Consider the following 55,072-nt stretch of genomic DNA (forward strand, 5'->3'; position numbering starts at 1 on the left):
GTCCGGTCTGCCGGCGGCGGCCGCCCGCGAGCGGACCGCCGACACGCTGCGGCACGTCGGGCTCTACGAGGAGCGGTACCGGCCGATGGGCGGGTACTCGACCGGCATGAAGCAGCGGGTGAAGCTGGCCCAGGCACTGGTGCACGACCCCAAGCTGGTGCTGCTGGACGAGCCCACCAACGGGCTGGACCCGGTCGGCCGGGACGACATGCTGGCGCTGATCCGCCGGGTGTACACCGACTTCGGCATCTCGGTGCTGGTCACCACCCACCTGCTCGGCGAGCTGGAGCGGACCTGCGACCACCTGGTGGTGATCGACGGCGGCCGGCTGCTGCGGTCCTCCTCCACCGCCTCCTTCACCGGGGCGACCGCCACCCTGGCCGTCGAGGTGACGGACTTCCCCGACGGCCGGGGCGACGGCCGGCCGGCCGACGCGAGCACCGCCGTGCGCGAGCGGCTGGCCGCCGCCGGCCTGACGGTGGAGACCGACGGCCCGCGGCTCCTGCTCGTCCGGCTGGCCGGCGACGGGACGTACGACGCCATCCGCGACGCGGTCGCGGACCTCGGCCTCGGACTGGTCCGGCTGGAGCAGCGCCGCCACCGGGTCGCCGAACTGTTCACCGACACCGGGGCGGGCAGCACCGGCACACCGCAGGGAGGTACCGCAGATGCCGCCGTCTCCTGAGACCGGACCGGCCGACACCGGCGTCATCCACGACATCGGCTACCGCGGCTACACCGGCCCCCGGCTCGGCCGGTCGTACGCCACCCGCTCGCTCTTCGTGCAGAGCCTGCGCGCCGCGTACGGGCTCGGGCGCTCCGCGAAGTCCAAGGTGCTGCCGATGCTGGTGCTCGGCGCGGTCACCGCGCCGGCCGCGCTGCTGGTGGCGATCGCCGTCATGCAGCAGGCCGACGACCTGCCGACGGACTACCCGAGCTACCTCGGGACGCTCGACCTGGTGGTCTCGATCTTCCTCGCCGCGCAGGCGCCCGTCCTGCTCTCCCGGGACCTCCGCCACCAGACCGTCCCGCTCTACTTCTCCCGCCCGATCACCCGGGCCGACTACGTGCGGGCCAAGTTCGCCGCCATGGTCTGCGCCCAACTGCTGCTGATGACAGCGCCGCTGCTGGTGCTCTACGCCGGTGCGCTGCTCGGCGGGATGAGCTTCGGCCACCAGACCGCGCACTTCCTGTACGGCCTGCTGACCGCCGTGCTCTACGCCCTGGTGCCGACCTCGGTCGCGCTGGTGATCGCCGCGGCCACGCCGCGCCGCGGCTTCGGGGTGGCCGCGATCATGGGCTGGCTGGCGGTCAGCGGGGTGGTGGTGGCGATCGTCGTCGGCATCAGCGCCGGTCCCGCCTCCAGCATTCCGGACTCCGCCCAGTGGGTGGCGCTGCTGTCGCCCAACGTGCTGGTGGAGAGCCTGGCCAACCAGTTGTTCGACATCGGCGCCGCCGCCGACCGGATGCACGCGCCCGGCGCGCTCGGCGCGACCGTCTTCGCCGCCGTGGCGGCGGCGATGGTGGCCGGCTCGTACGCGCTGCTGCTGCGCCGCTACCGCGGCATCTGACCAACCGCAGTCTGAGAGGGCGTCATGGCCACCATCACCATCGACAAGGTCTCCCGCTGGTTCGGGAACGTGGTCGCCGTCAACGATGTCAGCATGGCGATCGGGCCGGGCATCACCGGCCTGCTGGGGCCGAACGGCGCGGGGAAGTCCACCCTCATCCACATGATGAGCGGTTTCCTCGCGCCCTCCACCGGCGCGGTCACCCTGGACGGCGCGCCGATCTGGCGCAACCAGGAGGTGTACCGGCAGATCGGCCTGGTCCCCGAGCGGGAGTCGATGTACGACTACCTGACCGGCTGGGAGTTCGTGCTCGCCAACGCCGAACTGCACGGCCTGGCCGACCCGGGCGCCGCGGCCCGGCGGGCGCTGGCCCTGGTCGAGATGGAGTACGCCCAGGAGCGGCGGACCGGCACCTACTCCAAGGGCATGAAGCAGCGGGTCAAGATGGCCTCTGCGCTGGTCCACGACCCGGCGGTGCTGCTGCTCGACGAGCCGTTCAACGGCATGGACCCGCGCCAGCGGCTGCAGCTGATGGAGCTGCTGCGCCGGTTCGGCGCCGACGGCCGGACGGTGCTCTTCTCCTCGCACATCCTGGAGGAGGTCGAGCAGCTGGCCCGGCACATCGAGGTCGTGGTGGCCGGCCGGCACGCCGCCTCGGGGGACTTCCGCCGGATCCGCCGGCTGATGACCGACCGGCCGCACCGCTACCTGGTCCGCTCCAGCGACGACCGCCGGCTGGCGGCGGCGCTGATCGCCGACCCGTCGACGGCCGGCATCGCGCTGGACCGGCAGGAGCAGGGGCTGAGCATCCAGGCGGTCGACTTCCAGGGCTTCACCACCCTGCTGCCGAAGGTCGCCCGGGAGGCCGGCATCCGGCTGTTCACCGTCGCACCGGCGGACGAGTCGCTGGAGAGCGTGTTCTCCTACCTCGTCTCCGCGTAGCGCCCGAACCGGACGACCCCAGCACCCAGCACCCGCGGCACCCACCCCGGAACCGGACCCAGGAAGGCCGACCCACCATGAACCCGACCGTCGCCAGGCTGACGCTGCGCGGCCTGCTCGGCCGCCGCCGCGGCATCCTGCTGCTGGTGGTGCCCGCCCTGCTGCTGCTCGTCTCGGCGATCGCGAGCGGCTCCAGCGGGGACAAGCACGACCTGACCGTCAAGATCCTCGGCCAGCTGGACCTGGGCACCCTGCTGCCGATCCTCGGCCTGGTCGTCGGCACCGGCGCCATCGCCACCGAGATCGACGACGGCTCGATCGTCTACCTGCTGGCGAAGCCGCTGCCCCGGTGGAAGATCGTCACCACCAAGCTGGCCGTCGCCGTCGCCACCACCTGGGTGCTCTCGGCGATCCCGACCCTGCTCTGCGGCCTGATGCTCTACGGGACGGCGGACGGCCTGGCGCTCGGCTACACGGTGGCCGTCCTGCTGGCCGGGGCCGCGTACAGCGCGCTCTTCCTGCTGCTCGGCGTGGCCACCCGGCACGCGGTGGTGGCGGGACTGGGGTACGCGCTGGTCTGGGAGGCGCTGGTCGGCAACTTCGTCAACGGCGCCCGGACGCTGAGCATCCAGCAGTGGGGCCTCTCGGTGGCCGGGACGGTGGCCGCGGACGGCGCGATCACCACGTACGTCGCGCTCGGCGTGGCCGTGCCGCTGCTGCTCGTGGTGACGGCCGGGGCGACGGTGCTGGCCTCGGTGAAGCTGGCCGGGCTCACCCTGGCCGCCGAGGAGTCGTAGCCCGGTCCCGGCCCCGCGGCGCGGGGCCGGGAGCCGGCTCAGAGCGTCCGGTTGCGGCCCGCGCCCCAGCCGGCCGCGCCGACGACGGCGACCAGCACCAGCATCAGCACCAGCGGAGTGCTCCAGCCGCCGGTCAGCTGGTGCAGCGCCCCGGCGCCGACCGGCCCGGCCGCGGCCACCAGGTAGCCGACCGCCTGCGACATGCCGCCCAGCCGGGCGGCACCCGCGACGCTGTCGGTGCGCAGCACGATGAAGGCGAGCCCGAGGCCCAGCGAACCGCCCTGGGCGACGCCGAGGACGGCGGCCGCCACCCAGGCGCCGGACACCGGGGCGGCCAGCAGCACGGCGATGCCGAGACCGTTCAGCGCGGCCATCACCACGGCCAGCGCCCGCTGGCTGGTCATCCGCCCGGCCATCAGCGGCACCAGGAAGGCGCCGGCCACCTGGACCAGGTTGGAGAAGGCGAAGACCAGACCGGCCTCGCCGCGGTCCATCCCGTGGTCGGCCAGGATGGTCGGCATCCACGCCACCAGGGTGTAGACCAGCAGCGACGAGATGCCCATGAAGAGGCTGATCTGCCAGGCCAGCGGCGAGCGCCAGATCCCCGGGACCGGCCGGTCCGCGGCCGCGGAGGCGGCCCGGGCGGGCGCGGCCGGCGCCGCCGCCCGGTCCTGCCGGGAGCGGAGCACCTGCGGCAGCCAGGCCACCGCGGCGACCAGCGCCAGCAGCGACCAGGCGCCGAGCGAGGCCTGCCAGCCGCCGCCGAGCACGTGCTCCAGCGGCACCGACGTGCCGGCCGCGAGCGTCGCGCCGACCAGCATGGTGGTCGAGTAGACGCCCGTCATGGCCGCCGCCCGGCCCGGGAACTCGCGCTTGACCAGGCCCGGCATCGACACGTTCAGCACGGCGATGGCGACACCGATCACCACGCACCCCGCGTACAGCGCCGCCACCGAGGGCAGCACCCGCAGCAGCACGCCGGCGCCGAGCACCAGCACCGCGCCGAGCACCACCCGCTCGGTGCCGAACCGCCGGGTCAGCCGGGGGGTGAGCGGGGCGCCGACGCCCTGGAAGAGCACCGGCACGGTGGTGATCAGGCCGCTCGCGGTGGCGGAGAGGCCGAAGGTGTGCTGGATCTCGCCGACCATCGGCGAGATCGCGGCGAGGCAGGCGCGCATGTTGAGGGCGACCAGCAGGATGCCGGTCAGCAGCAGGGCGGGGTGCGCCAGCCGGGTGCGGACGGGGAGTGCGGGAGGGGTGGCGACCGGCTGGTGGGCACGGGTGACGGCCATGGGACGTGCTGCTCTTTCGTGAACTCAGGGGGTGCGGACGGCGGAAGGGGGCGTGGGCCCCGTCACTTCCGCGCCGCGATGGTCGCGAGGAGCTGCTCGACGGCGGCGATCGGCTCGGCGAGCAGCGCCCGACAGGCGGCCTCCGCACGGTCCGGGTCGCCGCTCTCGATCGCGTCCACCAGCGCCGCGTGGGTGGCCACGACCACCTCGGGCATCTCGTGGTCGCCGAACGCCGTCCGCATCGACTCGCGCACCGAGGCGCCGAAGTACCGGTAGACCTCGGCCAGTGCCGGGTTGTGCGCGGCCTCGACGACGGCGGTGTGGAACTCCAGGTCGTGCTCGACGGTGGCCTCGCGGCCGGCCCGCTCGGGGTGCGCCGCGATCACCTCGGCCTCGCGGGCCAGCGCGGCCCGCATCCGGACGATGTCCTCGGGGGTGTGCCGCAGCGCGGCGAGCCGGGCGCCCTCGGCCTCCAGCGCCGCGCGGACCTCCAGCACGTCCCGCACCCCGGAGCGCTGTACGCCCCGCAGGACGGCGGCCGGGTCGCTGGTGCTGCGCACGAAGGTGCCCTCGCCCTGGCGGGAGACCAGCATTCCGGCGTGCACCAGCACCCGGATCGCCTCCCGCACGGTGTTCCGCCCGACCTGCAGCCGCTCGGCCAGCTCGTGCTCGGTGGGGATCCGGGTGCCGACCGGCCATGCGCCGGCGGCGAGCTGCTCGCGCAGCGCGTCGATGGCGGTGTCCACCAGGGAGCGCCGGCCGGCGGCCTGCAGGGTGTCCTGGCTGTGGCCGGGCACGCTCATGGCGGGGCTCCCCTCGGGGCGGGCGGTCGGTTCCGGGGTGTCGGTCCCGGGCGGTCGTCGGTCATCCTACAACCGATTGCCCGGTCATCCTACAACCGCCGTTGAACAGCTCGGGAACCGTCGGGGCCTGCCTGGCGTTCCTCCCGACGACTTCGGTCCACCCCTATTTCGAGGAGAGCGCCCGCATGGTGTTCAAGAAGCTGCTCGGTGCCCTGGGCGTCGGCGGTCCCGGCGTCGACACCGTCCTGACCACGCCGGTGGTCCAGCCCGGCGGGACCCTGCACGGGACGGTCGAACTGACCGGGGGGACGGTCGAGGCGGACATCCGGGGGATCACGCTGACGCTGGTCGCCCGGGTCGAGATCGAGCACGAGGAGGGCGAGAGCACCGGGCTGTACCCGTTCGCCCGCTTCTCGGTCGCCCAGCCCCTGGTGCTGGCGCCCGGCGAGAACCGCTCGATCCCGTTCGCCGTGCCGGTGCCCTGGGAGACCCCGGTCACCACGATCGCCGGCCAGCGCCTGCACGGCATGCAGCTCGGCGTCCGGACCGAGGTGGACATCGCGGGCGCGCTCGACAAGGGCGACTCCGACCCGCTGGAGGTCGAGCCGCTGCCGGTGCAGCGCCGTGTCCTGGACACCCTGCTCCAGCTCGGTTTCCACTTCCGCTCGGCCGACCTGGAGGCCGGCCGGATCCACGGGACCGGGCAGACGCTGCCGTTCTACCAGGAGATCGAGTTCTCCTCGGCGCCGCAGTACGCGCACGCCTGCAACTCGCTGGAGGTCAGCTTCGTCACCACCCCGCACCGGGTCGAGGTGGTGCTGGAGGCGGACAAGCGCGGCGGGCTGTTCGGCGGCGGGCACGACGTGATCCGCACCCACGTGGTGGAGCACGGCCAGGCCGACCAGGACCTCACCGGCCTGGTCGACGGCTGGATCCGCGCGGCGCTCTAGGACCGCGCGGCGCTCCAGGACCGCGCGGCACCCGGGGGCGCCGAGCCGCGCTGCGGGGTCCGTCCGCCCGGACGGACCCCGTGCCGGCCGGCTCAGCCGTAGTCGGCCGGCTCAGCCGTAGGAGACGTTGCTGCAGATGTCGTCGTCGGCCGAGCGGGCCTCGCTGACCACCTCGGAGGGCAGCGGCGCCGGGGCGCTCGGCGTACCGGCCGCGGGGGCGGCCGCGCCGGCGTTGGCGGCGGCGTAGTCCTTGCCGAGGACGAGGCTGATCCCGGCCGCCGAGGTGGGCGCCAGGGTGGCACCCGGGAACAGCGCCGCCACCTTCTCCGCGTTGGCCTTCTGCCCGCTGCCGTACTCGACCGTGGTGGTCGCCTTGTTGGTGCTCTTCGCACCGGTGACGGTGGTGACGGTGACCTTGGCGGCCTTGAGCGTCTCGGCGGCCTTGGCCGCGAGCCCGTTGGCGGTGGTCCCGTTGTAGACCGCGACCTTGATCGGGGTGTCCACGGCGGCCGGCGTCGGCGCCGCCGAGGTGGTCTCCGGCGCGGCGGTCGGGCTCGCCGGGGCGTCCTCCTGCTTGCCGGTGGCGTCCTGGCCGTCGATGGTCCGGTCGGCCTGGAGGGTCTTCCACAGGTTGTCGACGGCCGGGTGGACCAGGTCGATCCGGGGGCCGTTGTAGCGCCACGGCGCGGTGAGGAACTTGACGTCGTGCAGGTCGATGTTCTTCATCGACAGCGCGAAGTCCATCAGCTTCTTCGCCGAGTCCAGCCCGGGGTCGACCGTCATGGACTTGGTGGCCGCGTCCGCCAGCGGCAGCAGCGTGGTCGGGTTGAGGCCCTCGCCCTTGACCTTGGCCATCATCGAGGAGAGGAAGGCCTGCTGGCGCTTCATCCGGCCGACGTCGGAGTCGTCGCCGATGCCGTGCCGCAGCCGGACGTAGTCCAGCGCCTTCTGGCCGGAGACCTTCTGCTTGCCCCTGGGCAGGACGATCTTGCCCTTCTTGCCCAGGTTGGGGTTGATGTTCCCCTCGTAGATGTCGTTGGGCAGGCAGACGTCGACGCCGTCGACGGCCTCGGTCATCGCCGAGAAGCCCTCGAAGTTGACCTCGATGGTGTGGTCGACCCGGATACCGGTGAGCTTCTCCACCGTGTTCTGGGTGCAGGCCGGGTTGCCGGTCTCGGTGTTGCCCACCGAGAACGCGGAGTTGAACATCTGCCCGGACTTCTCCTCGGTCCACTTCCCGTTCGGCAGCTTGCACTTCGGGATGGTGACCAGGGCGTCGCGGGGGATCGAGATGCCGACGGCGTGCTTGTGGTCGGCGTAGACGTGCAACAGGATCGTGGTGTCCGAGCGGGCGCCGTCCTCGTCGCCGCCGCCGAGGTCGCTGTTCTTGCCGGCGCGCGAGTCCGAACCGATCAGCAGGACGTTCACCGGCTTGTTGCCGTTGGCGTCGGCGGTGGCCTCCGGCGGGCGGTCGGTGGAGACGGCCCCGGCGTCGAAGGACTTGATGTTGCCGTTCAGCTTGTAGTAGATCGCGCCGCCGCACCCGGCCAGCACGACCATCACACCGGCCACCGACCACGCGACGGTCTTCTTGACGTTGCGCTTGGGCTTGCGGCTGTTCCGCGCCGCCGCCCGACCGCCGGTCGGGGCGGCCTCGGCCCGGCGTCCGCCGGCGGCCCGGCGCGCCTCGGCCCGCCCGCCCTCGGCCCGTGCGCCGTCCGCGCGCCCGCCGTCCTTCCGCGCGCCCTCGGCCCGCGCCCCATCGGTCCGGCCGCGGCCGTCCTTGCCCTGGGCGGCCCGCCGGGCCTCGGCCCGGCCGCCGGGCCGGGGCGCGGGAACGCGGCCGCCCTCGCCCGGCCGCTCGGTGCGTACGCCGCCGCGCGAGGCGCCCTCGGCACGCCGACGCCCGTCCGCCCCCGACGGGCTCTCGTACTGGCCTGACATGCGCGTACCTCTCACCGGCGGAAGCAGCAATCCTGCGCGTTGTCCGGCGGGCACGGCCCGGGCCCGGCCAGGAACACCGCACAGGAGCACCGCACCAGGAGACGCGGAGCTTCAGCGGAGCATACAAACTCTTCCTGGAGCGGTCAGCATCCGGGTGCCGACCCCGGCTCGCCCGGCGCTCGCCCGCCGGGCGCTCACCGCGCCGGGTAGAGCCGCTCCAGCACGGCGGCGACGCCGTCCTCGTCGTTGCCGAGGGTGACCTCGTCGGCGACCGCGAGCAGTTCCTCGTGCGCATTGGCCATCGCGACGCCGTGCCGGGCCCAGGCGAACATCGGCACGTCGTTGGGCATGTCACCGAAGGCGATGGTCTCGGCGCCCTTCACCCCCAGCCGGCGGGCCGCGACGGCCAGGCCGGTGGCCTTGGAGAGGCCGAGCGGCAGCAGCTCGACGATGCCGGGGCCGGCCATCACGACGCCGACCAGGTCGCCGGCGACCCGGCGGGCTGCCTCGGCGAGGCCGTCGTCGGTGAGCCGGGGGTGCTGGATGTAGAGCTTGCTGAGCGGGCTCAGGAACAGCTCGTCCTTGGCGACCCGGACCACCGGCAGGTCGGAGCCGATCAGCAGCTCGTAGCCGGGGCCGGCCAGCACCTCGCCCTCCAGGCCGTCCTGGTTGGCGGCCACCGCCAGCGGACCGGTCTCGGCCTCGATCTTGGCGATGGCCAGCGCGGCGAGCCGGCGGTCCAGGGTGAGCGAGGTGAGCAGCTTGTGCGCGCCCGCGTCGTACACCTGGGCGCCCTGGCCGCAGACCGCTATCCCGCGGTAGCCGATCTCGTCGAAGACCGGCCGGGCCCAGGCGGCCGAGCGGCCGGTGACGATGATGTGCAGGGCCCCGGCGCCGGTGGCGGCGGCGAGCGCCGCCCTGGTCCGGTCGGAGACGGTCTCCTCGCTGGTCAGCAGGGTGCCGTCGAGGTCGGTGGCGACCAGCCGGAAGGGCAGGCCGCCACCGTCGACCGGGGAGACGGGGCTGGGGCTTGTGCTGCTCATGGGCCGTGCGTCTCCCGGGTGCTGCCTGCGGGTGGTGGGGCGTTACTTGACGGGTTCGAGGACGGTGCGCCCGCCGAGGAACGGCCGCAGCGCCTCCGGCACGACCACCGAGCCGTCGGCCTGCTGGTGGTTCTCCAGGATCGCCACGATGGTGCGCGGGACGGCGACCAGGGTGCCGTTCAGCGTGGCCAGCGGGCGGACCTTGCCCTCCTCGCGCATCCGGATGGAGAGCCGGCGGGACTGGTACTCGGTGGTGTTCGAGGTCGAGGTGACCTCGCGGTACTTGCCCTGGGTGGGGATCCACGCCTCGATGTCGAACTTGCGGGCGGCCGAGGAGCCGAGGTCGCCGGAGGCGACGTCGATGACCCGGTACGGCAGCTCCAGCGCGTTCAGGAAGTCCTTCTCCCACTGCAGCAGGCGGCGGTGCTCGGCCTCGGCGTCCTCGGGCGAGGTGTAGACGAACATCTCCACCTTCTCGAACTGGTGGACGCGGATGATGCCGCGGGTGTCCTTGCCGTAGGTGCCGGCCTCGCGGCGGAAGCAGGACGAGTAGCCGGCGTACCGCAGCGGCAGCTTCTCGGCGTCGATGATCTCGTCCATGTGGTACGCCGCGAGCGGGACCTCGCTGGTGCCGACGAGGTAGCGCTCCTCCTCGGGGAGGAAGTACACGTTCTCGGCGGCCTGGCCGAGGAAGCCGGTGCCGTCCATGGCGGCCGGGCGGACCAGGGCCGGGGTGATCATCGGGATGAAGCCGGCGGCGGTGGCCTGGGCGATCGCCATGTTGACCAGGGCGAGCTCCAGCAGCGCGCCGACACCGGTCAGGTAGTAGGACCGCGCGCCGGCCACCTTGGCACCGCGCTCGGTGTCGATCGCACCCAGGATCTGGCCCAGCTCGACGTGGTCGCGGGGCTCGAAGCCCTCGGCGGCGAAGTCGCGCGGGGTGCCGATCTCCTCCAGGGTGACGAAGTCCTCCTCGCCGCCGACCGGGGCGGCCGGGTCGATGAGGTTCGCCAGGGAGCGGAGCAGGCGCTCGGCCTCCTCCTTGGCCGCGCCCTGTTCGGCGTCGGCGGCCTTGACCTCGGCGGCCAGCTCCTTGGTGCGCTGGAGCAGGGCGGTCTTCTCGTCGCCCTGGGCCTTGGCGACGAGCTTGCCGAGCGACTTCTGCTCGTTGCGCAGCTCGTCGAAGCGACTGCCCGAGGACCGGCGCCGCTCGTCGGCGGAGAGGAGGGCGTCGACCAGGTCGACGTCCTCGCCACGGACGCGCTGCGAGGCGCGCACTCGGTCAGGGTCCTCACGAAGCAGGCGAAGGTCAATCACGCGCCCAAGCCTACCGGGCGGGGGCCTGTCCACCGGTACCGGATTTCTCCTGGGGATAACTCCCCCCGGCCTGTGGATAACTCCTGTGGGCAACCGGACGCCCGGAGGTTATCCACAGCCGGGACCCGTGGGCTGTGGACGGCCGGGCCGGACCGGCGGGCCGTACTCACAACCAAGGAATTGAGGTTTCAAACCTCATTTGACCTTCTCGGGTGAGGGAATTGAAGCACTCGGACGGGTGATTTGCTGGCACACGGGTGACTCTGGTCCGATTAGTCATCTCTGCGACGCTAACCGACGATCCGACCGAACCCGGCAGTAGCTATACCGTTTTGTCGACTCGTCCCCAGGCCTGTGGATAACTCGCGGCTGTGGACAGCCGGCGCCCCTGTGGACAGCCGCTTCCCGGTGCCGGCGCCCCTGTGGACGACGGGTGCGGTGACCCGCCCGCTCCGGCGGGCGCGGTCGAAAACGGTCGGAAAAGGTCAGAAGGACAAATGGCGACGGTCAGATGTCGCCGCGCCCGTCGAGGCAGCGGGAGAGCCAGTCGGCGGCCGCGGTGAAATCGGCGTCCGACGTACCCGGCCGCTGGTGCTCGGAGACCTGCTGGTCCGCGCGCGGATAGGAGCCGAGGAAGCGCACCTGCGGGCAGATCCGCTTGAGCCCCATCAGCGCCTCGCTCACCCGGCGGTCGGCCAGGTGCCCCTCGCAGTCGATCAGGAAGCAGTAGCTGCCGAGCCCCTCGCCGGTCGGCCGGGACTCGATCCGCATCAGGTTGACTCCGCGCACCGCGAACTCCTGCAGCAGTTCCAGCAGCGCGCCCGGGTGGTCGTCCGGCAGCCAGACCACCATCGAGGTCTTGTCCGCACCGGTCGGCGAGGAGACCCGCCCGGGCCGGCCGACCAGGATGAACCGGGTGGTCGCGTTCTGCGCGTCGGCGATCTCCTTGACCAGCGGGTCCAGCCCGTAGATCGGCGCGGCGAACTCGCCCGCGAAGGCGCCGTCGAACCGCCCCTCGGCGACCAGCCGGGCCCCGTCGGCGTTGGAGGCGGCCGACTCCCACCGGGCCTCCGGCAGGTTGGCGGCCAGCCAGCGGCGCACCTGCGGCTGGGCGACCGGGTGGCTGGTGACGGTCCGGATGTCGGCCAGCTCCGTCCCCGGCCGGACCAGCAGCGCGAACGCGATCGGCAGCAGCACCTCGCGGTAGATCATCAGCGGGGTGCCGGAGGCGAGTTCGTCGTTGGTCGCGGTGACGGCGCCCTCGACGGAGTTCTCGATCGGTACGAACGCGCCCGCGGCCTCGCCGCCGCGCACCGCGTCCAGCACCAGCGGGACGGAGGCCAGTGGCACCAACTCCCGGGTCGCCGCCTCGGGCAGCGTGCGCAGGGCGGCCTCGGTGAAGGTGCCCGCCGGGCCGAGGTAGGTGTAGCGGGTGGCCGACATTCCGCGCCTCCATGCGAATGGGTTACCGGGCAAGCCACCTTAACCACTTTCGCCCGCCGCCCACGGCGGTGTTCCGGCCCGTGGGCAGCACCCGCCCGGCACGTGGTAAGGACCCCGGACGAGGGCCGCCGGCCCTACCCCTCCAGCAGCGGCTGCCCCACGTACCCGCCCTCCGGGGCACCCGGCGGGACGGCGTACAGGCCGCTCGCCTCGTGCCGCAGGAAGCGGGAGAGGCCGTCGCCCCGGGAGAGCTTGCGCTGCACCGGGGTGAAGCCCCGGCGTGGGTCGGCCTGGAAGGCGAGGAAGAGCAGCCCGGCGTCCGGCGCGCCGTCGGGCAGCAGGCCGTCGTGGTACGAGAAGCCGCGCCGCAGCATCGCCGCCCCGCCGTTGGCGGCCGGGGCCGCGACCCGGACGTGGGCATCGGCGGGGACCGCCAGCGCGCCGTCCGGGCCCTGCGCCGCCAGGTCCACCGGGGTGGACTCGCCCGCACCGGCGGGCGCGGAGAGCGGCGAGCCGTCCGACTTCCGCCGCCCGATCACCCGCTCCTGGCGGTCCGTCGGAAGCGCCTCCCAGTTGTCCAGCAGCATCCGGATCCGCCGGAACACCAGGTACGAGCCGCCCGCCAGCCAGGCCGGCCGGTCGCCCCCGGCGGTGCAGAACACCTTGTCGGCGAAGCCCTCCTCGCCGGGCCGGGGGTTGTTGGTGCCGTCGATCTGGCCCATCAGGTTGCGTCCGGTCATCGGGTGAGCGGTGGCGCCCGGCGTCCGGGCGAAGCCGGCCCCCTGCCAGCGCAGCGCCGCCGTGCCGGCCGCCTGCCGCTGGAGCACCCGCAGGGCGTGCACGGCGACCAGGGCGTCGTCGGCGCCGATCTGGACGAACAGGTCGCCGTCGCCGCGCGCCGGGTCGAGGGCGTCCGCCGGGAACGACGGCAGCGGCTCCAGTGCGACCGGGCGGCGGTCGGCCAGCCCGGCCTTGTCGAAGAGGGTGGCGCCGAAACCGAAGGTGACGGTCAGCGAGCAGGGGCCGGCGTCCAGCGCGACCTGGTTCTCGAACTCGTCGGCCGGCTCACCGGCGGCCAGCCGGGCGGCGGTGCGCGACCAGCGCCGCAGCAGCGACCGCAGCCCCTCCCGGCCGGCGCCGTCCGCGAGGTCGAAGGCGGCCAGCTGGACCCGGGCCTGCTGCGGTTCGAGGATGCCGGCCTGGTGCTCGCCGTGGAACGGCACCCGGGCCGCGCCGAGGCCGCCGCCCGGGCCGGCCGCCGGCCCGGACGCGGGGGAGCGGTCCAGGGCGACCGCCCCGGCCGCGCCCGCGCTCGCGCCGACCACCAGGCCCGCCCCGGCGGTGCCCAGCAGTGCCCGCCGGGTGACCCCGCGGGGCCGGCCGCTCCCGTCGGCCGCCGGCCGGTCCGCCCGCTCCGGCTGCTCCGACTGCGATGGCTGCTCCGGCTGCTCCGGCTGTTCCGTGCGCTCCATCGCGGTCACCCGATCTTCAGCGGCTTGATCTCGGTGGCCTGGTCGATGTCCGAGGAGCGGACCACCACCGAGACCACCCAGTTGCCGGGCAGCGGCAGCTGCGCGGTGCCGCTCCAGCGGCCGGTGCCCTCGGGGGCCAGCGTGACCGGCAGCGGGCCGAGGTCGCGGTCCGGGAGGGTGAAGGCGAGCTGCACCTCGGGCACCTCGACCGGCCGGCCGTCGGCCCCGTCCAGCTTCAGGTGCACCTCGTTGGGGCCGGTCCGGGCCGGGTTGAGGGTGACCGTCGCGGTGCCCTTGGCGTTCGGGGTGCGGCCCTTGGTGTCGTACGGGAGCTTGAGCTCCAGGGTCTGGCCGGGCACGGTCGGCGCGGGCACGCCCGGGGCCGGTGCGCCGGCGGCCGGACCGGCCGGCGCCCCCGCCGAGACCTCGTCCGCCACCCGTCCGGGCGGGGAGTTGGTGAGCATCGTGGTGACCACCAGCACGGCCACCGCGGCCAGTGCCTCGACCAGCACCGAGCGGCGCAGCCCGGCCCGGGTCGGGGTGAGTCCGCGGTCGCGGCCGGCGTTCGCCCGGGCGGTCTGCTGGCGGGCCAGCTGGGCCTGCCGGACCGGGTCGTCGGAGTGCCGGGCGGCGACGGCGGCCGGCTCCGGCGCCTCGACCTCGACCGGCTCGACCGCGGCCGCCTCGTCCGGGGCGGACCGCAGCCGGGCCAGCCAGGAGCGGGAGATCCAGGCGACGCCGAGCATCGCGACCACGCAGCCGGTCTTCACCAGCAGCAGTCGCCCGTACTCGGTGCCGGTCAGCGCGCCCCAGCTGCCGAGGCCGCGCCAGGACTGGTAGAGGCCGGTGGCGGTGAGCACCGCGACCGCTCCGAAGGCGACCTTGGAGAAGCGGTCGGCGACCTCCGCGCCGATCCCGTGCCGCAGGCCGACCAGCATCGTGGCCAGGCCGCCCAGCCAGAGCGCCATCGCGACCAGGTGCAGCATGCCGAGCGGCAGCGCCAGCCAGACCTGGATGCCCACCGAGGCGTGGTCGGCGCCGGCCCAGGTGGCCGACAGGGCGGTGGCCAGCACCAGCCCGGCCACGCCGAGGCCGAGCCGGGCCTCGCGCTCCGGCCGCTCGGCGGCGCGCCGCTCCAGCTCGCGCAGCTCGGCCTCCTCGGCCGCCTCCGCATCGACGTGCTCGGCCTTCGCAGCCTCCGCCTCCGCGCCGGGCCCCGCCCCGGCGCCCGGGGCCGTCGGCTGCGCCGGCTGCCCGAGCTGGCCGACCAGCAGGGAGAGGAAGACACCGCTCGCCGCGAGCAGCAGCAGCCGGGCCGCGAGCGCCGTGCCGATCCGCTCGTCCAGGGTGGTGCGCACCAGCGACAGGTCGAAGGCCTGCCCCACGCCCGAGCCGCGCTCGTACGGCCCGCGCAGCATCAGCACCGCGACGGTGGAGACCAGCAGGGCCACCCACCCGGTCATCAGCAGCCGCTGCACCGGGCGCCGGGCCGCCCCGCCGGGCCAGCAGATCAGCACGAACGCGGCGGTGCCGGCCAGCAGCGCGAACGCCCCGTACGCCACCGCCCGGCCGGTGCCGTAGAGCGCGGCGACGACGTCGTCGGCCTCGGCGCCGCTCAGCGCGGTGGCGGAGACCGAGGTGTCCGAGGGGGCGCCGACCGAGAAGGTGAAGGCGCCGCCGATCGGGTGCGAGTCCTCGGAGACGGCGCGCCAGGCCACCGTGTAGGTGCCGCCGGCGAGTCCGGCGTTCAGCCCGACCCGGGCGGTGTTGTCCTTGCCGTCCGCGTGCGCCGGGTTGCCGGTGTCGACGGCCTTGCCGGCCGGGTCGAGCACCCGCACCGAGTCGCCGGAGAGCGAGACGGCCTCGCTGAAGGTCAGCGTGACGGCCTGCGGCGCGGTGGCGAGGACGGAGTTCTGCGCCGGGTCGGTGGACTGCAGGGTGGCGTGCGCGGCGGCCGGTCCGGCGCCGGCGAGCATCAGTGCGAGCACGGCGCCGAGGACGCCGAGCAGCCCGGCGAGTCGGCGGCGGGTGGTCTGCGGCAACGCGGCCTTCAGCATCTGGCGGATCCTTACTGCTGGCCGGGGCGGTAGGTGAGCTCCTTGACCGGCACCTTGACCGAAATGGTGCCGGACTTCGCGAAGGTCAGGTCCAGCTCGACCTCGTCACCGAGGGCGGGGGCCTTCTGCCATCCCATGATCATGAGGTGGTTGCCGCCGCGGGCGAGCTGCAACGCACCGTGCGCCGGGACGTCCATCCGCGCGACCTGCTCCATGGTGGAGGCGGTGGAACGGTGCATGGTGATCGAACCGGCGCCGGGGCTGGAGACGCCGACCAGCTCGTCCCGGCCGCCGTCGTTGCGCACGGTCAGGTAGCCGGCCGCCGTGCCGCCGGCCGGCGGGAGCGGGATGTAGGAGTCCGCGACGGTCAGCCGGGCCGGCCCGTCGGCGGCGCCGTCCTGGCCGCCCGCACCGCAGGCGACCAGGATGGCGCCGCCGCCCAGTGCCGTCGCCAGCACCGCCCCCGCGAGCGCGGTCCGCCGGAAGCCGGCGGGCCCGCCGGTGCCCTTCACGCCGCGACCCCCTGGGCGAGCAGCGGCAGGTCGTGCTCGTAGGTCTTCTCCTCGGTGCCGCTGAGGTAGAGGACGTGGGCCTTGTCGTCGGACGGGAGGAAGGCCAGCACCTGCGCGCCGTGGGTGGAGGTGACGGTGCCGTCGGCGTTGACCACCGGGTCCTCGATCATGATGCCGAGCGACTTGGCGGCGGCCTTCACCTTGGCGAGGTCACCGGTGAGGCCTATGAAGTCGCCGCCCATCGAGTCCAGCCAGGTGCGCAGCACCTGCGGGGTGTCGCGCTGCGGGTCGGTGGAGACGAAGACGACGTCGACCTTCTGCCGCTCCTCGGGGGAGAGCTTCTTCATCGCCACACCGATGTCGCCCATCGTGGTGGGGCAGACGTCCGGGCAGCTGGTGTAGCCGAAGAACAGCAGGGTGGACCGGCCCTTGGTCTTCTGGCGCAGGTCGAACGGCCGGCCCGAGGTGTCGGTCAGCTGCAGCTCGGGCTTGTCGAAGTGCTTGCTGAGCACGGTGCCGTCGTAGGGCGAGTCGGCCTTCTGCTGGGTGACCTTGGCCGGGCTGCCGCTGCCGCCGCCGGAGCCGCAGGCGGTCAGCGTGAGGGCGGCGGCGAGCACGACGGCGGCGGCGCCGGCCAGGCGGGCGGTACGGGCGGTGCGGGGCATGGGGGATCCGATCGTGCGCGGTGGACCACCGGCGGGGCCGTACCCGGGCACGGGTACGGCGGCGGGTACGGCCCCGCCGGTGCGGAGGGTCAGGAGGCGTTGCGGCGGCGCAGGCCGAGGACGCCGACGGCGGCGCCGATCACGCCGACCACGATGCCGACCACGCCGAGGACGCGGGCGGTCGAGTCGCTCGTCTTGGCCGAGGAGTCGGCGGCCTGCTCCTTGGCGGCGCTGTCGCCGTGCCCGTGGCCGTCGGCGGCGGGCGAGGCGGTGGCGGTGGCGGTGGCGCCGTGGCCGTCGCTGGAGGTGGCCTTGGTGAGGGTCAGCACGGGGGCGGGCTTGGCCGGCTCGGGCTGGCCGTCCTTGGCCTCGTCGATCCAGCGGACGACGTCGCCGTTGTCGTAGCTCTGCAGCGCCTTGAAGATCAGCTTGTCGGTGTCGGTCGGCAGCGGGCCGAGCGAGACGCGGAACTCCTGGAACTGGCCGGGGGCGATCTTGGTGCCCGCGTCGGCGGTCCAGGTGATCTTGGAGACGGCCTCGTTGACGTCGTTGCCGTGCACCTTGATCGGCTTGTCGAGCTTGGACTTCTCGACGGTCGCGGTCCAGCCCGGCATCGGCAGGGTGCGGACCGAGGCCAGCGGGTGGTCCAGCGGGAGGTTGACCTCCAGCTTCACCGTGGAGGCGGTGTCGTTCTCGTTCGGCACCCGGAAGTCGACGGCGGTGTAGCCGCCCTGCTGGGCGTTGCCCGGCTGGACGGTCACGTGCGCGGAGGCGGGACCGGCCAGCAGCACGACCGAGGCGGCGGCGGTGAGGGCGACGGCGGCGATACGGCGGGTGGGAAGGGAACGCATGGTTTCTGGGTCTCCGTTCGGAGGGTCGGCGGCGGGCCCGCTCCCGGGCACGGGTGGTCCGTGACCCGGCGGGGCCGGGCAGCGCGGGGAAGGGGACGGGTACGGCCGCGGACCGCGCGGATGCGCGGCGACGGCCCGGCTGCCGCGTACGCCCGGAGCCCGGCCCGTGGGGAACCGGGGGCGGGGTCAGTACGCGAGCGCCCCGAACGGCGGTCCCCGCCGCACCACGCTGTGCCGCAGTGCGGCACCGGCCGGCAGCGGGCCCTCCCCGCCGCGTGCCCCGAACCGGCGGACCGGTCCGGGCGTGCCGAGCAGGCCGCCGAGCAGGGCGGCGGCCAGGGCGAACGCGGTCCGCAGCGGAGCCGCCCAGTGCTCGCGGGCGGCGGTGGCGGCGATCCGCACCAGCCGCCAGAGTGCAGCCTCGCCGCGCCGCAGCCACCAGCCGGCCACCAGGGCGGCGGCGAGGTGGCCCGCGAGCATCGACGGCGTCAGGCCGAACAGGCCGGCCTGCCACCAGGGCGCGGCGGCGAAGGCGCTCGGGTCCAGACCCGCTCCGGCGACCAACTGCTCGGCGGTCGGGCCGCCGGACAGTCCGGCCAGGGTGCCGGGGGCGGACTCGTTGCAGATCAGCCGGCCGGCCACCTCGGGCAGGGTCAGCGGCCCGGAGCCCGAGGCGCCGTGGTGCAACCCGGCCACCGCGGCACCGTGGCCGCCGAAGGCGTGGAAGAGGCAGTGCAGGCCGAGCTGGCCGGCGCCGAGCACCCCGGCGATGGCGCCGAGCGAGCGCTCCCGCCCGCCGAGGGCCACCGCGAGCACCAGGACGGCCGCGAAGCCCGCCGCCAGCGTGGTCGGGGCGACGTTCCCGCCCCCGGCCAGCGCGTGCCCGGCGGCCGCGATCAGCGTGCAGACCAGCGCGAACGGCACGGCCCGCGCAAGCCGCAGGTCCCAGGCGGCGGCCCCGACCGGCGCGTCCGGTGCTGGGGCGCCCGGGTGCGGGGCGGCGGCGTGGGCAGTCATGGCGGGGCCCATCATCTCATCGCCCACCGGACCGGCACGGGCAGGGTGGGAAACGCGACGGCTTGTCCGACGAATGCCCCGTTCGGCCCCGGCGTGCGGTTGCGCGTGTGCGCCGCTCGGCACAGAGCACGGTCCCAGTCCATCCGCCGAACGAGCGGTAGCCGGCCTCCGGCACGGTTCATCCCGGAATCGCCCGGAGATACCTCGCTATATGTGGAGCCGCAGCCAGGAGGGACCTCCCGTGGACATCTGGTGGACTCTGCACCTCAAGCGCGACCCGGCCAGCGTCCCGCTGGCCCGGCGCATCCTGCTCGGTGCGATGGCGACGGCGGGCGTCGACCCACAGGTCGCCCACGACCTCGGCCTCGCCCTCAGCGAGGCCTGCGCCAACGCCGTGGAGCACGGCGCCGGGGGTCGGCCGGACGAGGGCTTCCAGGTCAGCGCGTCGATCAGCGGGGACCTGCTGCGGATCGAGGTGACCGACTCCGGCCCCGGGCTCGCCGTGCCCGCTGCCCCGGCCGTGCCGTCGCTGCGGCGCCCGCCCGCCCCGCCGGCCCGCCCCGCGCCGGCCGGGCACCGCCCGCGCCGCAGCCGGCGCGGCCGCGCCAGCATCCCCGGGCCGGTGCTCACCGGCCACCGGCCCCGCCGCGAGGCCCGCCCCTACGACACCCATGTGCTGCCGTGCCGCCCGCCGGCCCCCACACTGCGCCCGGTGGACCTCGACACCCTGCCCGACCTCACCGCGGAGTCCGGCCGGGGCCTCTTCCTGATCCACGCCCTCACCGACCACGTGCAGCTGCGCAACCACCCGCTCCGCGGTGCGATCGTCAGCTTCGACAAGGTCCTCAAGTGGCAGGACGGCGCCCTGCTGCGGGCCTGCTGAGCGGACCGGCGTACGGAAGAAGGGGTACGGGCAGTGTGCCCGTACCCCTTCGTCAGCTTCTCGGTCGGCCGACCGCTACCGGTCTCAGCTGTGCGAACCGGCCTTGCGGCGGCGCAGGACGACGAGCGTCCCGGCACCCGCGGCGAGCACGGCGGCGCCGCCGACGGCGATCGGGAGGGTGTTGGAGCTGCTACCGGTCTCCGCCAGGTGCGGGCCCGCCGCCGGCGAGGTGGAGGCCGAGCCGGAGGCCTTGGCGGTGGTGGACGGAGCGGTGTCGGCGACCTTGAAGAGCTCGTCGACCCGGTGGTCACCGAAGTACTCGTGGCAGCCGTTGGTGAGGGTGCTGCCCGGCACGTTCTTGCTGGGGATGGTCTCGGAGGTGCCGCGCAGCTCGGCGAAGTAGTCGGCACTGCGGGCCTTGCCGGTCGCCTTGAGGCGCACCTGGAGGGTGAGCTTCGCGCCCTTGGCGATCTTGAAGTCGCCGAGGTTGACCAGCATGTAGACCGGGTTGGACTGCTCGACGGCCTTCCAGTCGCCGCCCGGCAGCTTCGCCTCGATGGTGAAGGCCTCCTTGATCGAGGCGGACGGGACCCCGGCCCCCTCCTCCTGGATGTCGGTGGCGAAGAGGAAGGCGTTGAACTTCTGCAGGTCGACCGGGCTGGTGTTCTCGAAGGTCACCGAGAGCTCCTGGGCCGGGCCGCCCTTGACCAGGGTGGTGCCCGCCAGGCCGGAGCCGGTGGCCTTGATCTCGTCCTCGCGGAAGCCGCCCGGGCAGTTGCCGCCCACGCTCGGGCTCGGGACCGGCACGGTCGGACGGACGGTCGGCTTGGCCGTGGTGGCGGAGGCCGACGCGCTCGGGGAGGCCGTCGTGGTGGGCTTGGCCGTGGCGGTGGCCGAGGGGGAGGCCGAGCCGGTCGCCGACGGGGTGGCGGACGGCGTGCCCGACGGGGTGGCGGTGGCCGAGCTGGTGGCCGTCGGGGTCGGCGAGACAGCGGCCGCGCCGGCGGTGGCCGTGCCGACGGTCGCGCCGAGGGAGAGCGCGAGCAGCGAGGACGCGGCCAGCAGGCGGGAAGTACGCACGTTCTTTGCCCCCATTAGGTGAATTCTGTCTGAATACGGGCGACTTGATGCCTGGTGTGATCACCGGCGGGTCGCAGGAGCGGCACCTTATCGGGGCGCCGGCGACGGGTTTCGGCCGGGGTGGCCGAGACGGCTCGGCGGCGGTCCTACGCTGGCGCGATGGGTGTGGGCGAGTGGGATCTGCGGCGGCTGCGGGTGCTGCGGGCGGTGGACGAGTGCGGCACGGTGACCGGCGCGGCCGAGCGGCTCCGCCTCTCCCCGTCGGCGGTCTCCCAGCAGGTGTCGGCGCTGGCGAGGCAGCTGGGTGCGCCGATGCTGGAGCCGTACGGGCGGCGGGTCCGGCTGACCCCGGCGGCGCGCCTGGTGCTGCGCCACGCGGAGCTGGTGTTCGGGCAGTTGGAGCGGGCCGAGGCCGAATTCGCCGGCTACCTGCACGGCGAGGCCGGCGAGGTGCGGGTGGGCGCGTTCGCCACCGCGATCGCCGGGCTGCTCGTCCCGGCGATCGCCCGGCTGCGGGAGTCCGCACCGCGACTGGCGGTCCGGGTGGTGGAGGCCGAGGCGGCCGGGGCGTACGGGCTGCTGGCGGCGGGCGAGGTCGACCTGGCGCTGTCGCTGGCCGTCCAGCCGGGCGGCGGCGATCCGCGCTTCGTCCAGTCGGTGCTGCTCAGCGACCCGCTGGACGTCGCGCTGCCGCCCGGCCACCCGCTGGCCGGCGTGCCGGGGCTGCGGCTGTCCGACCTCGCCGCCGAGCCGTGGATCTACGGCGCCGCCGGGCCGTGGCGGGAGATCACCCTGGCGGCCTGTGCGGACGCCGGGTTCGTGCCGGAGCGGGCCCACACCGCGGCGGACTGGACGGCGATCCTGGCGATGGTCGGGGCGGGCCTCGGGGTGGCGCTGGTGCCCCGGCTGGCCTCGGCACGCCGCGGCGGCGGGGCGGTGGTGCGGGCGCTGCCCGCCGACCTGCCGACCCGCCGGGTGGTGGCGGCGGTCCGGAGCGGGACGGAGGGGACGCCGCCGCTGCGCCGGGTGCTGGACGCGCTGGCCGAGGTGGCCACGACCGTTCAGCCGGACTGAACGTTTTGCTCAATTCTTTGTGATGGACCTGACCGATCGGGCGGAGCCATCGTGGAGGCATGGCCTTCGAGACGCTTTCCGACGCAGACGCCCCGCCCTACGCGGGCGGCAACCCGTACGCCGACTACCGCGCCGGCGACTACGCCTTCACCACCCTGACCGACCTGGCCGACCGCCGGCTCGGCGGCGCCGTGATCGCCGCCAACGACGAGCTCTTCGCCGAGCGGGAGAACCTGCTGCTCCCCGAGCCCGCCGAGTTCCGCCCGCACACCTTCGGGAACAAGGGCCAGATCATGGACGGCTGGGAGACCCGCCGGCGGCGCGGCGCCGGCACCGGCCGCCCGCACCCGGCGGCCGACGACCACGACTGGGCGCTGGTCCGGCTCGGGGTGCCGGGCGTGGTGCGCGGCGTGATCGTCGACACCGCGCACTTCCGCGGCAACCACCCGCAGCAGATCGCCGTCGAGGGCGCCGAGCTCCCCGGCACCCCGGGTCCGGAGGAACTGCTCGCCGACTCCACCGTCTGGCACCCGCTGGTGCCCCGCTCGCCGGTGCGCGGCCACGCCGCCAACGGCTTCACCGTCGAGGACGGCCGCCGCTTCACCCACCTGCGGCTCAGCCAGTACCCCGACGGCGGCATCGCCCGGCTCCGGGTGCACGGCGAGGCCCGGCCGGACACCGCCTGGCTGGCCGCGCTCGGCACCTTCGACCTGGCCGCGATCGAGAACGGCGGCGCGGTCGAGGACGCCTCGGACCGCTTCTTCTCGCCCCCGGCCAACCTCGCGCTGCCCGGCCGGTCACGGGCGATGGGCGACGGGTGGGAGAACCGGCGGCGGCGCGACGACGGCCACGACTGGGTCCGGCTGCGGCTGGCCGGGCGCGGCGCGGTCCGGGCCGTCGAGATCGACACCGGCTACTACGTCGGCAACGCGGCCGGCTGGGCCGCGCTGTACGGGCGGGACGAGCGGGCCGCCGACCCGCAGGAGTGGTTCGAGCTGGTCCCGCGGACGCGGCTGCAGCCCGACGCCGTCCACCGCCTGGTCCTGGACGCGCCCCGGCCCGCCACCCACGTCCGGCTGGACGTCTTCCCCGACGGCGGCATCGCCCGGCTGCGGCTGCACGGCAGCCTGGTCTGAGGCAACCTCGAACGGGGCCGGCCGGTCCGTCGGAACGCCCCGCCGGAGCGCCCCGCCCCGCCCCGCCGGCCCCGTTGGAGCGGCCCGGCCGCCCCGCCGGCCTCCGGTTGCCGCGGCCCGGGGGCGGCCGGACGATGGGGGGATGATGCACCAGATGCGAGCCGAGTACGGCGACGGCGGCCCGGCCGCCGGGGTGAAGCTCTGGCACATGGTCCGCGGCACCGAGGCCGTCGCCATGTGCGGCCGGGAGCTGGCGGACGACGCGCCGGTGCGGGAGGCGACGGACTGGGGCAAGACCGCCGAACTCTGCTGCCACACCTGCGGCGCGTACTACCTGCGCGAGACGCCGTACCTGGCCACCGAGCACCCCTGAACAGCGACTTCCCCCTGAACAGCGACTCCCCGGCCACCGGCGCCCCGGGGCGCCCGCGGCCGGACGCCGGTTCCCGGGCGACACCCGCCGCCGGCCGTCGGTGAACCCGGACTACCGTGGCCGGTATGGACGAACCCCTTGTCAGCCCGCGGTCGTTGGCCCGTGAGGCCGCCGCCCTGCGAGCCGCCCCCGACCTCGCCGGCCACGTCGACCGGCTCTGCACCCGGATCGAACGGGTCGACCCGCTGATCCACGCCTTCGTGCCCGAGCCCGGCCGGCCCGCCCGGCTGCACGCCGAGGCCCGGGCGCTGGCCGCGCGCCACCCCGACCCGGCCGCCGCACCGCCGCTCTACGGCGTGGCGGTCGGCGTCAAGGACATCGTCCACGTCGACGGCCTGCCCACCCACGCCGGCTCGGCGCTGCCCCCCGGCGTGCTGGCCGGGCCGCAGGCCGTGGTGGTCGACCGGCTGCGGGCCGCCGGCGCGCTGGTGGCCGGCAAGACGGTCACCGCCGAGTTCGCCGGCAGCGCCCCGGGCCCGACCCGCAACCCGCACCACCCCGGCCACACCCCGGGCGGATCCAGCAGCGGTTCGGCCGCGGCCGTCGCGGCCGGGCTGGTGCCGCTGGCGATCGGCACCCAGACCATCGGCTCGGTGGTCCGGCCCGCCGCCTACTGCGGTGTGGTCGGCTTCCGGCCGACCTTCGGACGGATCCCGGTGGACGGGGTGGTCCCGCACACGCCGAGCTACGACACCCTGGGCCTGTTCACCGCCGACCTGGCCGGTGCGGCGCTGGCGGCGCCCCTGCTCTGCGACCACTGGCGCGCCGGGGCGGCCGAACCGGTCGGCCCGGCGGGCGCGGCGCCCGTCCTCGGCGTGCCGGTCGGCCGCTACCTGGACCGGGCCACGCCGGAGGCGGTGAAGGCCTTCGAGGAGCAGCTGACGCGGCTGGCGGCGGCCGGTCTGACGGTGCGCCGGATCGACCTGCTGCCCGACTTCGAGTCGGTGCTGCGGCAGGTGCACACGATCAACCGGTTCGAGCTGGCCCGCACCCACGCCGACTGGTTCGCCCGCTTCGCCGGCCTCTACCGGCCGGAGACGGCGGCCGGCATCCGGCAGGGCCAGGCGGTGGCCCCGGAGGACTACGCGGCGGCGCTGCGCGCCCGCGAGCACCTGCGTGACCGCGTCGCCGAGGAGCGCGAACGGGCCGGGGTGGACCTGCTGGTGGCGCCGTCCGCGACCGGGCCGGCCCCGTCCGGCCTGGCCGCCACCGGGGACGTGGTGATGTCGCTGCCGTGGAGCCACCTCGGGCTGCCCGCGCTCAGCCTGCCGGCCGGGACGACGGCGGACGGCCTGCCACTGGGGCTGCAGGTGGTCGGCGCCGCCGGGGCCGACGAGCGGCTGCTGGCCCAGGCGGCCCTGCTGGAAGCGGTGTTGGGCGCAAGGGAGTAGGGCAGTCGGCCGGTCCGGCCGGGGGATAACCCCCGCCCGTACCGGCCGGGCCGCCGCACTGCGCCGGACCCCCTCGGAACGGAAGCCTGGGGGCATGACGAAAACGCCCGCCGCCGGCCGCCCGGACCGCCCCGGCCGCCCCGCGCACCGGCCCCTCCACCGGTCCGCGCTCCGCACCGTCCCCGGCTCCGCCACCCGCCCCGACTCCCGCCGGGGAGCGTGGCTCTGATGCTGTTCTCCTACGCGCTCCAGAGCCTGCGCACCCGCCGGGCGAGCTTCGCGGGCGCCTTCGTCGCGCTGTTCTTCGCCGCCCTCACCGTCACCGCCTGCGGCACCCTGCTGGAGACCGGCCTGCGCGGCGAGGTCCGTGCCGAGCGGCTCGCCGGCACGCCGGTCGTGGTGGCCGGCGACCAGCAGGTGCACAAGACCATCGTCAAGGACAAGGGCAACGGGAAGACCAAGACCAAGGAGAAGGCCAAGCCGCTCGCCGAACGGGTCTGGCTGCCCGAGGAGTTGACGGCCCGGATCGCCGCGCTGCCGGGCGTGCGGGCGGCCGTGCCCGAGCTCGACTTCCCGGCCCGCACGGTGGCCGCCGGCGGGCGGTCCGGCGACGACCGCCCGTCGTACGGGCACTCCTGGGAGTCCGCCGCGCTGACCCCGTTCACCCTGGCCGAGGGCCGGGAGCCGGCCGCGGCCGACGAGCTGGTGCTGGACACCGGCGCGGCGGCCCGGGCCGGGCTGCACGTCGGCGACCGGGTGACCGTCCGCGCCACCCAGGCCCCAGCCGAGTACCGGATCACCGGCCTCGCCGCCCCGCGCGGCGTCGAACTCGCCGAGCAGAGCGCGCTGTTCTTCAGCCCGGCCGAAGCGCGCCGGCTGGCCGGCCACCCCGGCCGGGTCAGCGCGATCGGCGTGCTGCCCGCGCCCGGCACCGACGCCGCCGCGCTGGCGGGCCGGCTGGCACCGGTGCTGGCCGGCAGCGGCGCCGTCGTCCACCGCGGCGCCGACCGCGGCCTCGCGGAGTTCCCGGACGCGGCGAACGCCCGGGTGAAGCTGGTCAGCATGGGCGCCGCGATCGGCGGCACCGCGTTGCTGGTCGCCGTGCTGGTGGTCAGCGGCACCTTCGCCCTGACGATCCAGCAGCGCAGCCGCGAGATCGCGCTGCTGCGGGCGGTGGCGGCGACGCCGGGCCAGGTGCGGCGGCTGCTCGGCCGCGAGGCCCTGCTGCTCGGCCTGGCCGGCGGGGTGCTGGGCTCGCTCGCCGGCCTGCCGGCCGGACGCGAGCTGTACGAGGGCTTCGTCGACCTCGGCGCGGTGCCGGGCACGCTGAACCTCGCGCAGAGCGTCTTCCCGATGGCCGTCGGCGTGCTGGCGGCGCTCTTCGGCGGCTGGGCCGCCGCCCGGATCTCCGCCCGCCGGGTCTCCCGGATCCGCCCCGGCCAGGCGCTGGCGGAGGCGGCCGTGGAGGTGCGCACCGGCGGCTGGATCCGCACGGTGGCGGGGCTGGTGGCCCTGGCCGGCGGCGTCACCCTGGTCGCCGTCCTGTCGGCGCTGGACACCGAGAAGGCCGCCACCCCGGTCACCTTCGCCACCGTGCTGGTGCTGGCGATCGCGGTGTCGCTGCTCGGGCCGGTGCTGGCCCGGGTCGCCGCCGCGGTCATCGGCGGGGTGCTGCGGCTCTCCCGGGTGAGCGGGCACCTGGCCGCCGCCAACCTGCGCGCCGAGGCCCGCCGGACGGGTGCGGTGGCCGCGCCGCTGGCCCTGCTCACCGCGATGGTCTGCACGGTCCTGTTCACCCAGGCCACGCTCGACGGTGCGGCCGGCCGGCAGGCCGAGGAGGGCGTCCGGGCCCCCTGGACGCTGGCCGCGAGCGCACCGGGCGTGCCCGGTGAGGCGGCGCAGGCGGTCCGGGCGCTGCCCGGGGTGACGGCGGCGACCGAGGTGGTCCGCAGCTCGGTCCGGATCGATCTGGAGAAGTACTCCGCGCAGGGCGTCAGCACCGCGGGCCTGACCGCGGCGTGGGACCCGCGGGTGACGGCCGGCACGCTGGCCGGCTTCGGCGACGGCGACCTCGCGGTCAGCGAGACGGCGGCCGGCGCACTCGGGGTGCACCCGGGCTCGGTGGTCCGGCTGACCCTCGGCGACGGCACCCCGGCCGAGCTGACCGTCCGGGCCGTCTACGCCCGCGGCCTCGGCTTCGGCGACCTGACCCTCTCGCACGCGCTGCTGGCCCGGCACGTGGACGACCCGCTGGCCGCGGCCGTCCTGGTCGCCGCCGACGGCAGCGTCACCCGGGAGCGGCTGACCGCGGCGGTGGCCGGCTACCCCGGCGTGCGGGTGCTGGACCGGGCGCAGGCCGGGGAGATCGCGGCCGAGGGCCGGCGCACCGGCGCCGAGGTCAACCTCCTGGGCATGGGCCTGGTCCTGGGCTTCGCCGCGATCTCCGTGGTCAACACGCTGGCGATGGCCACGGCGGACCGGCGGCGGGAGTTCGCCCTGCTCCGGCTGGCCGGCACCACCCGGCGCCAGATCCTGCGGATGCTGCGCCTGGAGGCGGCGGCGGTGGCGGTCACCGGGGCGGTGCTCGGCACGGCGATCGCGGGCGCGGTGCTGACCGCTTTCAGCGTGGGGATGACCGGGGCGGCCGAGCTCGCCTGGCCGTGGGCGGACTACGCCGGGGTGCTGGCGGTGACGGCGGTGCTGGCCCTGGCCGCGACGGCGCTGCCGGGCCGGGCGGCCCTGCGCGGCCCGGCCCTGGCGGCCCGGGGATAGGGCCCGTCCCGCGGGACCTCCGCCCGGCGGGCGGGCGGCGATACCCTGGCGGGACGCAGACGCGGCGGGCGGCTCACGACTGTGGGCCGCCCGCCGCCCTCTGGTGACGACGGCGCCGCCGTCCCGACCGACAGCTGAGGTGCACCGTGACCGGCTCCGCGACCGACCGACGCACCGGCGGCCAGGGTGGCGGCCGGGCGGACGGACGCGTCGACGGCCGGGTCCAGCGCGGCGAGGAGACCCGCCGGGCGGTGCTCCGCCGGGCGGTCGAGATCGCCTCGGTGGAGGGGCTCGGCGCGCTCTCGATCGGCCGGCTCGCCACCGACCTGGGCCTGAGCAAGAGCGGGGTGTTCGCGGGCTTCGGTTCCAAGGAGGAGCTGCAGCTCGCCACCGTCCGGGCGGCCCGGCGGATCTACTACGACGCGGTGATCGCCCCGGTCGAGGGCGACCGCCCCGGCCTGGCCGCGGTCTGGCGGCTCTTCGAGTCCTGGATCGCCTACTCGCGGGCCCGGGTGTTCCCCGGCGGCTGCTTCTTCTACGGCGTCACCGCCGAGTTCGACGCCCAGCCGGGGCCGGTGCGCGACCTGCTGGCGACCAGCGCCCGGGAGTGGCAGCAGACCGTCGGCGCCCTGCTGGAGGGCGCCCGGGACGCGGGCGAGCTGCGCGCCGACGCCGACCCGGACCAGCTGGTCTTCGCGCTGACCAGCTTCATGGAGACGGCCAACTCGCAGGCGCTGCTGTTCGGCGAGGACACCCCGTACGACCGGGCGGTCAGGGCGGCCCGGAGCCTGCTGCGGGCCGAGGCGAGCGACCCGGACCTGCTGCCGGAGGGCTGACCGGCCCGCTCCACCCGGCAGCTGCACCGGCCCGGGAACCCGATCGACCCCCCTCCACCCGGGCCTTCCCCGGACCAGAAAACTGCACGAACGGTCGTGCTAATATCGCCGGGAGTTCGGCCCCCGCACCCAGGCAGACCCGTCAGCACCGACAGGGAGACCCCGATGGACCCGGCCGTCGCACTGATCCGCACCACCCTCAACACCGCCTCGCTGCTCGCCCCCGGCCCGGCCGGCCGCGCCGCGTTCGCGCTGTTCCGCCACCCGCTCCGGCGCGGCCGGCTGCGCCCGCACGAACAGCACGTCCACGCACAGGCCGTCACCGAGCGGCTGACCGTCGGCGGCAAGCCCGTGGTGGCCTACCGCTGGGGCGACGGCACCCGGCCCGTCCTGCTGCTGCACGGCTGGCAGTCCCGCGCCTCGCGGTTCGCCCCGCTCGTGCCGCGACTGCGGGCGCTCGGCCTGACCCCGGTCGCCTTCGACGCCCCCGGCCACGGCGAGTCCGGCGGCGGCACCACCCACGTGCTGGAGTACCGCGAGCTGGCCTTCCGGCTGCAGGAGCGGTACGGCGACTTCGAGGCCGTGGTGGCGCACTCGCTCGGCGTCAACGCGGCCTTCCTCGCGCTGCGCGGGGGCCTGCGGGCCGGGCGGCTGGTGGCCGTCGCCGGGGCGGCCGAGGTCTCCTTCATGCCCGCCGCCTTCTGCGCCAGGGCCGGCCTGAACGCCCGGATCGAGCGGCGGCTGCGGTGGCTGGTGGAACGGGAGATGTTCCCCGGGGTCGAGGACGTCGCGGAGTACTTCGACGCCACCCGCCACCCCGAGGAGATCGGCCTGCCGGTCCTGGTGGCGCACGACGAGGGTGACGACGTCGTCCCGGTGGACCACGCCCACCGGCTCAAGGCCGCGTACGGCGACCGCCTGGAGCTGCTGGTCACCCGCGGGCTGGGCCACCGCCGGATCCTCGGCGAGCCCGCCGTCCTCGACAACGTCTTCGGCTTCCTGGCCGCCGCCGACCGCACGGCGGGTGCCGCGTGAAACCCGCCGGCCTGCCCGGGCTCCCGGGCCTCCCCGAACTGCTCGCGCTGCACGCACGCTCGCTGGAGTCGGCGGCCCGGTTGGTCGACACCGTGCAGCCGGAGCAGCTGGTGCTGGCGACGCCGTGCGCCGGCTGGACGCTGGGCGAGCTGCTGGCGCACGAGGCCGGCCAGCACCGGGGCTTCGCCGCCGCGGCACGCGGCGCCGGGCCCGACCCCGACCTGTTCGCGGCCGTGCCGGTCGGCAACGACCCGGGCGGTGCGTTCCGGCGCTCGGCCGCGGAGCTGGCGGCCGCCTTCGCCGAGGCGGCGGCCGACGGCGAACGGCGGCTGTGGCTGCCGGAGATCCGCGCGGACGGGGCCTTCCCGCTGCGCCCGGCGGTCGGCTTCCACCTGGTGGACACCGTGGTGCACAGCTGGGACGCCGCGGCCGCGCTGGGCGTCGGCGCCGGTGTCGCCGCGGCCGTGGCCGGCGATCCGCGGCTCGCCGGCGCCCTGCTGGCGGTGGCCGAGCGGGTGCCCGCCGGGCCGGCGGACCGGGCGCCGGGGCGCGCGTTCCGCGAACGCCGGGAGACCGCCGCCGGCGCCGGGCCGTTCCACCGCACGCTCGCCCTGCTGGGCCGCGACCCGGCCTGGGCGCTGCCCGCGCGGTAGGGCCGGCGGCCCGGGCGCGGCGCGGTACGGCGGCCGGTGCGGCGGCCCGGTGCGGAACGGCCCGGTACGGCGGCGCGCCGGGCCCGGCCGCTCAGCTGTCGCCGCGCGGCTCGTCGGGGAACCGCGGTCCGCCGATCAGGTAGAACAGCGCGGCGATCGGAAAGCCGATCGAGGCGGCCAGCAGCACGATGAATTGCCAGAACATCCGTCGCTCCTCGTCCTCGTCGGTCGTCCCGCCCGTGGCGCCCCGTCAGCCCCGGGAGGCTCGGGCACCCGAACGGGGATCTCAAACCCGCCGGGCCCCGATTGGCCGAATTGTCCACTCGCTATCCGACGGTATGGCCGAATTGCCCCCGCTGCCACCGGACGGCGCAGCGCGCCGCGTGCAGGGGTCTGGGCCTGCGCCCGGCCCGGCGTCCACACTGTCGGGATGCAGGTACAGCTCGCAGGAGAAGCACGGCGGCCGGGCCGCGAGAGCGAGGACTTCGCGGCGGCCTCGCCGGAGGCACTCGTCCTCCTGGACGGTTCGAGCTCGCCGACCGGCCTGGAGTCCGGGTGCCGCCACGGCACCCCCTGGTACGTACGGCGGCTGGGGGTGCATCTGCTGGCCCGGCTCACCGACCGCGCGGACCGCTCGATCGCCGAGTGCCTGGCCGACGCCATCGTGGAGACCGCCGCGCTGCACGGCGGCCGGTGCGACCTCGCCCACCCCAACACGCCGGCCGCCATGGTCGTCGCGGCCCGCCGGCACGGCACCGCGCTGGAGTACCTGGTGCTCGGCGACTCGCTGCTGGTGCTGGAGTTCAAGGACGGCCCGCCCAGGGTGATCGGCGACAACCAGCGCTTCCCGGGCGGGGAGGAGCTGCGCCGGCAGGTCTGGTCGACGGTGCCCGGCTCGGACGAGCGCGCCGCACTGCACCTGGAGTACGCGCTGGCGGTCCGGGCGGCCCGGAACAACGGCGGCGGTCCGTGGATCGCCGCCGCCAGCCCGAAGGCGGCCCAGCACGCCGAGACCGGCTTCGTCGGTCTGGACCGGCTGCGCGCGGTGGCCGCGCTGACCGACGGCGCCTCGCGCTACACCGAACGGTTCGGCCTGGGCAGCTGGGGCGACGCCCTGCGGCTGCTCGCCGAGTCGGGGCCGGGCGAGCTGATCGCCCAGGTGCGGGCGGTCGAGCGCACGGACTCCGCCTGCGAGCGCTGGCCGCGGGGCAAGGCGCACGACGACGCCTCGGCCCTCTACGCACTCCTGTAGGGGGACCGAGGCGTCTCCACCACGGGAACAGCCCTCAGCCGCTACCTCCGGAACGGCCCCGGCGTCTCCCTCGACTCGTGGCCGACGAGTCCTTGAAAGTCGATGCCAAGCCTGGAAGGGCAGTGCGAACCGAGAGGCGACAGCGCCCGCGCAGGCCGGTCCGAAGACGGCCTGCGCGGGCGCTGCGCCATCGGTCGATCACTTCTCGTCGGTGGGGACGGTGCCGAGGCGGCCGGCCTGGAAGTCCTCCATGGCCTGCTGGAGTTCGCGGTGGCTGTTCATCACGAACGGGCCGTACCAGGCGACGGGTTCGCGGATCGGGAGGCCGCCGATGAGGACGACCTCGAAGTTGGTGTCGCGGGAGTCCTGCTTCTCGTCGGCGCGGATGGTGAGGGAGTCGCCGTCGCCGAAGACGACGGCCTGGCCCCGGTGGAAGGGGCGGCGCTCGGTGCCGGCCGAGCCGTTGCCGGCGAGGCCGTAGGCGAGGGCGTTGAAGTCGCGGCGCCAGGGGAGGGTGATCTGGGCGCCGGGGTTGATCGAGGCGTGGATCATGGTGATGGGGGTGAAGGTGGTGCCGGGGCCCTGGTGGCCGCCGACCTCACCGGCGATGACGCGCAGCAGCGCGCCGCCGTCCTCGGTGCTGAGCAGCTTGACGCTGCCGCCGCGGATGTCCTGGTACTTCGGCGCGATCATCTTGTCCGAGGCGGGCAGGTTCACCCACAGCTGGAGGCCGTGGAAGAGGCCGCCGGACTTCACCAGCGACTCCGGCGGGGTCTCGATGTGGAGGAGGCCGGATCCGGCGGTCATCCACTGGGTGTCGCCGTCGGTGATGGTGCCGCCGCCGCCGTGCGAGTCGTGGTGGATGAAGGTGCCGTCGATGATGTAGGTGACGGTCTCGAAGCCGCGGTGCGGGTGCCAGGGAGTGCCCTTCGGCTCGCCGGCCGCGTAGTCCACCTCGCCCATCTGGTCCATCATGATGAACGGGTCGAGGTACTTGGTGTTGATCTTGGCGAAGGCGCGGCGGACGGGGAAGCCCTCGCCCTCGAAGCCCTCCGGGGCGGTGGCCACCGTGAGGACCGGCCGGGCGCTGGTGGCGTTGGGGTCGGGGGTGGCGACGCGCGGAAGGGTCAGCGGGTTCTCGACGGTCACGGCGGGCATGTCGGCCTCCTTCAGGGGTTCCTCTGGCCTACGCCCACGAGAATAGTTCAATCCTCAACAAGAGGCAAGTTGAAGATTGAACTATGTCGTGAGGCCCAGGCCCGGGAGCGCCCCGGGGCCGACATGCCCGCCGGGGCGCGGGCCCCGGCGGCTGCTAGCCGTACATCCGGCGCATGGTGAAGTCGACCATCTGCTCGACCGCCTTGGCGTCGAACACCATCCGGTGCTCGCCCTCCATGTCCAGCGCGAAGCCGTAGCCGGTCGGCAGCAGGTCGAGGACCTCCGCGCCGGTGACGGTGAAGTGCTTGGAGTCCTTGCCGGCGTAGCGGCGCAGCTCCTTCAGCGAGCTGAACATCGGGATCACCGGCGTCGGCGTGTTGTGCAGCGCCAGGAAGCCGGGCCGGTCGCCGCGCGGGCAGTGCACCTTGGAGGTGATGAAGATGGCCTGGAAGTCCTCCACGGCCATCGACCCGTTGGTGAAGGCCCGGACGGCGTCCGCCAGCGACGGCGGGGAAGGCTCCGGGTAGAGGGACTGCTGGCCCTGCGGCTGCTCGCCGTACGGGCCGGGGCCGGGCATGCCGCTCATGCCCGGCTGCGGTCCCGCCTGTTGCTGGTAGGAGCCGCCCGGGTATGCGTTCTGGTCATAGCCGTACACACGGACAGGCTATCGGGAGCGCCGCCACCCGTGCTGGCATCGATCCTGACAAGGAGTGGTTGTCCCGCCTTGTGGGACGTGACCACGTTCATAGCGGATTCACTGCCGGGGGCTTGAACAAGTTACCGCTGGGTAGCATCATGATGCCTACTGGTGGGTACGGGGCGCCCGAACGCGGCGGTCTCCCGGAAGCGACGAACCGGAGAAAACGGCCATGGGTCACTACAAGTCCAACCTGCGGGACGTGGAGTTCAACCTCTTCGAGGTGTTCGGCCGCGAGCAGGTCTACGGCACCGGACCGTTCGCGGACATGGACGTCGAGACCGCGAAGAACATCCTGAGCGAGATCGCGCGCCTCGCCGAGAACGACCTCGCCGCGTCCTTCGCCGACACCGACCGCAACCCGCCGGTCTTCGACCCCGAGACCAACACCGCGCCGGTCCCGGCCACCTTCAAGAAGAGCTACCAGACCTACATGGACGCCGAGTGGTGGCGTCTGGGCATCCCGGAGGAGATCGGCGGCCAGGTCACCCCGTCCTCGCTGATCTGGGCCTACGCCGAGCAGGTCCTGGGCTCCAACCCGGCCATCTGGATGTACTCCTCCGGCCCGGCCTTCGCCGGCGTCGTCCACGACGAGGGCACCGAGGAGCAGAAGAAGGTCGCCCAGCTGATGACCGAGCGCCTCTGGGGCGCCACCATGGTCCTCACCGAGCCGGACGCCGGCTCGGACGTGGGCGCCGGCCGCACCAAGGCGATCAAGCAGGAGGACGGCTCCTGGCACATCGAGGGTGTGAAGCGCTTCATCACCTCGGGCGAGCACGACATGTCCGAGAACATCATCCACCTGGTGCTGGCCCGCCCCGAGGGCGGCAAGCCGGGCACCAAGGGCCTGGGCCTCTACATCGTCCCGAAGTTCGACTTCGACTGGGAGACCGGCGAGCTCGGCGAGCGCAACGGCGCCTACGCCACCAACGTCGAGCACAAGATGGGCCTCAAGGCCTCCAACACCTGTGAGATGACCTTCGGTGCCAAGCACCCGGCCAAGGGCTGGCTGCTGGGCGAGACCGTCGACGGCATCCGCCAGATGTTCAAGATCATCGAGTTCGCCCGCATGATGGTCGGCACGAAGGCCATCGCCACCCTCTCCACCGGCTACCTGAACGCGCTGGAGTACGCCAAGGAGCGCGTGCAGGGCGCCGACATCTCGCAGTTCCTGGACAAGACCGCCCCGCGCGTCACCATCACCCACCACCCGGACGTGCGCCGCTCGCTGCTGACCCAGAAGGCCTACGCCGAGGGCATGCGCGCGCTGGTCCTGTTCACCGCGTCCACCCAGGACGACATGCTGGCCGCCCGCCTGCGCGGCGAGCGCGACGAGGCCGCCGAGCGCCTGAACGACCTGCTCCTGCCGATCGTCAAGGGCTACGGCTCGGAGAAGTCCTACGAGCAGCTCGCCCAGTCCCTGCAGACCTTCGGCGGCTCCGGCTACCTGCAGGAGTACCCGATCGAGCAGTACATCCGGGACGCCAAGATCGACACCCTCTACGAGGGCACCACCGCGATCCAGGGCCAGGACTTCTTCTTCCGCAAGATCGTCAAGGACGGCGGCCAGGCGCTGACCGCGCTGTCCGAGCAGATCCAGAAGTTCCTCGCCACCGCCGAGGGCGGCGACGCCCTGGCCGCCGAGCGCGAGCTGCTCGCCAAGGCCGCCGGCGACCTGGAGGCGATCGTCGGCAAGCTGCTGGCGGACCTCTCCTCGGTCGAGCAGGACGTCAAGAACATGTACAAGGTGGGCCTCAACACCACCCGCCTGCTGATGGTCTCCGGCGACGTCGTGGTCGGCTGGCTGCTGCTGCGCCAGGCCGCGGTGGCCCTGGCCAAGCTGGAGGCCGGCGCCTCCGAGAAGGACGTCGCGTTCTACCAGGGCAAGGTGGCCGCGGCCCGCTTCTTCGCCAAGAACGTGCTGCCGACCGTCGCCCCGCAGCGCCTGATCGCCGAGGGCATCGACAACGAGATCATGGAGCTGGCGGAGGAGGCGTTCTGACGCCGCGCACCCCACTGACCGCCTGACGAACCCTCACGACGAAGGGCCCGGTGCTGCACCGGGCCCTTCGTCGTTCCCCGCCGGCGAGCCCCGGGGCGACCGTCCGCGACCGGGCGGTGCCCCCGGGTGCCCGGCTCCCGGCGCGGTGTCAGTTCACGTTTCTGTCTGTGTTCTGCATCCGTTGGGACGTTCCGAGTGTCATGTCCGTGTACGGGCATATGCTCAAGGTGCGAAGCCGAACCCCCCATCCGGCTCCGGCCCTCCCTCGACTCAGGAGCAGCATGTCGACCGCCGCCCGTCAGGCTTACTTCGACCGGACGCACACCGATGATCTGATCGCCTTCCTCGGTACCTCACCGTCGCCGTACCACGCGGTCGCCAGCGCCGCGGAGCGGCTGGAGAAGGCGGGCTTCCGGCAGGTCGCCGAGACGGACGCCTGGGACGCCTCGGCCGGGGGCCGCTACCTGGTCCGCGGCGGTGCGCTGATCGCCTGGTACGTGCCGGAGGGCGCCGGCCCGGAGACGCCGTTCCGGGTGGTCGGCACCCACACCGACTCGCCCAACCTGCGGGTCAAGCCGCTGCCGGACACCGGCTCGGCCGGCTGGCGGCAGGTCGCGGTGGAGATCTACGGCGGCGTGCCGCTGAACACCTGGCTCGACCGCGACCTCGGCCTCTCCGGGCGGCTGGCCCTGCGGGACGGCAGCGTGCGGCTGGTGCAGCTGGACGAGCCGCTGCTGCGCGTGCCGCAGCTGGCCATCCACCTGGACCGCCAGGTCAACGAGGGCATGAAGCTCGACAAGCAGCGCCACCTCACCCCGATCTGGGGCCTCGGCCCGGTCGACGAGGGCGGCCTGATCGAGTACGTCGCGCAGCGCGCCGGCGTCGAGGCCGCCGACGTGGCCGGCTGGGACCTCATGACCCACGACGTGCAGCCCGCCTCCTACCTCGGCCGGGACCGCGAGCTGCTGGCCGGCCCGCGGCTGGACAACCTGCTCTCGGTGCACGCCGCCACCGCCGCGCTGGCCGCCGTCGCCACCGCCGCGGCCGCCGGCGCCGAGCTGCCGTACATCCCGGTGCTCGCCGCCTTCGACCACGAGGAGACCGGCAGCGAGTCCGACACCGGTGCCCAGAGCCCGCTGCTCGGCAACGTGCTGGAGCGCACCGTCCACGCCCGCGGCGGCAGCCGCGAGGACCGCGCCCGGGCGCTGGCCGGCACCGTCTGCCTCTCCTCGGACATGGGCCACGCCGTCCACCCGAACTACAGCGAGCGGCACGAGCCGGGGCACCACCCGATGCCCAACGGCGGGCCGATCCTGAAGGTCAACGTCAACAACCGGTACGCCACCGACGGCGTCGGCCGGGCGGTGTTCGCGGCGGCCTGCGAGAAGGCCGGCGTGCCGTGGCAGACCTTCGTCTCCAACAACGCCATGCCCTGCGGCACCACGATCGGCCCGATCACCGCGGCCCGGCTGGGGATCGCCACGGTGGACTGCGGCATCGCCGCGCTCTCCATGCACTCGGCCCGCGAGCTGTGCGGCGCGGAGGACCCGTACCTGCTGGCGAGCGCGATCAAGGCCTTCCTGGAGGGCTGACGGCGCCGGGCCGGGCGCGCCCCACGCTCCATGCTCCACGCTCCACGCCGAAGGGCCCGGCGGAGGTTCTCCCCTCCGCCGGGCCCTTCGGCGTGCTCAGGCCGGTGCTCCGGTGCCTACTCCTGCTCCGGCGCCTACTCCATGCCGGCCAGGACCAGCGGCAGCCGGCTCGCGCCGTCCGCGACCAGCTTCACCGGCACGCCCCAGTCCTGCTGGTGGACATGGCAGGACGGGTACTCGATCTCCGGGTCGTCGTCGCAGGACGCGGCCATCGCCGAGACGTGCAGCACGCCCTCGGCCACCTCGCCGGAGAGCAGCAGCTCGCGGGTGAGCGCGGTGTCGGCGCCCGCGCCGGAGACCAGCAGCTCGGGCGGGGTGGAGCTGACCAGCAGCCGGGTGGACGGGCCGTAGCGCTCGTCCAGCTTCTGGCCGGTGGGCGCCCGGAAGACCACGTCCAGCGTGAACGCGCCGGGTGCGACCTCGGTGGCGGCCCGCTGGGTGCGGTGCGCGACCGACTCGACCCGGACGGCCTCCTCGGGCAGCCGCAGCCTGGTCAGCCGGTGCCGGGCCGACTCCACCACCACGATGTCGTCGTCCACCAGCAGCGCGCCGGAGGGCTCGCGCAGGTCGGTGGCGAGCGTGCTCACCTCGCCGCTCGCCGGGTCGAAGCGGCGCAGCGCGTGGTTGTAGGTGTCGCTGACGGCCACCGAGCCGTCGGGCAGCACCGTGACGCCCAGCGGGTGCTGGAGCAGTGCCTGGTCGGCGGCGCCGTCCCGGTGGCCGAAGTCGAACAGGCCGGTGCCGACGGCGCTGTGGACGGTCTTGGTTTCACGTGAAACCCACCGCAGCGCGGAGGTCTCCGAGTCGGCAACCCAGAGCCGCTCGCCGTCCGCCGAGACGGCGAGGCCGGACGGCTGGGCGAACCACGCCTCGTCGACCGGGCCGTCGACCAGGCCCTCGTTGGTGGTGCCGGCGGCGACGCCGACGGTGCCGGCGGCGGGGTCGAAGGCCCAGAGCTGGTGGACGCCGGCCATGGCGATCCAGACCTTGCCGTCGAACCAGGCGACGTCCCAGGGCGAGGAGAGGTCCACCTCGCGGGCCGGCCCCTCGGTGGCCGAACCCTGCCACCACTGCCGGCCGGTGCCGGCCAGGGTGGTGGTGCGGCCGTCGCTCAGCCGGACGCCGCGCAGCGCGTGGTTGACGGTATCGGCCACGATCACGTCGTGGTCGAGGCCGGCGTCGGCCGGCACCAGGAGCAGGCCCTGCGGCTCGCTGAACCTCGGGCTGGTGCCGTCGACCAGACCGCGCACGCCGTCGCCGATCCGGCGGACGACGGTCTCGCCGTCCTCGGCCAGCTCGACCAGCGAGTGGTGGCCGGAGTCGGCGACCAGGAAGTGCCCGCTCGGCAGCCGGACGGCCTTGCCGGGGAACTTGAGGTCGCCCGCGGTCGGCTCCGGCGGCACGTACGGGCCGTCGCCGCGGCGCAGCGTGCCCTTGGCGGCGTGCTCGGCCTCCAGCTCCTCCACCAGCCGGGCGATCGCGTGCGCGTGCCCCTCGCCGGCGTGCTGGGCGACCACGTAGCCCTCCGGGTCGATCACCACGAGCGTCGGCCAGGCCCGCACCGCGTACTGCTTCCACGTCGCCAGCGCCGGGTCGTCCAGCACCGGGTGGTGCACCTCGTACCGCGCCACGGCGTCCACCACGGCCTGGTGGTCGGCCTCGTGAACGAACTTGGGCGAGTGGACGCCGACGATCACCACGGTGTCGCGGTGCTTCTCCTCCAGCTCGCGCAGCTCGTCCAGGACGTGCAGGCAGTTGATGCAGCAGAACGTCCAAAAGTCCAGGATGGTGATCTTGCCCCGGAAATCGGCGAGCGTGAGCTCCTTGCCTCCGGTGTTCAGCCAACCGCCTGCCCCGACCAGCTCAGGGGCGCGTACACGTGCACGAGATGCCATGAGGCAATCAAACCCCACCCGGCGGGGCGGTATTCCGTCCACCCGTCCGGACGGCCGACGGGGGTCGTGAGGTGGTGCCGCGCGGCGGTGCTTCACGGAGCGGGGGTGGATCGGGTCGAATGGCGGGCGGGGGGCACGTCCACACCCGAGGAGGCACTGTGCGGTACCTGGTCAGGGAGAAGCTCTTCGCGATCGGCGACGACTACTGGATCGAGGACGACCGCGGGAACAAGGCGTTCCTGGTGGACGGCAAGGTGCTGCGGCTGCGGCACACCTTCGAGCTGAAGGACGCCGACGGCCGGGTGGTCGCGGTGGTGCGGGAGAAGGCCTTCACCGTCCGGGACGCGATGCGGATCGAGAACGCCGACGGCGACACCGTGGCCACGGTGCGGGAGAAGCTGTTCACGCCGTTCCGCGACAAGTACCGGGTGGAGCTGGCCGGCGGCGGCGAGCTGGAGATCCACGGGGACCTGATCGACAAGGACTACCGGATCGAGGACGAGCACGGCGCCGAGCTCGCCCGGATCTCCCGCAAGTGGTTCAGCATCCGGGACAGCTACGGGGTGGAGATCGCGGACGGGGCCGACACGGCGCTGCTGCTGGCGGTCGCGGCCTGCGTGGACCACCTGGCCGAGGAGGACTGACCCGGGCGGCGGGGGTGCCGGGGGCGGTCGCTCCCGGCCGGCGCGCCCGGCACCCCGCCCCTGACCTCAGCCCCCGGCGGGCTCAGACGATGATGTGCGGCAGGAAGCGGGCGCCCTGGTGGGTGATCGGGCTGTCGTCCGTCTCGCGGATGCCCAGGCCCGCCGCCTCGCCGTCGACCACCCAGGTGCCGAGCACCGGGCGGTTGCCGTCGAAGTCGGGCAGCGGGTGGAGCTGCTGGTAGCAGTGGCCCTCGGCGCCGTAGCGGTCCGGGTCGCCGGCCCACTCGGCGAGCCGGGTCTCCCGGCCGCCCGGCTCGACGATCCGGACGCCCGCGCCCTCGCGGCCGAGCAGCGGCTTGGCCGCGTAGCCGGGGCCGCCCGGGTCGGCGAGCTCGCGCGGGCCGTCCAGGTAGGCGGGCAGCAGGTTGGGGTGGCCGGGGTAGAGCTCCCAGAGCACCGCCAGCAGCGCCTTGTTGGAGAGCAGCATCTTCCAGGCCGGCTCGATCCACAGGGTGGAGCCGGTCCGGCCGCCGTGGTCGAGGACGTCCAGCAGCTGCTCGCCGAACTCGTCGGAGGCCAGCCACTCCCACGGGTACAGCTTGAACGCGGCGCGGACGAAGCGGTGTTCGAGGTCGACGAAGCGGCCGGAGAGGCCGTCCCAGCCGATGTCCTCCATGGCGATGCCGACCGTCTCGATGCCGGCCTGCTCGGCGCACTCCTGGAGGTAGAGGGTGGTCATCCAGTCCTCGCCCTCGGTGTCGCCGCGCGAGTGCGCGAAGTGCACCGGGCCGGGCGGCAGCAGGTCCTTCTGCTGCGCCCAGGCGTCCACCAGCCGCTCGTGCAGCGAGTTCCACTGGTCGGCATGCGGGAACCGCTCCTCCATCCAGAACCACTGCGGACCGGCCGCCTCGATCAGCGAGGTCGGGGTGTCGGCGTTGTACTCGAACAGCTTGGCCGGGCCGGTGCCGTCGTATGCGAGGTCGAACCGGCCGTACAGGGAAGGCTGTTCGGCGCGCCGCCGCCAGGACTCGGCGACCGCCGCGGCCAGCCGGGGGTCGGTGATGCCGTAGTCGGCGAAGCGGCCGGTGCGGACCACGTGGTCGGCGGCGGTCAGGCACATTCCGTGCAGCTCCTCGACCACCTCCTCCAGCGCCTCCACCTCGGGCAGCGAGAACTCGTAGTACGCGCTCTCGTCCCAGTAGGCGTGCGGTCCGCCCTGGTTGCACGGGTCGGAGCACATGGCGTAGATCAGGCCCTGGGCCTCGACCGTGGCCAGCCAGTCCGGGCGCGGAGAGACGGTGCGTCGGCGCATCGCGGTCAGCCCCCGCCCGAGCCGCTGGAGCCGGACGGGCAGCCGAAGCCGCCGCGCTTGGTCGCGGCCTTGTCGAAGGTGCCGCCGATCGCGGTGGTGCTGCCGGAGCCGCAGTAGTACCAGCGGCCGGCCGCCGCGCTCGTGCCGCCGCCCGTGCAGGAGTGGCTGTCCAGCACCTTGAGCGTGGACGGGTCGACGCAGCGGCTCGGCGGGTTGCCGCCGCCGGAGGAGGCGCAGCCGGAGAGGGCCAGGGCGAGGGTGCCGACCATGCCGAGGGTGACGAAGCCCGAGCGGCGGCGGGACTGCGGTGCCGGGCCGACGGCTCCGGCGGTGCCGGCGGTGCCGGCGGTGGTCGGGGCGGCCGGGACGACCGGGGTGGCTGGGGTGGCCCGGGTGGCCGTGGTGGCGGGCGGTGGCGGCGTCATGGCGCCCGATGGTACGCGCGGGGCTGGATGGTACGGCAGGGGCCCCGGTACCCTGACCGGATCCGGGGGGCATGGGATATCTTTTGCCGATCCTTGACCGTTGGACCCGGGGGGCCAGACACCCATGAACGACATCCTGCACGGCCTCGGTGCGGCCGCCGCCTTCGGCGCCGTCGGCGTCGTGCTGCTGCTCCTCGGCATCGTCCTGGTGGACGCCCTGACGCCGGGCAAGCTCGGCCACCAGATCTGGGTCGAGCGCAACCGCAACGCCGCCCTGCTGCTCAGCTCGGCGCTGCTCGGCATCGGCGGCATCGTTTTCACCGCGATCCTCTACACCTACGAGGACTTCGGGAAGGGCCTGGTCTCCACCGCCTGCTTCGGCCTGCTCGGGCTGGTGCTGATGGCGGTCGCGTTCTGGGTGGTGGACCTGCTGACGCCGGGCAAGCTCGGCGCCATCCTGGTCGACCCCGAGCCGCACCCGGCGGTCTGGGTGTCGGCCAGCTGCAACCTCGCGGTGGCGGCGATCGTGGCGGCCTCGATCGCCTGAGCCGGAGCCGGGCGCGGCCCGTCCCGGCGCGGCCCGGTGCCGAGGCCGGGTGCGCTACGCCTGCGCGGCCCGAGGCACCCGGGCGACTCGGTCGCCGCCCGGCCGCCCCGGTGGCCTCCGCTGCGTCAGCCGGCCGCGGCCTCCTCGGCCACCGGGTCGCCGGCGGCGCGGTCGGTGACCGGGCGGCGGCGCAGGGCCGGGTCGGTCAGCGCGGGCGGCTGCCAGACGCCGTCCGGGTGGTAGACGTTGGTGCCGGGCGGGACGACGGCGTCGATGCGGTCGAGCACCGCGTCGTCGAGGACCAGGTCGGCGCCCTTGAGCGCGGCCGCCAGCTGCTCGGCGGTGCGCGGGCCGATGATCACCGAGGTGACCGCCGGGTGCGCCAGCGGGAAGGCGAGGGCCAGCTCGGGGAGCGTGCGGCCGAGGTCCTCGGCGATCGCGGTCAGCCCCTCGACGGCGTCCAGCTTGGCGGTCGTGCCGGAGAGCGCCGGGTCGAAGCGGGCCGGGTGGAGCGCGGCCCGGCCGGTGCCGAGGTCGATCGGGCGGCCCTTGCGGTAGCGGCCGGTCAGGAAGCCGGAGGCGAGCGGACTCCACGTCAGCGCACCCATCCCGAGCCGCCGGACGACCGGCAGCACGTCCCGCTCGATGCCCCGGGCGAGCAGCGAGTACGGCGGCTGCTCGGTGCGGAAGCGCGGCAGGCCGCGCTTCTCGGCGACGTGGTGGGCCTCGACGAGCTGCTCGGCGGGGAATGTCGAGCAACCGAAGGCGCGGATCTTGCCGGCCCGGACGAGGTCCCCGAGCACGCCGAGGGTCTCCTCGATGTCGGTGCGGTGGTCCGGCCGGTGCACCTGGTAGAGGTCGATCCGGTCGGTGCGCAGCCGCCGCAGGCTCTCCTCCACCTCCTGGACGATCCAGCGCCGGGAGTTGCCGCCGCGGTTGCGGCCCTCGCCCATCGGGAAGTGCACCTTGGTCGCGAGCACCACGTCGTCGCGGTTGCCGCGGCTCTGCAGCGCCTTGCCGACGATCTCCTCGGACTCGCCCGCCGAGTACATGTCGGCGGTGTCGACGAAGTTGATGCCCTGGTCGAGGGCGGTGTGGATGATCCGGGCGCAGTCGTCGTGATCGGGATTGCCGATCGCGCCGAACATCATGGTGCCGAGGCAGTAGGCGCTCACCTCGATGCCGGTGCCGCCGAGGACGCGGTAGCGCATGGTTCAAGTCCCCTTGTCAGGAATCTGCACGGTGGAGTCCGGGTGACGGGAGCCCGGGTGTCGGGAGCCCGAGGTCCGGAGTCCGCCGGTGGCAGCCCGTCGGCAGTGGTCCGCCGCCGCCGCTGCCGGTGCCCGTGCGCCGGGTGCGCCCGGGGCCGTCCGGTGGCTCCGACGATAGGAGTTGGAGTGCGCTCCAACGCAAGGGGTTTCCGGCGGGCGGTGCCGTCCCCCTGCCGGGGGAGCGGGTTCCCCTCCCCGGGGGAGGGCGCCGGCGGGCGGCCGGTGCGAGCTTGGGCGCATGACAGCGATCGAGGTGCGAACGGCGGAGCCGGGCGCGACCGGGCGGACCGCGACCGGGCGGACCGGGTGGACCGGCAGCGGTGCGGGCGTGGCCGTGTGGGGCGTCGGGTACGCGGTGTTCGGCACGGTCTGTGCGGTGACCGGGACACCGCTGTTCGGCACCGACCGGCTGGGGTGGGCGGTCGCGGCGGTGGGTGCGGCCTCGGTCGCGGCCGGCGCGGTCGCGTCCCGCTCGGCCCACGCCGCCCCGGCGCACCGCGGGGTGCTGCACCCGGTCCTCCGGACGCTCTGCGTCCTGGCCGGCGCGGCGGCGTTCGGCCTGCTGATGGACGTGATCACACTGCTCTTCAACCAGGCCGTGGACAGCGGCCCGGGTGCGGCCCTGCACGCCCTGTCGGCGCTCGGCGCCCTGCTGCTGGCGGCCACCGCCCACCGGGCCCGCGCCACCGGCGCCGCCGCCGGTGTCGCCGGCGCGGCCGACCGCACCGGCCGGCCGCAGCCGTCGGCAGCCTCCGGCCCGGTCCAGCTGGCCGCACTGGCCGGGAGCCTGGCCTTCGTCCCCTACGCCGGGATGAAGCTGACCTGGGCGTTCGGCGGCACCTTCGCGGGCGTCAGCGGCGCCGAGACGCGGGCCGCCGCCGAACGCAACGGCGCCTCCGGCCTCTGGCTCACCCTGGAGTCCTGGGGCGTGGACGGCACGGCCCTGCTGGCGGCGCTCGGCGTCTTCCTGCTCTGGGGCCTGGTCCGGCCGTGGGGCCAGGTCTTCCCGCGCTGGACCGTGCCCCTGCACGGGCGCCGCGTCCCCCGCTGGCTCCCGCTCACCCCCGCCCTGCTCGGCGCCGCCACCCTCGCCCCGTACGGCCTCGTCGGCATCGGCTACGCCGCTCTGGGCACCACCGGTCTGGTGACGATCCCGCTCGGCGACTTCCCGACCGAGGCCGACGTCCTGCTGGTCTGCTGGATCGGCCTCGGCGCCTTCGCCGTCTACGGCGTCGCCCTGGCCGCCGCCGCCCGCTCCTACTGGCACCGCACCGCCCCCATCACCCTCCCGCCGCAACCCCTTGAGCCCACCCCCGGCCGTGCCTAGGATCGCGGAGCGGCCAGTGGGGTGGGGCGAGGGCGAGGGGCGCGAGTGACGGCTACTCAGCGGATGCGGATCGTCGACGGCACTTTGAAGTTCTTCGCGTTCGTCTTCGGTTCCGGGGCGTTCGTCTTCAGCACCCTGGCGGGCTCCAACAGCGCGCGCCAGGTGGAGTTCATCCTCTACGGCATCGCCACCACCGGCCTCACCGTGCTGGTCGGATCGGTGGAGGCACGGCGTGCGCGGACCGTGCACGGGCAGGTCGAGGCGCTGGCCCGGGAGACGTCCCGCGGCCTGAACGAGCTGGTGACGGCGCTCGCTCCGGGGACCACCTTCACCGCCAACATCAGCGGCATCCTGGCCGCATCGGGGGATCCGAGCACCGAGCGCGGCCGGCTCGACCAGGCCGTCGCGGCGGCCGCCGCGCGGATCCACCACTCCTGCCGCGGGGCCTACTACTCGTGGGACCCGGCGACCACGACCTTCACCTGCCGCGGGCGCTCCCTCGACTCGGCATCTCCCGTGGAGCGGATCGGCCCCGGCGACTTCGGCATCGGCGCCCTGCGCAAGGTGGTCACCACCGGCCGGGTGTTCCGCCGCACCGGCACCAAGTCCTACTTCCGCGGCAACGTCCCCGGCACCCCGGCCGACGACGCGGTGGTGATCGTCCGGGTGCAGGCGGGAAACGTGCCCCTCGGCGTGCTCGCGGTGGACGCGAAGACGGATTCCTGGAGCGACACTTTCAGCGAGCCGGACCAGCAGGAGTTCAGCGACCAGAACGTCCGGCAGCTGCTGGTCCTGGCCGACCTGCTCGCCGGCGGGCTGGCCCGCTGAACCCGACAGCACCAGGGGCCGGCGACGCCGGATCCGGGAGGAGGAGCGTGTGAGCAGCGGCTACAACGCGGTGCCCGGCGGGCCGCGGCGGCGGGCCTTCCGCCGGCGGGCGGTCCGGGTGGAGCGGGACTGGGAGGAGGGCGACATCGAGCCCTACTTCTTCGACCCGGGAGAGTTCACCGGGAGCGGCGGCGAGGGGGATGCGGCCGCGCAGATCGAGGAGATCCACCGGAGCCTGCCGGGCAGCCGGCTCGGGCTCTCGTACGCGGTCCTCGGCTCGGCCGGGCTCGCGGTGCTGCTCTGGCTGTACACCCACACCGTGTGGGCCTTCGCGCCGGCCGGACTGGCGGTCCTGGCCACGGGGGTGCTGGTCTGGTTCCACGTGACGGACCGGGCCGACCGGGCCCGGCGCCGGGCGGCGCTCCTGGACCGCGGCTACCGGGAGGGTCCCCCGGTCGAGAGCGAGTTCCGGGAACGCTGAGGTCCGTCGCCCGGGGGCTCCGGGCCGGGCCGGTTTGCGGAAGTGGCAACTGTGCTTGCCGCCGGTGTGGGGGCGGGCGCAGCCTGGCGGTGGAGGTGGCCGGTACCGGCGGCACCCCACCCACCGCGAGGGAGGACGGCATGACCGACCACGAGCAGCGCGCGGCCCACGGCCACGGGCAGGCCCACGGACACACCCACGCCCACACCTGCGGCCGCGGGGCGTCCGGCGCCGAGCCGGACTGGGACGCCCTCGCCGCCTACCTGGAGCGCGAGGGCGAGCTGCACGCTCCCGCGTTCACCCGGGCCGCCGGGTGGCTGCGCGAGCTGCGGGGCGGCGCCGCGGTCGAGCGGGTGCTGGACGTCGGCAGCGGCCCGGGTGTGGTCGCGGGCCTGCTGGCCGAGGCCTTCCCGGCCGCCGAGGTGGTCGCCGTGGACCGGTCGGCCGCCCTGCTGGAGCGCGCCCGGGCCCGCTCGTCCGGTCGGGTCGCCACCCGGCAGGCCGACCTCCCGGCCGACTTCGGTCTGCTCGGGGCGGCCGACCTGATCTGGTCCTCGCAGGCCGTCCACCATCTGGGCGACCAGCAGGCCGCGTTGACCGCGCTGGCCGGCTCGCTGCGCCCCGGTGGTCTGCTGGCCGTCGCCGAACGCGGGCTGCCGCTGCGGTTCCTGCCGCGGGACATCGGCCTCGGCCGCCCCGGCCTGCAGGCCCGGTTGGACGCGGCACACGAGGACGCGTTCAGCCTGATGCGCGCCGAACTCCCCGACACCACCCCCGTGGTGGAGGACTGGCCGGCCATGCTGGCCAAGGCCGGCCTGGTCCCCGCCGGCAGCCGGACCTTCCTGGCCGAGTGGCCGGCCCCGCTCGACCGGCAGGCCCGCGAGCACCTGCACGGGCACCTGGCCCGGCGGCGCGACCAGCTCACCGGGCAGTTGGACGCGGAGGACCTCGCGACCCTGGACGCGCTGCTGGACCCCGACGCGCCCGCCGGCATCCTCGTCCGTCCGGACGCCTTCTTCCTCGTCGCCGTCACGGTGCACACGGCCCGGGCGGGCGGCGGTTCCTGAGGGCCGTCGAGTCCTCAGCGGTCCGGTTTGCGGTGCCGGCCGGTGCCCTCGCGCGGGACCGGTACCACGGGGACACCGCCCTGCCCCATCGCGCCCGCGGTACCCGTCCGGGCGCCGGTGCCGACCCCGGGGGCTCTGTCGCCCTCGGTGTCGGCCTCGGAGTCGCCCGCGGTGTCGCCCCCGGTGTCGGCCTCGGTGCCGCTCCCGGAGCGGGTGATCAGCGCGTACGCCGCCGCGTAGTTCGCCGCGACGCCGACCGGCCGCCACACGTAGCCGTCCCACTCGACCACCAGCCGCGGTACGTCGAGGTGGACGTGCGCCCCGCGGCGCGGCCCGGTGGCGAGCGTGATGGCGTCCCGGGTGCCGGGCGCGCGCCGGCGGCCCGCCCGCCGTGCGTACCATTCGGCCAGCGGCTCGTCCTCGGCGCTCACCGCCACCTCCCTCACGTCTGCCCCGGCCAGTCTTGCCGACGGGAGAGGGCGGGTCGAGTCCACGATCGAGTGAAACCGACGGCCGGTCAGATGCCGGACGCCAGCTTCAGGGTGATGGCGCCGGCGATGATCGAGGCGAACGAGAGCAGCTTGGGCAGGGTGATCCGCTCCTTGTAGATCAGCGCGCCGAAGAGCACGGTGCCGATCGAGCCGAGCCCGGTCCAGATGGTGTAGCCGACGCTGACGTCCAGCGTCCGCAGCGCGAGGCTGAGCGTGAAGATGCCGCCGGCGGCCGCGAGCAGCGTGAGGACGGACGGCCAGAGCTTGGTGAAGCCCTGCGTGGCGTTGGTGCCGAGGGCGAAGGCGATCTCGAAGACGACGGCGATCGCGAGGAAGATCCAGGCCATGGTGGTGTGCTCCTTGGTGGCGTGGGGCGTCGGGCGTCGGGTGACGGGGAGGGTCAGGCGCTCGCGCCGAGCCGGTCGGAGAGCTTGAGCCCGAGCACGCCGCCGATGATGAGGACGAAGGCGGCGACCTTCCCGGCGTTCATCGATTCGTCGAAGATCACGGTGCCGAGCACGACGGTGCCGACCGAGCCGATCCCGGTCCACACGGTGTAGCCGACACCGACGTCGAGGGTCTTGAGGGCGAGGCTGAGGAAGAAGATCCCGCCGGCGGCGGCCGCCGCGGTCAGCAGCGACGGCCCCAGCTCCGTGAAGCCGTGCGTGGCGTTGGTGGCGAGGGCGAAGACCACCTCGAAGACCGAGGCGATGAGCAGGTGGATCCAGGCCATGGAACGAAACCCCCGGGTTCACTGTCCTTGCATGTATGTATGTGCAAATTAATCGCGACTGGGCAAGAGCATGCATGTGCAAGTAACCTGTGTCAACCGCCCCAGCCGTCAGGAGCCGCCCCGATGCCCACGGAACCCACCCCCACCAGCGGTGATTCGGACGCCAGGATGTGGAGCAGGCTGACCGCGCTGCACGCCCAGGTGGAGAGCCGGCTCGCCGCCGCACTGCAGCGCCGGCACGGTCTCGGGCTCTCCGAGTACCGCGCCCTCGGCCTGCTCGCCGAGGCGCCCAAGGGCGAGCTGCGGATGCAGGACCTCGCCGCCGGCCTCGGCCTCAACCAGAGCTCCGTCACCCGCCTGGTGGCCCGCCTGCACGCGGCGGACTTCACCTACCGGGACTCGTGCCCCGACGACAAGCGCGGCGTCTACACCGTCATCACCGAGCCCGGCCGCGCTCGCCGCCAGGAGGCCCGTGGCACCTACGAGGAGACCCTCGGTGCGGCCCTCGACGAGGCGGCCGCCGCCACCCCCGACCTCGCCCCGCTGCTCGACACCGCTCGCCGCTCCCTCGGCTGACCGGGGCGCGGTACGGTCGCGGCATGCCGGCAACCACCCCTGACGTCGTCGTGGTGACCACCACCCACGAAACCGAGGACAAGGCGCGCGCCCTCGCCGCCGCCGCCGTCCGCGAGCGCCTGGCCGCCTGCGCGCAGATCCACCCGATCCGCTCGCTCTACTGGTGGGACGGCGAGGTGCAGGACAGCGCCGAGTGGCGCGTGGACCTCAAGACCCGCACCGACCTCGCGGACCGCCTCACCGCCTTCATCGGCGCGCAGCACGACTACGAAACCCCGGAGGTCGTCGTCGTCCCGGTGACCGCCGGCAACCCGGCCTACCTGGAGTGGGTGGCCGCGGAGACCACCGCGCACTGAGCCGACCGGGAACGGCCCGGCCTCCCCGCTGTCCTGCACAGCGGGGAGGCCGGGCCGTTCCCGTTTCCTGCTCGGCCCTGTCCGGGCCTGCGCGCCGTCCTGCCGCCGCGCTACTCGCCGCCGCCGAAGCGGGCGGTCCAGGCGGCCAGGTCCTCGTCGGTGATCTTCGCGAAGAGCACCGGCGGCACGGTGAACGCCGTCCCGGCCGGCACCGCGTCCAGCGCGCGGGCCTCGTCCGGGCTCACCCAGCGCCGGGTCCGGGCCGGGGCGTCCTCGGCGAGCGCGAACGCGTCGCGCATCGCGCCGGCCGCGGTCGGGATGAACGGCTCGGAGACCACCGCGTAGAGGTGGATCAGGTTCATCGCCGTCCGCAGGGTCAGCGCGGCCGCCTCCGGGTCCGTCTTCACCTGCTTCCAGGGCGCCTTCTCGTCCAGGTACGAGTTGCCCGCGCTCCACAGCGTGCGCAGGCTCTGCGCCGCCTTGCGGAAGTTCAGCGCGTCCAGCTGGGCCTCGTACTCGGCCAGCAGCTCGGCGATCTGTGCGCCCAGCCGCTCCTCGGCCTCGCCCGCCGCGTCCCCGGCCGGGACGTCGTCGCCGAACCGCTTGCGGCTGAACGAGAGCACCCGGTTGACGAAGTTGCCGAGGGTGTCGGCGAGGTCCTTGTTGACGACGGAGGCGAAGAGGTCCCAGGTGAAGCTGGAGTCGTCCGACTCGGGGGCGTGCGCCATCAGGAAGTAGCGCCAGTAGTCGGCCGGCAGCAGCTCCAGCGCGACGTCGGTGAAGATGCCCCGCTTCTGGCTGGTGGAGAACTTCCCGCCGTAGTACGTCAGCCAGTTGAAGGCCTTGACGTAGTCGACCTTCTTCCACGGCTTGCGCGAGCCCAGGATGGTCGCCGGGAACATCACCGTGTGGAACGGGACGTTGTCCTTGGCCATGAACTCGGTGTAGCGGACGGTCTCGTCGGCCTCGTACCACCAGGACTTCCAGTCCCGGAGCTCGCCGGCCGGTGCCGCGTCCGCCCACTCCTTGGTGGCGCCGATGTACTCGATCGGGGCGTCGAACCAGACGTAGAAGACCTTGCCCTCGGCCGCCAGCTCCGGCCACACATCGGCCGGCACCGGCACGCCCCACTCCAGGTCGCGGGTGATCGCGCGGTCCTGCAGCCCCTCGGTCAGCCACTTGCGGGCGATCGAGGAGGCGAGCACCGGCCACTGGTCGCCGTGCTCCCCGACCCACGCCTCCACCTGCTCGGTCAGCTTCGACTGGAGCAGGAACAAGTGCTTGGTCTCGCGGACTTCGAGGTCCGAGCTGCCGCTGATCGCCGAGCGCGGCTCCAGCAGGTCCGTCGGGTCGAGCACGCGGGTGCAGTTCTCGCACTGGTCGCCGCGCGCCTTGTCGTAGCCGCAGTGCGGGCAGGTGCCGACGATGTAGCGGTCCGGCAGGAAGCGGCCGTCGGTGATCGAGTACACCTGGCGGATCGCCCGCTCCTCGATGAAGCCGTTGGCGTGCAGCTCGCGGGCGATCTCCTGGGTGATCTCCCGGTTCTGCGGCGACGAGCTGCGTCCGAAGTAGTCGAACGAGAGCCGGAAGCCGTCGTAGACCGCCTTCTGCTGGTCGTGCGCCTGCGCGCAGAACTCCGCCACCGGCAGCCCGGCCTCCTGCGCGGCCAGCTCGGCCGGCGTCCCGTGCTCGTCGGTGGCACAGATGTAGAGCACGTCGTGCCCGCGCTGGCGCAGGTAGCGGGAGTAGACGTCCGCGGGGAGCATGGACCCGACCATGTTGCCCAGGTGCTTGATCCCGTTGATGTACGGAAGGGCGCTGGTGATCAGGTGCCGAGCCATCCTCGGATGCTCCAATTTCTCCTGCACGCACCCCTACCCCGGAGTGCCGTGACAGGCGCAGGGTCTGGGGGCCGCAACGGGAGCCCGGCACACGCGCCGACTCCCGGGCTGCCTCACAGAGCGGAAGTCCACTGTGGGCAGCCCCGAGTCTATCGAGGCCGGAGACCATGCTCCCGCCCATTTCGCCGCTCGGACACCGGGGGCGGCCGGAGAGAGCCATACGTTGCTCCTCTTCGCCGGGCCCCGGGCCGTCCGCGCCGACCGCGGACGGCCCGGGCGGACGCGCTACTGGGAGAGTGAAGAGGGAACGAGGGCTACCCGCCCGCGGCCAACCTCGTGCGGTTTGGGCGTGTCGAGGTGTTCTTTCCCCAGCGGGAAGCCCGGCCGATGCCGGAGCTCGCGGACCTGATGGCCGGGCGCAGGCTGCTGCAAGGTCTCGACGCTGCTCTCCGGCCCTGCCGGGGTCGTGAGTCAATCTGCGCTGTACTCCAGGAACGGAACCGAAAGCGAGACTGCGAGGTCGCGCCAGTGCCGGTACAGCTCCACGTCCGGGTCGGTCAGAAGCTCGCGGCCGACCTGCGTGCCGTCCGGCCGGTACTGCATGTCTACGACGACGGCGCGGTCGAACATCCAGAAGTCCTGGTCCGGCAGGCCGGGATTCTGCCGGTCGGTGAGATCGAGAATCCTGATGTCTTCGCCGGCCGCGGAATTATAGACGTAGGCTGCGAACTCGTAGCGCAGGTAGTCCGAAAGCGGCCGAGTGAGGACGTGGACGCGGCTGATGGTCCGGCCTGTTTCGCGAAAGTGCCGTACTCGGGCCAGCCAGGGGTCGTCGTCCGGGATGTGGAGCTCTCCAGTGGCCAGAAACTCCTGGTACTCCTCGTCCTCCCCCGGCATGGCATAGAAGCTCCGAGTCTCCAGCCGGAATGCCTCACGCTCGAAGGAATCGAAGAACGTGCGCCAGGCGTCACCAAGCAAGAGCACGGAACGCCTCCCGGAGCACACTCTCGGGGATCTCCACCACAGCCTCACCACCAGGCGTCATGTGATCAACGGTGTAGCCCTGGACGGCGATGGTGCCCCGGTCGTGGTGTAGACGGTCGGGCAGTCGTCGTTGCGGCAGTCCGGGTCGCCGCCCGCGATCCTCGTCAGCTTCATTGCTTCCCCTCCACGCTCATGCGGATCGTGATGAGGACAGTAGGGAGGTTCCGGCGGGGGAACAAGGATCATGCACGTTCCCGCATAGACTCGCGGCCTTCTGCCCCAGCGGAGTTGCCTGTGGACAGCTGCGATCGAACTGGATTGCGCCAAATGTGCCGGACTTCGACCCCTCGTGCGGGACAGCCTGGGAACGCGATGTTCCGCATGGCCAGTACGCGGCCTGAGCTCAGAGCGGCCAGTACGCGGTTCTGTCTTCCGGCGGCCCCTTGCGTGGAGCAAGGGGCCGCCGGAACGATTCGGCTAGAGGCCGACGAAGTGGTCGAACTCGCCGGCCTGGACGCCCTTGACGAAGGCGGCCCACTTCTGGGGCGTGGTGCGGACGATGATCTCTGCGGAGTCCGACTCGCGGATCTCGATCACGCCGTCGATGGTTCGCACCTCGATGCACTCGTTGCTGTTGCCGCTGATCGATGACTTCTGCCAGTCGCTCATGCCCCACTAGCCTTTCAGGTCCGTCATGACGTGATGGATGAAGTCTCGGGATTCCTCCGGGCTCAGCGCAGTGGCCTCGGACTCCGTGACGACAGCACGGTAGGAGTCCAAATCGGCGGCCGAGTGGACGAACTGCGGTCCCCGCGTGAGGTCGATCTGGACGGTGTCCAGTTCGGGGATCGGCCCTCGGGCGAAGAACAGGTGCTCTCCCGTGCCGGGGTACGTGTCGATGCTGAAGGGGATGGCCCGAACGGTGATTCCAGGGCGGTCTGCGTCGTCGAGAAGGCTGGCGAGCTGATCGCGAAGGACCAGCGGCCCGCCGAACTGCATTCGGAGGGCAGCCTCATGGATGAGTGCCACGAGTGGCTTGCTGCCATCGGTGAGGATCTGCTGGCGTTCGAGGCGGAAGGCGGTTCGCACATCGGCATCGTGGCGTGGAAGCGGTGGCCGCAGGCGGGCGAACATGGCGGACGCGTAGCGATTGGTCTGGAGAAGGCCGGGAATCGACGTCGTGTTGAGAACCGTCATCGAGTCGGCATGGTGCTCCAGCTCGGCGATGTCGAGCATCCCGTCGGGAACCCGGCTGCGGAAGCTGTGCCACCAGTGCTTCTCGCGATCGTGGGTCATCGAGCTCAGAGCACCGATCAGCGGGATGTTCGTGCACTGGCAGGCGGTAGCCCATGACCGCAGACGGTCGGCACTGATCCCGGACTTCCCGTTCTCCATCTGGGAGATCTTGGGGACGTCGGTACCAAGCGCGGCAGCCATCGCCCGAGGAGTCATGCCGGCAAGCTCACGCATCTTGCGCAGCTCGACGCCAAGGCGCTGCTGGCGCAGGGTTGGCGTCAGGCGTGGTGGCAATGCATCCCTCCCTGTGTCGGTGCTTCCGGTGCAGTCTGCCGTCAGAGCCGCGGGGGGTCCACAGGTGTGGGGGTCGTTGAAGGAGGGGTCCCCCGAAGGAGTGAACCGCACCTGGCTCAGTAGCAAATATTCTACTGAGGACTCTATCGTCGGTCGGGCAAGTAGAGCTGATTGACAGTCAAGTCACTCGAAGTGCACCCCGGATGGGCTCGTGCAGGCTGCCGACGCCTGCGCCGCGCATCGTCGGCGGGGGCAGGCCACGGGTGGACGACCCTCTCTGAGCGCATTCCTGGCAAACGGACTGGAGAACAGTCATGTCCCTCCCCCTCCTTCGCCCTCCCTCGGCCGATCCCACCAGGGAGTTCAGGCTCGACCTCTTCCCGCCGGCCGTCCCGGAGATCGTCGGCGTGCTCCGCCGACTCCTCCGGGACACCCTCAGAGGCCTCGGCCTGGACGCCGACCCCGCCTGCCTCATCCTCTCCGAGCTCGTGACCAACGCCCTCGTTCACGGCGTCGGCGCTCCTGCCGTCGTGGTCGAACTCCGCGGCGGGAGGCTCCACATCGCCGTCTCGGACGCCTCCCCCGCCCCCGTCGCCCGTCCTGCCCCGGACGTCTCCCGAACCAGCGGCCGGGGGCTTGACCTCGTGGACGCGCTTGCCGATGAATGGGGTGTGGAACTCATCGGGTCGTATGGCAAGGCAGTCTGGGCCATTTCGGCGGTCAGTGTCTGATGGCCGTCCTGCTGCTGGCCGGGTTGTTCGTCTCCCTGCTCTTCATGGGTTGGCTGGCCTGGGTGGTCAACTCCCAACCCCGGACGAGACGCTCGTCCACCCCCGGGGAGAAGTAGGCGCGGTCACCCGGCGGTCAGGCGCCCGGTCAGCCGCTCGCGCGCGGCCGGCCACTCGTCCCTCAGCATCGAGAAGTACGCGGTGTCGCGCCAGACGCCGTTCGCCCGCAGCTTCTCCCGCCGGTGGGTGCCCTCGTACTGCGCGCCCAGCCGCTGGATCGCGTTGCGGGAGCGGTCGTTGAGCGCGTCGGTCTTCCACATCACCCGCCCCATGCCCAGCTCGTCGAAGGCGTAGGTGAGCAGCAGCAGCTTGGACTCGGTGTTCACGGCCGTCCGCCAGACCGACCGGGCGTACCAGGTGCCGCCGATCTCGACCAGCTCGTCGACGGCGCTGAAGTCGTAGAACCCGGTGATGCCCACGGCGCGACCGCTCGCGAGGTCGATCACCGCGAACTTCACCGCGGTCCCCGCCTCGACCTCCGCCAGCCGGACGTCGAGGATCGCGCCCAGCTCCTCCTCGCCGGCCGGCGGGAGGAACGGGATCCAGCGCCAGACGTCCGGGTCCGGGCCGACGGTGGCCCAGAGGTCGGACAGGTGGTCCCGGCTCAGCGGCTCCAGCCGCACGTGGCGGCCGGTCAGGGTCACGGATGCAGGCAGCTTCGCAGTCATGATCCCGAAGGTAACGACACAATGCACTAGATGCAATAGCAATCTGCACTAGTGCAAAGCCGGGAGCGTAAGGGAAAGGCCCTGCGGGACGTGACGTCCCGCAGGGCCTTCGCGAACCCTCAGACGGCTCAGATGAACGAGTTGATCTGGATCGTCTCGTCACGGCCCGGGCCGACGCCGATCGCCGAGATCGGCGCGCCGGACATCTCCTCCAGCGCCTTCACGTACGCCTGGGCGTTCTTCGGCAGCTCGGCGAAGGTCTTCGCCTTGCTGATGTCCTCGTTCCAGCCCGGCAGCGTCTCGTAGATCGGCTTGGCGTGGTGGAAGTCCGACTGGTTGTACGGCAGTTCCTCGACCCGGCGGCCGTCGATCTCGTACGCGACGCAGACCGGGATCTGCTCCCAGCCGGTCAGCACGTCGAGCTTGGTGAGGAAGAAGTCGGTCAGGCCGTTGACCCGGGTCGCGTAGCGCGCGATCACCGCGTCGAACCAGCCGCAGCGGCGGTCACGGCCGGTGGTGACACCGCGCTCGCCGCCGATCCGGCGCAGCGCCTCGCCGTCCGCGTCCAGCAGCTCGGT

At 73.8% G+C, this 55,072-nt stretch carries 55 protein-coding genes (2 of these 55 cut by a window edge); 27 read left to right on the forward strand and 28 right to left on the reverse strand.

Annotated elements, in window-relative coordinates; genetic code table 11:
- The 4 genes from ACIPSC_RS04980 to ACIPSC_RS04995 all read left to right on the forward strand — a co-directional run.
- Nucleotides 1–685, forward strand: partial view of an ABC transporter ATP-binding protein gene (locus tag ACIPSC_RS04980; RefSeq protein WP_400823036.1) — the 3' portion only. 308 nt of this gene lie to the left of the window's left edge; the window shows 685 of its 993 coding nt (coding positions 309–993); its start codon lies beyond the left edge, outside the window; the stop codon is at nt 683–685.
- Nucleotides 669–1,571 carry an ABC transporter permease gene (locus tag ACIPSC_RS04985; protein WP_400823038.1) on the forward strand — a complete coding sequence of 301 codons (903 nt, stop codon included), beginning with the start codon at nt 669–671 and terminating at the stop codon, nt 1,569–1,571. The genes ACIPSC_RS04980 and ACIPSC_RS04985 overlap by 17 nt, the downstream gene beginning before the upstream one ends.
- Nucleotides 1,572–1,595: 24 nt before the next feature.
- On the forward strand, nt 1,596–2,513 hold the full coding sequence (locus tag ACIPSC_RS04990; protein ID WP_400823040.1) for an ABC transporter ATP-binding protein: 918 nt from the start codon (nt 1,596–1,598) through the stop codon (nt 2,511–2,513).
- A 77-nt stretch (nt 2,514–2,590) separates the two neighbouring features.
- A complete protein-coding gene (locus tag ACIPSC_RS04995; protein WP_400823043.1) occupies nt 2,591–3,310 on the forward strand; it encodes an ABC transporter permease in 720 nt (239 codons plus the stop codon).
- 38 nt (nt 3,311–3,348) lie between these two features.
- Here ACIPSC_RS04995 and ACIPSC_RS05000 read toward each other — a convergent pair whose 3' ends face one another.
- Nucleotides 3,349–4,602, reverse strand: coding sequence for a CynX/NimT family MFS transporter (locus tag ACIPSC_RS05000; RefSeq protein WP_400823045.1), 1,254 nt, complete (start codon nt 4,600–4,602; stop codon nt 3,349–3,351).
- Nucleotides 4,603–4,664: 62 nt separating this feature from the next.
- Nucleotides 4,665–5,405, reverse strand: a complete 741-nt coding sequence (locus tag ACIPSC_RS05005) for a FadR/GntR family transcriptional regulator (protein WP_400823047.1) — start codon at nt 5,403–5,405, stop codon at nt 4,665–4,667.
- Between the two features lie 185 nt (nt 5,406–5,590).
- Between ACIPSC_RS05005 and ACIPSC_RS05010 the strand changes: the two genes are divergently transcribed.
- Nucleotides 5,591–6,355, forward strand: a complete 765-nt coding sequence (locus ACIPSC_RS05010) for a sporulation protein (protein ID WP_400823050.1) — start codon at nt 5,591–5,593, stop codon at nt 6,353–6,355.
- A gap of 111 nt (nt 6,356–6,466) precedes the next feature.
- Here ACIPSC_RS05010 and ACIPSC_RS05015 read toward each other — a convergent pair whose 3' ends face one another.
- From ACIPSC_RS05015 to ACIPSC_RS05060, 10 genes are all read right to left on the reverse strand, one after another.
- The gene (locus ACIPSC_RS05015) at nt 6,467–8,299 is read right to left on the reverse strand and encodes an LCP family protein (RefSeq protein ID WP_400823052.1); all 1,833 of its coding nucleotides are present in this window, start codon (nt 8,297–8,299) and stop codon (nt 6,467–6,469) included.
- A 194-nt stretch (nt 8,300–8,493) separates the two neighbouring features.
- Nucleotides 8,494–9,342 (reverse strand): HAD family hydrolase, encoded by an 849-nt coding sequence (locus ACIPSC_RS05020; protein WP_400823055.1) that lies wholly within the window; start codon nt 9,340–9,342, stop codon nt 8,494–8,496.
- A 42-nt stretch (nt 9,343–9,384) separates the two neighbouring features.
- On the reverse strand, nt 9,385–10,659 hold the full coding sequence (serS, locus tag ACIPSC_RS05025; RefSeq protein ID WP_400823058.1) for a serine--tRNA ligase: 1,275 nt from the start codon (nt 10,657–10,659) through the stop codon (nt 9,385–9,387).
- Nucleotides 10,660–11,166: 507 nt separating this feature from the next.
- Nucleotides 11,167–12,102, reverse strand: a complete 936-nt coding sequence (pheA, locus tag ACIPSC_RS05030) for a prephenate dehydratase (protein WP_400823060.1) — start codon at nt 12,100–12,102, stop codon at nt 11,167–11,169.
- Nucleotides 12,103–12,236: 134 nt separating this feature from the next.
- Entirely contained in the window at nt 12,237–13,574 is a 1,338-nt protein-coding gene (efeB, locus tag ACIPSC_RS05035; protein WP_400823063.1) for an iron uptake transporter deferrochelatase/peroxidase subunit, read from the reverse strand.
- Between the two features lie 5 nt (nt 13,575–13,579).
- Nucleotides 13,580–15,631 (reverse strand): FixH family protein, encoded by a 2,052-nt coding sequence (locus ACIPSC_RS05040; RefSeq protein WP_400823066.1) that lies wholly within the window; start codon nt 15,629–15,631, stop codon nt 13,580–13,582.
- Between the two features lie 11 nt (nt 15,632–15,642).
- A complete protein-coding gene (locus ACIPSC_RS05045; protein ID WP_400823069.1) occupies nt 15,643–16,143 on the reverse strand; it encodes a copper chaperone PCu(A)C in 501 nt (166 codons plus the stop codon).
- Nucleotides 16,140–16,808: an SCO family protein gene (locus tag ACIPSC_RS05050; RefSeq protein WP_400823071.1), complete on the reverse strand. Its 669-nt coding sequence runs from the start codon at nt 16,806–16,808 to the stop codon at nt 16,140–16,142. The genes ACIPSC_RS05045 and ACIPSC_RS05050 overlap by 4 nt, the downstream gene beginning before the upstream one ends.
- An 89-nt stretch (nt 16,809–16,897) precedes the next feature.
- Nucleotides 16,898–17,659 (reverse strand): YcnI family protein, encoded by a 762-nt coding sequence (locus tag ACIPSC_RS05055; protein ID WP_400823074.1) that lies wholly within the window; start codon nt 17,657–17,659, stop codon nt 16,898–16,900.
- 186 nt (nt 17,660–17,845) lie between these two features.
- Nucleotides 17,846–18,676: a hypothetical protein gene (locus tag ACIPSC_RS05060; protein WP_400823077.1), complete on the reverse strand. Its 831-nt coding sequence runs from the start codon at nt 18,674–18,676 to the stop codon at nt 17,846–17,848.
- Between the two features lie 241 nt (nt 18,677–18,917).
- On the opposite strand from ACIPSC_RS05060, the gene ACIPSC_RS05065 reads away from it, so the two are divergent.
- Nucleotides 18,918–19,559, forward strand: coding sequence for an ATP-binding protein (locus tag ACIPSC_RS05065; RefSeq protein WP_400823079.1), 642 nt, complete (start codon nt 18,918–18,920; stop codon nt 19,557–19,559).
- 84 nt (nt 19,560–19,643) lie between these two features.
- Here the strand turns inward: ACIPSC_RS05065 and ACIPSC_RS05070 are convergent, their stop codons facing one another.
- Complete coding sequence (locus ACIPSC_RS05070) at nt 19,644–20,639, reverse strand: LAETG motif-containing sortase-dependent surface protein (RefSeq protein ID WP_400823082.1); 996 nt, start codon at nt 20,637–20,639, stop codon at nt 19,644–19,646.
- Nucleotides 20,640–20,804: 165 nt separating this feature from the next.
- Between ACIPSC_RS05070 and ACIPSC_RS05075 the strand changes: the two genes are divergently transcribed.
- The 10 genes from ACIPSC_RS05075 to ACIPSC_RS05120 all read left to right on the forward strand — a co-directional run bounded on the left by ACIPSC_RS05075 (nt 20,805) and on the right by ACIPSC_RS05120 (nt 31,221).
- On the forward strand, nt 20,805–21,713 hold the full coding sequence (locus tag ACIPSC_RS05075; protein ID WP_400823351.1) for a LysR family transcriptional regulator: 909 nt from the start codon (nt 20,805–20,807) through the stop codon (nt 21,711–21,713).
- A gap of 59 nt (nt 21,714–21,772) precedes the next feature.
- Nucleotides 21,773–22,849, forward strand: a complete 1,077-nt coding sequence (gene alc / locus ACIPSC_RS05080) for an allantoicase (protein WP_400823085.1) — start codon at nt 21,773–21,775, stop codon at nt 22,847–22,849.
- Nucleotides 22,850–23,003: 154 nt separating this feature from the next.
- Nucleotides 23,004–23,222: a hypothetical protein gene (locus tag ACIPSC_RS05085; RefSeq protein ID WP_400823088.1), complete on the forward strand. Its 219-nt coding sequence runs from the start codon at nt 23,004–23,006 to the stop codon at nt 23,220–23,222.
- Nucleotides 23,223–23,347: 125 nt separating this feature from the next.
- On the forward strand, nt 23,348–24,673 hold the full coding sequence (locus ACIPSC_RS05090; RefSeq protein ID WP_400823091.1) for an amidase: 1,326 nt from the start codon (nt 23,348–23,350) through the stop codon (nt 24,671–24,673).
- Nucleotides 24,674–24,767: 94 nt separating this feature from the next.
- Nucleotides 24,768–24,902 carry a hypothetical protein gene (locus ACIPSC_RS05095; RefSeq protein WP_400823093.1) on the forward strand — a complete coding sequence of 45 codons (135 nt, stop codon included), beginning with the start codon at nt 24,768–24,770 and terminating at the stop codon, nt 24,900–24,902.
- On the forward strand, nt 24,902–27,445 hold the full coding sequence (locus tag ACIPSC_RS05100; RefSeq protein ID WP_400823095.1) for an FtsX-like permease family protein: 2,544 nt from the start codon (nt 24,902–24,904) through the stop codon (nt 27,443–27,445). Before ACIPSC_RS05095 ends, ACIPSC_RS05100 begins: the two co-directional genes overlap by 1 nt.
- Nucleotides 27,446–27,591: 146 nt before the next feature.
- Nucleotides 27,592–28,281: a TetR/AcrR family transcriptional regulator gene (locus ACIPSC_RS05105; protein WP_400823097.1), complete on the forward strand. Its 690-nt coding sequence runs from the start codon at nt 27,592–27,594 to the stop codon at nt 28,279–28,281.
- A 165-nt stretch (nt 28,282–28,446) separates the two neighbouring features.
- A complete protein-coding gene (locus tag ACIPSC_RS05110) occupies nt 28,447–29,316 on the forward strand; it encodes an alpha/beta hydrolase (protein WP_400823099.1) in 870 nt (289 codons plus the stop codon).
- The gene (locus tag ACIPSC_RS05115; protein WP_400823101.1) at nt 29,313–29,969 is read left to right on the forward strand and encodes a TIGR03086 family metal-binding protein; all 657 of its coding nucleotides are present in this window, start codon (nt 29,313–29,315) and stop codon (nt 29,967–29,969) included. The genes ACIPSC_RS05110 and ACIPSC_RS05115 overlap by 4 nt, the downstream gene beginning before the upstream one ends.
- A 430-nt stretch (nt 29,970–30,399) precedes the next feature.
- Nucleotides 30,400–31,221, forward strand: coding sequence for an integrase (locus ACIPSC_RS05120; RefSeq protein WP_400823103.1), 822 nt, complete (start codon nt 30,400–30,402; stop codon nt 31,219–31,221).
- Nucleotides 31,222–31,419: 198 nt separating this feature from the next.
- Here ACIPSC_RS05120 and ACIPSC_RS05125 read toward each other — a convergent pair whose 3' ends face one another.
- Together ACIPSC_RS05125 and ACIPSC_RS05130 are read right to left on the reverse strand one after the other, a co-directional pair.
- On the reverse strand, nt 31,420–32,379 hold the full coding sequence (locus ACIPSC_RS05125) for a pirin family protein (RefSeq protein WP_400823104.1): 960 nt from the start codon (nt 32,377–32,379) through the stop codon (nt 31,420–31,422).
- A 154-nt stretch (nt 32,380–32,533) separates the two neighbouring features.
- Nucleotides 32,534–33,034 (reverse strand): SseB family protein, encoded by a 501-nt coding sequence (locus tag ACIPSC_RS05130; protein ID WP_400823105.1) that lies wholly within the window; start codon nt 33,032–33,034, stop codon nt 32,534–32,536.
- 214 nt (nt 33,035–33,248) lie between these two features.
- Here ACIPSC_RS05130 and ACIPSC_RS05135 point away from each other — a divergent pair, with 214 nt between their 5' ends.
- A complete protein-coding gene (locus ACIPSC_RS05135) occupies nt 33,249–35,078 on the forward strand; it encodes an acyl-CoA dehydrogenase (protein ID WP_400823107.1) in 1,830 nt (609 codons plus the stop codon).
- A gap of 281 nt (nt 35,079–35,359) precedes the next feature.
- On the forward strand, nt 35,360–36,670 hold the full coding sequence (locus ACIPSC_RS05140) for a M18 family aminopeptidase (protein ID WP_400823109.1): 1,311 nt from the start codon (nt 35,360–35,362) through the stop codon (nt 36,668–36,670).
- Nucleotides 36,671–36,804: 134 nt separating this feature from the next.
- Here the strand turns inward: ACIPSC_RS05140 and ACIPSC_RS05145 are convergent, their stop codons facing one another.
- The gene (locus ACIPSC_RS05145) at nt 36,805–38,625 is read right to left on the reverse strand and encodes an NHL domain-containing thioredoxin family protein (RefSeq protein ID WP_400823111.1); all 1,821 of its coding nucleotides are present in this window, start codon (nt 38,623–38,625) and stop codon (nt 36,805–36,807) included.
- 158 nt (nt 38,626–38,783) lie between these two features.
- Between ACIPSC_RS05145 and ACIPSC_RS05150 the strand changes: the two genes are divergently transcribed.
- Nucleotides 38,784–39,269, forward strand: a complete 486-nt coding sequence (locus ACIPSC_RS05150) for an LURP-one-related/scramblase family protein (protein WP_400823113.1) — start codon at nt 38,784–38,786, stop codon at nt 39,267–39,269.
- 82 nt (nt 39,270–39,351) lie between these two features.
- Here ACIPSC_RS05150 and ACIPSC_RS05155 read toward each other — a convergent pair whose 3' ends face one another.
- The gene (locus ACIPSC_RS05155) at nt 39,352–40,581 is read right to left on the reverse strand and encodes a glutathionylspermidine synthase family protein (RefSeq protein WP_400823115.1); all 1,230 of its coding nucleotides are present in this window, start codon (nt 40,579–40,581) and stop codon (nt 39,352–39,354) included.
- 5 nt (nt 40,582–40,586) lie between these two features.
- Nucleotides 40,587–41,006: a hypothetical protein gene (locus ACIPSC_RS05160; RefSeq protein WP_400823117.1), complete on the reverse strand. Its 420-nt coding sequence runs from the start codon at nt 41,004–41,006 to the stop codon at nt 40,587–40,589.
- A gap of 124 nt (nt 41,007–41,130) precedes the next feature.
- On the opposite strand from ACIPSC_RS05160, the gene ACIPSC_RS05165 reads away from it, so the two are divergent.
- A complete protein-coding gene (locus tag ACIPSC_RS05165) occupies nt 41,131–41,553 on the forward strand; it encodes a DUF350 domain-containing protein (RefSeq protein WP_400823119.1) in 423 nt (140 codons plus the stop codon).
- 125 nt (nt 41,554–41,678) lie between these two features.
- Here ACIPSC_RS05165 and ACIPSC_RS05170 read toward each other — a convergent pair whose 3' ends face one another.
- On the reverse strand, nt 41,679–42,764 hold the full coding sequence (locus tag ACIPSC_RS05170) for an aldo/keto reductase (RefSeq protein WP_400823122.1): 1,086 nt from the start codon (nt 42,762–42,764) through the stop codon (nt 41,679–41,681).
- A 298-nt stretch (nt 42,765–43,062) separates the two neighbouring features.
- Here ACIPSC_RS05170 and ACIPSC_RS05175 point away from each other — a divergent pair, with 298 nt between their 5' ends.
- From ACIPSC_RS05175 to ACIPSC_RS05190, 4 genes are all read left to right on the forward strand, one after another.
- The gene (locus ACIPSC_RS05175; RefSeq protein WP_400823124.1) at nt 43,063–44,151 is read left to right on the forward strand and encodes a hypothetical protein; all 1,089 of its coding nucleotides are present in this window, start codon (nt 43,063–43,065) and stop codon (nt 44,149–44,151) included.
- Between the two features lie 45 nt (nt 44,152–44,196).
- Nucleotides 44,197–44,979, forward strand: coding sequence for a hypothetical protein (locus ACIPSC_RS05180; protein WP_400823126.1), 783 nt, complete (start codon nt 44,197–44,199; stop codon nt 44,977–44,979).
- Nucleotides 44,980–45,028: 49 nt separating this feature from the next.
- Nucleotides 45,029–45,460 (forward strand): hypothetical protein, encoded by a 432-nt coding sequence (locus ACIPSC_RS05185; protein ID WP_400823128.1) that lies wholly within the window; start codon nt 45,029–45,031, stop codon nt 45,458–45,460.
- Between the two features lie 140 nt (nt 45,461–45,600).
- Complete coding sequence (locus tag ACIPSC_RS05190; RefSeq protein WP_400823131.1) at nt 45,601–46,527, forward strand: class I SAM-dependent methyltransferase; 927 nt, start codon at nt 45,601–45,603, stop codon at nt 46,525–46,527.
- Nucleotides 46,528–46,541: 14 nt separating this feature from the next.
- Here the strand turns inward: ACIPSC_RS05190 and ACIPSC_RS05195 are convergent, their stop codons facing one another.
- The 3 genes from ACIPSC_RS05195 to ACIPSC_RS05205 all read right to left on the reverse strand — a co-directional run bounded on the left by ACIPSC_RS05195 (nt 46,542) and on the right by ACIPSC_RS05205 (nt 47,751).
- Complete coding sequence (locus tag ACIPSC_RS05195; protein ID WP_400823133.1) at nt 46,542–46,958, reverse strand: DUF6087 family protein; 417 nt, start codon at nt 46,956–46,958, stop codon at nt 46,542–46,544.
- Nucleotides 46,959–47,044: 86 nt separating this feature from the next.
- Complete coding sequence (locus ACIPSC_RS05200; protein ID WP_400823135.1) at nt 47,045–47,365, reverse strand: DMT family transporter; 321 nt, start codon at nt 47,363–47,365, stop codon at nt 47,045–47,047.
- A 53-nt stretch (nt 47,366–47,418) separates the two neighbouring features.
- Entirely contained in the window at nt 47,419–47,751 is a 333-nt protein-coding gene (locus ACIPSC_RS05205) for a DMT family transporter (RefSeq protein ID WP_400823137.1), read from the reverse strand.
- 123 nt (nt 47,752–47,874) lie between these two features.
- Here ACIPSC_RS05205 and ACIPSC_RS05210 point away from each other — a divergent pair, with 123 nt between their 5' ends.
- Both ACIPSC_RS05210 and cutA read left to right on the forward strand, forming a co-directional pair.
- Nucleotides 47,875–48,327: a MarR family winged helix-turn-helix transcriptional regulator gene (locus tag ACIPSC_RS05210; RefSeq protein ID WP_400823139.1), complete on the forward strand. Its 453-nt coding sequence runs from the start codon at nt 47,875–47,877 to the stop codon at nt 48,325–48,327.
- 23 nt (nt 48,328–48,350) lie between these two features.
- Nucleotides 48,351–48,683: a divalent-cation tolerance protein CutA gene (gene cutA, locus ACIPSC_RS05215; RefSeq protein ID WP_400823141.1), complete on the forward strand. Its 333-nt coding sequence runs from the start codon at nt 48,351–48,353 to the stop codon at nt 48,681–48,683.
- 110 nt (nt 48,684–48,793) lie between these two features.
- Here cutA and metG read toward each other — a convergent pair whose 3' ends face one another.
- The 4 genes from metG to ACIPSC_RS05235 form a co-directional block, all read right to left on the reverse strand.
- The gene (gene metG / locus ACIPSC_RS05220; RefSeq protein ID WP_400823143.1) at nt 48,794–50,524 is read right to left on the reverse strand and encodes a methionine--tRNA ligase; all 1,731 of its coding nucleotides are present in this window, start codon (nt 50,522–50,524) and stop codon (nt 48,794–48,796) included.
- A 471-nt stretch (nt 50,525–50,995) separates the two neighbouring features.
- Nucleotides 50,996–51,508, reverse strand: coding sequence for a DUF6879 family protein (locus ACIPSC_RS05225; RefSeq protein ID WP_400823145.1), 513 nt, complete (start codon nt 51,506–51,508; stop codon nt 50,996–50,998).
- Between the two features lie 477 nt (nt 51,509–51,985).
- The gene (locus ACIPSC_RS05230) at nt 51,986–52,177 is read right to left on the reverse strand and encodes a DUF397 domain-containing protein (RefSeq protein WP_400823147.1); all 192 of its coding nucleotides are present in this window, start codon (nt 52,175–52,177) and stop codon (nt 51,986–51,988) included.
- A 6-nt stretch (nt 52,178–52,183) separates the two neighbouring features.
- A complete protein-coding gene (locus ACIPSC_RS05235) occupies nt 52,184–53,038 on the reverse strand; it encodes a helix-turn-helix domain-containing protein (RefSeq protein ID WP_400823149.1) in 855 nt (284 codons plus the stop codon).
- Nucleotides 53,039–53,352: 314 nt separating this feature from the next.
- Here ACIPSC_RS05235 and ACIPSC_RS05240 point away from each other — a divergent pair, with 314 nt between their 5' ends.
- Entirely contained in the window at nt 53,353–53,769 is a 417-nt protein-coding gene (locus ACIPSC_RS05240; RefSeq protein ID WP_400823151.1) for an ATP-binding protein, read from the forward strand.
- Nucleotides 53,770–53,891: 122 nt separating this feature from the next.
- Here the strand turns inward: ACIPSC_RS05240 and ACIPSC_RS05245 are convergent, their stop codons facing one another.
- Nucleotides 53,892–54,494 carry a GNAT family N-acetyltransferase gene (locus tag ACIPSC_RS05245; RefSeq protein ID WP_400823152.1) on the reverse strand — a complete coding sequence of 201 codons (603 nt, stop codon included), beginning with the start codon at nt 54,492–54,494 and terminating at the stop codon, nt 53,892–53,894.
- Nucleotides 54,495–54,622: 128 nt separating this feature from the next.
- Nucleotides 54,623–55,072, reverse strand: partial view of an adenylosuccinate synthase gene (locus ACIPSC_RS05250; protein ID WP_400823154.1) — the end only. The gene runs 834 nt beyond the window's last position; 450 of the gene's 1,284 nt are visible here — the last part of the coding sequence; its start codon lies beyond the right edge, outside the window — the gene reads right to left on this strand; it ends in the stop codon at nt 54,623–54,625.

Origin of the sequence: Kitasatospora sp. NPDC090091 (assembly GCF_044747365.1) — a bacterium.
Classification (GTDB): Bacteria; Actinomycetota; Actinomycetes; order Streptomycetales; family Streptomycetaceae; genus Kitasatospora.

Excerpts from the sequence above, each read along its gene's own strand:
- ACIPSC_RS05200 (WP_400823135.1), bottom strand. The coding sequence starts at position 47,365 with ATGGCCTGGATCTTCCTCGCGATCGCCGTCGTCTTCGAGATCGCCTTC.
- ACIPSC_RS05090 (WP_400823091.1), top strand. The coding sequence starts at position 23,348 with ATGGACGAACCCCTTGTCAGCCCGCGGTCGTTGGCCCGTGAGGCCGCC.
- ACIPSC_RS05240 (WP_400823151.1), top strand. The coding sequence starts at position 53,353 with ATGTCCCTCCCCCTCCTTCGCCCTCCCTCGGCCGATCCCACCAGGGAG.
- ACIPSC_RS05010 (WP_400823050.1), top strand. The coding sequence starts at position 5,591 with ATGGTGTTCAAGAAGCTGCTCGGTGCCCTGGGCGTCGGCGGTCCCGGC.
- ACIPSC_RS05205 (WP_400823137.1), bottom strand. The coding sequence starts at position 47,751 with ATGGCCTGGATCCACCTGCTCATCGCCTCGGTCTTCGAGGTGGTCTTC.
- ACIPSC_RS05140 (WP_400823109.1), top strand. The coding sequence starts at position 35,360 with ATGTCGACCGCCGCCCGTCAGGCTTACTTCGACCGGACGCACACCGAT.
- ACIPSC_RS05245 (WP_400823152.1), bottom strand. The coding sequence starts at position 54,494 with ATGACTGCGAAGCTGCCTGCATCCGTGACCCTGACCGGCCGCCACGTG.
- ACIPSC_RS05055 (WP_400823074.1), bottom strand. The coding sequence starts at position 17,659 with ATGCGTTCCCTTCCCACCCGCCGTATCGCCGCCGTCGCCCTCACCGCC.
- ACIPSC_RS05085 (WP_400823088.1), top strand. The coding sequence starts at position 23,004 with ATGCGAGCCGAGTACGGCGACGGCGGCCCGGCCGCCGGGGTGAAGCTC.
- ACIPSC_RS05095 (WP_400823093.1), top strand. The coding sequence starts at position 24,768 with ATGACGAAAACGCCCGCCGCCGGCCGCCCGGACCGCCCCGGCCGCCCC.
- ACIPSC_RS05000 (WP_400823045.1), bottom strand. The coding sequence starts at position 4,602 with ATGGCCGTCACCCGTGCCCACCAGCCGGTCGCCACCCCTCCCGCACTC.
- ACIPSC_RS05175 (WP_400823124.1), top strand. The coding sequence starts at position 43,063 with ATGACAGCGATCGAGGTGCGAACGGCGGAGCCGGGCGCGACCGGGCGG.
- alc (WP_400823085.1), top strand. The coding sequence starts at position 21,773 with ATGGCCTTCGAGACGCTTTCCGACGCAGACGCCCCGCCCTACGCGGGC.
- ACIPSC_RS05155 (WP_400823115.1), bottom strand. The coding sequence starts at position 40,581 with ATGCGCCGACGCACCGTCTCTCCGCGCCCGGACTGGCTGGCCACGGTC.
- ACIPSC_RS05135 (WP_400823107.1), top strand. The coding sequence starts at position 33,249 with ATGGGTCACTACAAGTCCAACCTGCGGGACGTGGAGTTCAACCTCTTC.
- ACIPSC_RS05060 (WP_400823077.1), bottom strand. The coding sequence starts at position 18,676 with ATGACTGCCCACGCCGCCGCCCCGCACCCGGGCGCCCCAGCACCGGAC.
- ACIPSC_RS04990 (WP_400823040.1), top strand. The coding sequence starts at position 1,596 with ATGGCCACCATCACCATCGACAAGGTCTCCCGCTGGTTCGGGAACGTG.
- ACIPSC_RS05015 (WP_400823052.1), bottom strand. The coding sequence starts at position 8,299 with ATGTCAGGCCAGTACGAGAGCCCGTCGGGGGCGGACGGGCGTCGGCGT.
- ACIPSC_RS05005 (WP_400823047.1), bottom strand. The coding sequence starts at position 5,405 with ATGAGCGTGCCCGGCCACAGCCAGGACACCCTGCAGGCCGCCGGCCGG.
- ACIPSC_RS05020 (WP_400823055.1), bottom strand. The coding sequence starts at position 9,342 with ATGAGCAGCACAAGCCCCAGCCCCGTCTCCCCGGTCGACGGTGGCGGC.
- ACIPSC_RS05145 (WP_400823111.1), bottom strand. The coding sequence starts at position 38,625 with ATGGCATCTCGTGCACGTGTACGCGCCCCTGAGCTGGTCGGGGCAGGC.
- cutA (WP_400823141.1), top strand. The coding sequence starts at position 48,351 with ATGCCGGCAACCACCCCTGACGTCGTCGTGGTGACCACCACCCACGAA.
- ACIPSC_RS05230 (WP_400823147.1), bottom strand. The coding sequence starts at position 52,177 with ATGAGCGACTGGCAGAAGTCATCGATCAGCGGCAACAGCAACGAGTGC.
- ACIPSC_RS05110 (WP_400823099.1), top strand. The coding sequence starts at position 28,447 with ATGGACCCGGCCGTCGCACTGATCCGCACCACCCTCAACACCGCCTCG.
- efeB (WP_400823063.1), bottom strand. The coding sequence starts at position 13,574 with ATGGAGCGCACGGAACAGCCGGAGCAGCCGGAGCAGCCATCGCAGTCG.
- ACIPSC_RS05120 (WP_400823103.1), top strand. The coding sequence starts at position 30,400 with ATGCAGGTACAGCTCGCAGGAGAAGCACGGCGGCCGGGCCGCGAGAGC.
- metG (WP_400823143.1), bottom strand. The coding sequence starts at position 50,524 with ATGGCTCGGCACCTGATCACCAGCGCCCTTCCGTACATCAACGGGATC.
- ACIPSC_RS05125 (WP_400823104.1), bottom strand. The coding sequence starts at position 32,379 with ATGCCCGCCGTGACCGTCGAGAACCCGCTGACCCTTCCGCGCGTCGCC.
- ACIPSC_RS05100 (WP_400823095.1), top strand. The coding sequence starts at position 24,902 with ATGCTGTTCTCCTACGCGCTCCAGAGCCTGCGCACCCGCCGGGCGAGC.
- ACIPSC_RS04985 (WP_400823038.1), top strand. The coding sequence starts at position 669 with ATGCCGCCGTCTCCTGAGACCGGACCGGCCGACACCGGCGTCATCCAC.
- ACIPSC_RS05050 (WP_400823071.1), bottom strand. The coding sequence starts at position 16,808 with ATGCCCCGCACCGCCCGTACCGCCCGCCTGGCCGGCGCCGCCGCCGTC.
- ACIPSC_RS05170 (WP_400823122.1), bottom strand. The coding sequence starts at position 42,764 with ATGCGCTACCGCGTCCTCGGCGGCACCGGCATCGAGGTGAGCGCCTAC.
- ACIPSC_RS05165 (WP_400823119.1), top strand. The coding sequence starts at position 41,131 with ATGAACGACATCCTGCACGGCCTCGGTGCGGCCGCCGCCTTCGGCGCC.
- ACIPSC_RS05160 (WP_400823117.1), bottom strand. The coding sequence starts at position 41,006 with ATGACGCCGCCACCGCCCGCCACCACGGCCACCCGGGCCACCCCAGCC.
- ACIPSC_RS05040 (WP_400823066.1), bottom strand. The coding sequence starts at position 15,631 with ATGCTGAAGGCCGCGTTGCCGCAGACCACCCGCCGCCGACTCGCCGGG.
- pheA (WP_400823060.1), bottom strand. The coding sequence starts at position 12,102 with ATGTCGGCCACCCGCTACACCTACCTCGGCCCGGCGGGCACCTTCACC.
- ACIPSC_RS05210 (WP_400823139.1), top strand. The coding sequence starts at position 47,875 with ATGCCCACGGAACCCACCCCCACCAGCGGTGATTCGGACGCCAGGATG.
- ACIPSC_RS04995 (WP_400823043.1), top strand. The coding sequence starts at position 2,591 with ATGAACCCGACCGTCGCCAGGCTGACGCTGCGCGGCCTGCTCGGCCGC.
- ACIPSC_RS05190 (WP_400823131.1), top strand. The coding sequence starts at position 45,601 with ATGACCGACCACGAGCAGCGCGCGGCCCACGGCCACGGGCAGGCCCAC.